59 protein-coding genes (1 of these 59 running past the window's edge) are annotated in these 57,671 nt (G+C 41.9%); 31 read left to right on the forward strand and 28 right to left on the reverse strand.

The genetic code is table 11. From position 1 onward, the window contains the following. Window positions 1-423 precede the first annotated feature (423 nt). The 4 genes from OHT75_RS04705 to ubiD all read right to left on the reverse strand — a co-directional run bounded on the left by OHT75_RS04705 (window position 424) and on the right by ubiD (window position 5,004). Window positions 424-1,002, reverse strand: coding sequence for a nucleoside triphosphate pyrophosphohydrolase family protein (locus OHT75_RS04705; RefSeq protein ID WP_264725308.1), 579 nt, complete (start codon window positions 1,000-1,002; stop codon window positions 424-426). Between the two features lie 15 nt (window positions 1,003-1,017). Next, a complete protein-coding gene (locus OHT75_RS04710; RefSeq protein WP_264725310.1) occupies window positions 1,018-2,556 on the reverse strand; it encodes a methyl-accepting chemotaxis protein in 1,539 nt (512 codons plus the stop codon). A 188-nt stretch (window positions 2,557-2,744) separates the two neighbouring features. Continuing rightward, the gene (gene fre, locus OHT75_RS04715; RefSeq protein WP_264725312.1) at window positions 2,745-3,443 is read right to left on the reverse strand and encodes an NAD(P)H-flavin reductase; all 699 of its coding nucleotides are present in this window, start codon (window positions 3,441-3,443) and stop codon (window positions 2,745-2,747) included. 79 nt (window positions 3,444-3,522) lie between these two features. Beyond that, window positions 3,523-5,004, reverse strand: coding sequence for a 4-hydroxy-3-polyprenylbenzoate decarboxylase (ubiD, locus tag OHT75_RS04720; RefSeq protein WP_264725314.1), 1,482 nt, complete (start codon window positions 5,002-5,004; stop codon window positions 3,523-3,525). A gap of 178 nt (window positions 5,005-5,182) precedes the next feature. On the opposite strand from ubiD, the gene OHT75_RS04725 reads away from it, so the two are divergent. After that, window positions 5,183-5,779, forward strand: a complete 597-nt coding sequence (locus tag OHT75_RS04725; RefSeq protein WP_264725315.1) for a hypothetical protein — start codon at window positions 5,183-5,185, stop codon at window positions 5,777-5,779. A 264-nt stretch (window positions 5,780-6,043) separates the two neighbouring features. Here OHT75_RS04725 and OHT75_RS04730 read toward each other — a convergent pair whose 3' ends face one another. The 15 genes from OHT75_RS04730 to OHT75_RS04800 form a co-directional block, all read right to left on the reverse strand. Continuing rightward, window positions 6,044-7,348: a diguanylate cyclase domain-containing protein gene (locus tag OHT75_RS04730; RefSeq protein WP_264725316.1), complete on the reverse strand. Its 1,305-nt coding sequence runs from the start codon at window positions 7,346-7,348 to the stop codon at window positions 6,044-6,046. After that, window positions 7,345-8,337, reverse strand: a complete 993-nt coding sequence (locus tag OHT75_RS04735) for an ABC transporter substrate-binding protein (RefSeq protein WP_264725317.1) — start codon at window positions 8,335-8,337, stop codon at window positions 7,345-7,347. The genes OHT75_RS04730 and OHT75_RS04735 overlap by 4 nt, the downstream gene beginning before the upstream one ends. A 535-nt stretch (window positions 8,338-8,872) precedes the next feature. After that, a complete protein-coding gene (locus tag OHT75_RS04740; protein WP_264725318.1) occupies window positions 8,873-9,136 on the reverse strand; it encodes a transposase in 264 nt (87 codons plus the stop codon). Between the two features lie 36 nt (window positions 9,137-9,172). Beyond that, window positions 9,173-9,322, reverse strand: a complete 150-nt coding sequence (locus OHT75_RS04745) for a hypothetical protein (RefSeq protein ID WP_264725319.1) — start codon at window positions 9,320-9,322, stop codon at window positions 9,173-9,175. A 402-nt stretch (window positions 9,323-9,724) separates the two neighbouring features. Continuing rightward, window positions 9,725-10,000, reverse strand: a complete 276-nt coding sequence (locus OHT75_RS04750) for an HPr family phosphocarrier protein (protein ID WP_264725320.1) — start codon at window positions 9,998-10,000, stop codon at window positions 9,725-9,727. 32 nt (window positions 10,001-10,032) lie between these two features. Continuing rightward, on the reverse strand, window positions 10,033-10,890 hold the full coding sequence (rapZ, locus tag OHT75_RS04755) for an RNase adapter RapZ (RefSeq protein ID WP_264725321.1): 858 nt from the start codon (window positions 10,888-10,890) through the stop codon (window positions 10,033-10,035). Further along, on the reverse strand, window positions 10,887-11,330 hold the full coding sequence (gene ptsN / locus OHT75_RS04760) for a PTS IIA-like nitrogen regulatory protein PtsN (RefSeq protein ID WP_264725322.1): 444 nt from the start codon (window positions 11,328-11,330) through the stop codon (window positions 10,887-10,889). The genes rapZ and ptsN overlap by 4 nt, the downstream gene beginning before the upstream one ends. 2 nt (window positions 11,331-11,332) lie before the next feature. Beyond that, window positions 11,333-11,620 (reverse strand): ribosome hibernation promoting factor, encoded by a 288-nt coding sequence (gene hpf / locus OHT75_RS04765; protein ID WP_264725323.1) that lies wholly within the window; start codon window positions 11,618-11,620, stop codon window positions 11,333-11,335. A gap of 26 nt (window positions 11,621-11,646) precedes the next feature. After that, a complete protein-coding gene (locus OHT75_RS04770) occupies window positions 11,647-13,134 on the reverse strand; it encodes an RNA polymerase factor sigma-54 (RefSeq protein WP_264725324.1) in 1,488 nt (495 codons plus the stop codon). Window positions 13,135-13,284: 150 nt separating this feature from the next. Continuing rightward, complete coding sequence (gene lptB, locus OHT75_RS04775) at window positions 13,285-14,016, reverse strand: LPS export ABC transporter ATP-binding protein (protein ID WP_264725325.1); 732 nt, start codon at window positions 14,014-14,016, stop codon at window positions 13,285-13,287. Further along, window positions 14,013-14,513: a lipopolysaccharide transport periplasmic protein LptA gene (gene lptA, locus OHT75_RS04780; RefSeq protein ID WP_264725429.1), complete on the reverse strand. Its 501-nt coding sequence runs from the start codon at window positions 14,511-14,513 to the stop codon at window positions 14,013-14,015. The genes lptB and lptA overlap by 4 nt, the downstream gene beginning before the upstream one ends. A gap of 73 nt (window positions 14,514-14,586) precedes the next feature. Then, the gene (gene lptC, locus OHT75_RS04785) at window positions 14,587-15,147 is read right to left on the reverse strand and encodes an LPS export ABC transporter periplasmic protein LptC (protein WP_264725326.1); all 561 of its coding nucleotides are present in this window, start codon (window positions 15,145-15,147) and stop codon (window positions 14,587-14,589) included. Beyond that, window positions 15,144-15,710: a 3-deoxy-manno-octulosonate-8-phosphatase KdsC gene (kdsC, locus tag OHT75_RS04790; RefSeq protein WP_264725327.1), complete on the reverse strand. Its 567-nt coding sequence runs from the start codon at window positions 15,708-15,710 to the stop codon at window positions 15,144-15,146. The genes lptC and kdsC overlap by 4 nt, the downstream gene beginning before the upstream one ends. A gap of 2 nt (window positions 15,711-15,712) precedes the next feature. Next, window positions 15,713-16,690, reverse strand: a complete 978-nt coding sequence (locus OHT75_RS04795) for a KpsF/GutQ family sugar-phosphate isomerase (protein ID WP_264725328.1) — start codon at window positions 16,688-16,690, stop codon at window positions 15,713-15,715. 34 nt (window positions 16,691-16,724) lie between these two features. Beyond that, window positions 16,725-17,687 (reverse strand): calcium/sodium antiporter, encoded by a 963-nt coding sequence (locus OHT75_RS04800; protein ID WP_264725329.1) that lies wholly within the window; start codon window positions 17,685-17,687, stop codon window positions 16,725-16,727. 229 nt (window positions 17,688-17,916) lie between these two features. On the opposite strand from OHT75_RS04800, the gene mlaF reads away from it, so the two are divergent. The 7 genes from mlaF to murA all read left to right on the forward strand — a co-directional run bounded on the left by mlaF (window position 17,917) and on the right by murA (window position 22,591). After that, entirely contained in the window at window positions 17,917-18,741 is an 825-nt protein-coding gene (gene mlaF, locus OHT75_RS04805; RefSeq protein ID WP_264725330.1) for a phospholipid ABC transporter ATP-binding protein MlaF, read from the forward strand. Beyond that, window positions 18,728-19,513 carry a lipid asymmetry maintenance ABC transporter permease subunit MlaE gene (mlaE, locus tag OHT75_RS04810; RefSeq protein ID WP_264725331.1) on the forward strand — a complete coding sequence of 262 codons (786 nt, stop codon included), beginning with the start codon at window positions 18,728-18,730 and terminating at the stop codon, window positions 19,511-19,513. Before mlaF ends, mlaE begins: the two co-directional genes overlap by 14 nt. A 35-nt stretch (window positions 19,514-19,548) precedes the next feature. Continuing rightward, window positions 19,549-20,022 (forward strand): outer membrane lipid asymmetry maintenance protein MlaD, encoded by a 474-nt coding sequence (mlaD, locus tag OHT75_RS04815; protein ID WP_264725332.1) that lies wholly within the window; start codon window positions 19,549-19,551, stop codon window positions 20,020-20,022. Between the two features lie 10 nt (window positions 20,023-20,032). Beyond that, window positions 20,033-20,686, forward strand: a complete 654-nt coding sequence (locus OHT75_RS04820) for an MlaC/ttg2D family ABC transporter substrate-binding protein (protein WP_264725333.1) — start codon at window positions 20,033-20,035, stop codon at window positions 20,684-20,686. Then, the gene (locus OHT75_RS04825) at window positions 20,683-20,994 is read left to right on the forward strand and encodes an STAS domain-containing protein (RefSeq protein ID WP_264725334.1); all 312 of its coding nucleotides are present in this window, start codon (window positions 20,683-20,685) and stop codon (window positions 20,992-20,994) included. Before OHT75_RS04820 ends, OHT75_RS04825 begins: the two co-directional genes overlap by 4 nt. Window positions 20,995-21,067: 73 nt before the next feature. Continuing rightward, entirely contained in the window at window positions 21,068-21,319 is a 252-nt protein-coding gene (locus OHT75_RS04830) for a BolA family protein (protein WP_264725335.1), read from the forward strand. Between the two features lie 12 nt (window positions 21,320-21,331). Continuing rightward, window positions 21,332-22,591 (forward strand): UDP-N-acetylglucosamine 1-carboxyvinyltransferase, encoded by a 1,260-nt coding sequence (gene murA, locus OHT75_RS04835; protein ID WP_264725336.1) that lies wholly within the window; start codon window positions 21,332-21,334, stop codon window positions 22,589-22,591. Between the two features lie 120 nt (window positions 22,592-22,711). Here murA and degS read toward each other — a convergent pair whose 3' ends face one another. Together degS and degQ are read right to left on the reverse strand one after the other, a co-directional pair. After that, entirely contained in the window at window positions 22,712-23,788 is a 1,077-nt protein-coding gene (degS, locus tag OHT75_RS04840) for an outer membrane-stress sensor serine endopeptidase DegS (protein ID WP_264725337.1), read from the reverse strand. Window positions 23,789-23,926: 138 nt separating this feature from the next. Then, window positions 23,927-25,276 carry a Do family serine endopeptidase DegQ gene (gene degQ, locus OHT75_RS04845; protein ID WP_264725338.1) on the reverse strand — a complete coding sequence of 450 codons (1,350 nt, stop codon included), beginning with the start codon at window positions 25,274-25,276 and terminating at the stop codon, window positions 23,927-23,929. Window positions 25,277-25,566: 290 nt separating this feature from the next. On the opposite strand from degQ, the gene zapE reads away from it, so the two are divergent. From zapE to rlmB, 8 genes are all read left to right on the forward strand, one after another. Next, window positions 25,567-26,676: a cell division protein ZapE gene (gene zapE / locus OHT75_RS04850; RefSeq protein WP_264725339.1), complete on the forward strand. Its 1,110-nt coding sequence runs from the start codon at window positions 25,567-25,569 to the stop codon at window positions 26,674-26,676. 278 nt (window positions 26,677-26,954) lie between these two features. Then, window positions 26,955-27,386 (forward strand): 50S ribosomal protein L13, encoded by a 432-nt coding sequence (gene rplM / locus OHT75_RS04855; protein ID WP_188840149.1) that lies wholly within the window; start codon window positions 26,955-26,957, stop codon window positions 27,384-27,386. Window positions 27,387-27,401: 15 nt separating this feature from the next. After that, window positions 27,402-27,794: a 30S ribosomal protein S9 gene (rpsI, locus tag OHT75_RS04860; RefSeq protein WP_188840150.1), complete on the forward strand. Its 393-nt coding sequence runs from the start codon at window positions 27,402-27,404 to the stop codon at window positions 27,792-27,794. 263 nt (window positions 27,795-28,057) lie between these two features. Next, the gene (locus OHT75_RS04865) at window positions 28,058-28,246 is read left to right on the forward strand and encodes a DUF2065 domain-containing protein (RefSeq protein WP_264725340.1); all 189 of its coding nucleotides are present in this window, start codon (window positions 28,058-28,060) and stop codon (window positions 28,244-28,246) included. 67 nt (window positions 28,247-28,313) lie between these two features. Beyond that, on the forward strand, window positions 28,314-29,609 hold the full coding sequence (locus tag OHT75_RS04870; protein ID WP_264725341.1) for an adenylosuccinate synthase: 1,296 nt from the start codon (window positions 28,314-28,316) through the stop codon (window positions 29,607-29,609). A gap of 131 nt (window positions 29,610-29,740) precedes the next feature. Next, complete coding sequence (locus OHT75_RS04875) at window positions 29,741-30,373, forward strand: tetratricopeptide repeat protein (RefSeq protein ID WP_264725342.1); 633 nt, start codon at window positions 29,741-29,743, stop codon at window positions 30,371-30,373. Between the two features lie 31 nt (window positions 30,374-30,404). Then, complete coding sequence (gene rnr / locus OHT75_RS04880; RefSeq protein ID WP_264725343.1) at window positions 30,405-32,894, forward strand: ribonuclease R; 2,490 nt, start codon at window positions 30,405-30,407, stop codon at window positions 32,892-32,894. Next, complete coding sequence (rlmB, locus tag OHT75_RS04885) at window positions 32,895-33,650, forward strand: 23S rRNA (guanosine(2251)-2'-O)-methyltransferase RlmB (protein WP_264725344.1); 756 nt, start codon at window positions 32,895-32,897, stop codon at window positions 33,648-33,650. Between the two features lie 270 nt (window positions 33,651-33,920). Here the strand turns inward: rlmB and OHT75_RS04890 are convergent, their stop codons facing one another. Next, window positions 33,921-35,318, reverse strand: coding sequence for an MFS transporter (locus OHT75_RS04890; protein WP_264725346.1), 1,398 nt, complete (start codon window positions 35,316-35,318; stop codon window positions 33,921-33,923). A gap of 48 nt (window positions 35,319-35,366) precedes the next feature. Continuing rightward, a complete protein-coding gene (locus OHT75_RS04895; RefSeq protein WP_264725347.1) occupies window positions 35,367-36,110 on the reverse strand; it encodes a DUF481 domain-containing protein in 744 nt (247 codons plus the stop codon). A gap of 215 nt (window positions 36,111-36,325) precedes the next feature. Between OHT75_RS04895 and rpsF the strand changes: the two genes are divergently transcribed. From rpsF to OHT75_RS04940, 9 genes are all read left to right on the forward strand, one after another. Further along, a complete protein-coding gene (rpsF, locus tag OHT75_RS04900; protein ID WP_264725348.1) occupies window positions 36,326-36,718 on the forward strand; it encodes a 30S ribosomal protein S6 in 393 nt (130 codons plus the stop codon). Between the two features lie 8 nt (window positions 36,719-36,726). After that, window positions 36,727-37,029 carry a primosomal replication protein N gene (gene priB / locus OHT75_RS04905; protein ID WP_261298474.1) on the forward strand — a complete coding sequence of 101 codons (303 nt, stop codon included), beginning with the start codon at window positions 36,727-36,729 and terminating at the stop codon, window positions 37,027-37,029. Window positions 37,030-37,041: 12 nt separating this feature from the next. After that, window positions 37,042-37,269: a 30S ribosomal protein S18 gene (gene rpsR, locus OHT75_RS04910; protein WP_130598554.1), complete on the forward strand. Its 228-nt coding sequence runs from the start codon at window positions 37,042-37,044 to the stop codon at window positions 37,267-37,269. Between the two features lie 40 nt (window positions 37,270-37,309). Continuing rightward, window positions 37,310-37,762: a 50S ribosomal protein L9 gene (rplI, locus tag OHT75_RS04915; protein WP_264725352.1), complete on the forward strand. Its 453-nt coding sequence runs from the start codon at window positions 37,310-37,312 to the stop codon at window positions 37,760-37,762. 499 nt (window positions 37,763-38,261) lie between these two features. Beyond that, window positions 38,262-41,942: an ATP-binding protein gene (locus OHT75_RS04920; RefSeq protein WP_264725354.1), complete on the forward strand. Its 3,681-nt coding sequence runs from the start codon at window positions 38,262-38,264 to the stop codon at window positions 41,940-41,942. Beyond that, window positions 41,942-42,604, forward strand: coding sequence for a condensin complex protein MksE (locus tag OHT75_RS04925; protein ID WP_264725355.1), 663 nt, complete (start codon window positions 41,942-41,944; stop codon window positions 42,602-42,604). Before OHT75_RS04920 ends, OHT75_RS04925 begins: the two co-directional genes overlap by 1 nt. Continuing rightward, the gene (locus OHT75_RS04930; protein WP_264725356.1) at window positions 42,601-43,821 is read left to right on the forward strand and encodes a phosphoenolpyruvate carboxylase; all 1,221 of its coding nucleotides are present in this window, start codon (window positions 42,601-42,603) and stop codon (window positions 43,819-43,821) included. The genes OHT75_RS04925 and OHT75_RS04930 overlap by 4 nt, the downstream gene beginning before the upstream one ends. Window positions 43,822-43,824: 3 nt before the next feature. After that, window positions 43,825-44,715, forward strand: coding sequence for a DUF7281 domain-containing protein (locus OHT75_RS04935; protein WP_264725357.1), 891 nt, complete (start codon window positions 43,825-43,827; stop codon window positions 44,713-44,715). Between the two features lie 270 nt (window positions 44,716-44,985). After that, window positions 44,986-46,227 carry a dicarboxylate/amino acid:cation symporter gene (locus OHT75_RS04940; protein ID WP_264725358.1) on the forward strand — a complete coding sequence of 414 codons (1,242 nt, stop codon included), beginning with the start codon at window positions 44,986-44,988 and terminating at the stop codon, window positions 46,225-46,227. A gap of 90 nt (window positions 46,228-46,317) precedes the next feature. Here OHT75_RS04940 and OHT75_RS04945 read toward each other — a convergent pair whose 3' ends face one another. Beyond that, window positions 46,318-47,310 carry a class 1 fructose-bisphosphatase gene (locus OHT75_RS04945; RefSeq protein ID WP_264725359.1) on the reverse strand — a complete coding sequence of 331 codons (993 nt, stop codon included), beginning with the start codon at window positions 47,308-47,310 and terminating at the stop codon, window positions 46,318-46,320. Window positions 47,311-47,565: 255 nt separating this feature from the next. On the opposite strand from OHT75_RS04945, the gene OHT75_RS04950 reads away from it, so the two are divergent. From OHT75_RS04950 to OHT75_RS04960, 3 genes are all read left to right on the forward strand, one after another. Continuing rightward, window positions 47,566-49,803, forward strand: a complete 2,238-nt coding sequence (locus OHT75_RS04950) for a S9 family peptidase (RefSeq protein WP_264725360.1) — start codon at window positions 47,566-47,568, stop codon at window positions 49,801-49,803. Window positions 49,804-50,049: 246 nt separating this feature from the next. Further along, window positions 50,050-50,205 carry a hypothetical protein gene (locus OHT75_RS18000; RefSeq protein WP_406681969.1) on the forward strand — a complete coding sequence of 52 codons (156 nt, stop codon included), beginning with the start codon at window positions 50,050-50,052 and terminating at the stop codon, window positions 50,203-50,205. Between the two features lie 246 nt (window positions 50,206-50,451). Then, complete coding sequence (locus OHT75_RS04960; protein ID WP_264725361.1) at window positions 50,452-50,700, forward strand: hypothetical protein; 249 nt, start codon at window positions 50,452-50,454, stop codon at window positions 50,698-50,700. A 220-nt stretch (window positions 50,701-50,920) separates the two neighbouring features. Here the strand turns inward: OHT75_RS04960 and ygfZ are convergent, their stop codons facing one another. Together ygfZ and serA are read right to left on the reverse strand one after the other, a co-directional pair. Further along, window positions 50,921-51,874 (reverse strand): tRNA-modifying protein YgfZ, encoded by a 954-nt coding sequence (gene ygfZ, locus OHT75_RS04965; RefSeq protein ID WP_264725362.1) that lies wholly within the window; start codon window positions 51,872-51,874, stop codon window positions 50,921-50,923. Window positions 51,875-52,005: 131 nt separating this feature from the next. Continuing rightward, complete coding sequence (gene serA / locus OHT75_RS04970; protein WP_264725363.1) at window positions 52,006-53,235, reverse strand: phosphoglycerate dehydrogenase; 1,230 nt, start codon at window positions 53,233-53,235, stop codon at window positions 52,006-52,008. A gap of 268 nt (window positions 53,236-53,503) precedes the next feature. On the opposite strand from serA, the gene OHT75_RS04975 reads away from it, so the two are divergent. Together OHT75_RS04975 and OHT75_RS04980 are read left to right on the forward strand one after the other, a co-directional pair. Further along, window positions 53,504-54,103 carry a DUF2238 domain-containing protein gene (locus tag OHT75_RS04975; protein ID WP_264725364.1) on the forward strand — a complete coding sequence of 200 codons (600 nt, stop codon included), beginning with the start codon at window positions 53,504-53,506 and terminating at the stop codon, window positions 54,101-54,103. Between the two features lie 308 nt (window positions 54,104-54,411). Then, entirely contained in the window at window positions 54,412-55,080 is a 669-nt protein-coding gene (locus OHT75_RS04980) for a helix-turn-helix transcriptional regulator (RefSeq protein ID WP_264725365.1), read from the forward strand. A gap of 58 nt (window positions 55,081-55,138) precedes the next feature. Here OHT75_RS04980 and OHT75_RS04985 read toward each other — a convergent pair whose 3' ends face one another. Together OHT75_RS04985 and OHT75_RS04990 are read right to left on the reverse strand one after the other, a co-directional pair. Beyond that, window positions 55,139-56,626, reverse strand: coding sequence for a curlin (locus OHT75_RS04985; RefSeq protein ID WP_264725366.1), 1,488 nt, complete (start codon window positions 56,624-56,626; stop codon window positions 55,139-55,141). Window positions 56,627-56,640: 14 nt separating this feature from the next. After that, window positions 56,641-57,081, reverse strand: coding sequence for a curlin (locus tag OHT75_RS04990; RefSeq protein ID WP_264725368.1), 441 nt, complete (start codon window positions 57,079-57,081; stop codon window positions 56,641-56,643). Between the two features lie 404 nt (window positions 57,082-57,485). On the opposite strand from OHT75_RS04990, the gene OHT75_RS04995 reads away from it, so the two are divergent. Beyond that, window positions 57,486-57,671: the 5' portion of a S8 family serine peptidase gene (locus OHT75_RS04995; protein WP_264725369.1), read on the forward strand. 2,325 nt of this gene lie beyond the right edge of the window; the window shows 186 of its 2,511 coding nt (coding positions 1-186); the start codon lies at window positions 57,486-57,488; the stop codon falls past the right edge of the window.

The raw sequence follows: 57,671 nt of genomic DNA on the forward strand, positions 1-57,671 counted from the left end.
TCATAGTACCTCCGGTGAAAAAGGTACTATATTAAAGCGTGAGTATTATTGGTATGTGGGGTTTATTGACCGCTTACCTTTATTTGAACCCCACATTAAAAGCGAAAGTGATACTTTGAATTAAATTTTGATGTTTTTCTATTGGTTACAAACATGGTCAAATCGAAGAGGCGAAAATTTTAGGTGTATGCACGGCTGTGACTTCTGACCATCATGGATGCTTAACTTTATGTTTTGCAGGGAGGTTATTGGTTTGGGTTAAGCCTAGATGGATCTAATCGTTGCGTCTCGCTGGATTATCTGCAGATGGTGTCATCTTCTAAGCCCCTGAAAAGTTTACTGAGTTTAAATTTAGTCATTTCAGGGGAAGCACTATTATCTTGGTAAATTAAACACAAAAAACGTGCTTTACGTCTTTACGTCTTAATCCTTAACCAGTGGCGTTAAATCAGCAGGGCGATAATAGACTGATTTTAATACCTTACCTTGACGAACCACTTTACCTGCCATTTCGACATCTTTGGCACATTTGGCAATGATGAATTCGCCTTTGACGCTACCTACAATTTCTACACCTTGCTTGGCGTAGTGGGCGATGGTTTCGTTAAGCTCTTGTTCATTACGACAGACTTTACTCATGTTGCTTGAATGCACTTCATCCCAACAGGTAATAAAATCAATTTGACGATTTTTGGCCACGTTTAATAACAAATCAATTAGGTAGCTAATTTCCAGGCGATCATTGACTTGAGTTGCACCTAGGTGAACTAAACGCCCCATGAGTACATAAACCGAATCGACTATGGCATCCGCTTGTTCAATGCGACTGTCCGCTTCTGCAAGCTCGGTCATTTCTTCAATGATAAGAGAAGTGTGCAAGGCATCGGCTTGTGCGTCTAAACTCGATTCGTCCGCAACCGGTAAATCAAATGTGCTTCTAAACTCTAAAATATCACGGTAAAGATGATCGTAAATCGGTTGTGTTAGTTGGCTGAGTTGCATGTTTAACCTTTAAATTTATCCGAATGTATTTCTAAGGCCTTTGGCCTTTTCAGCTTGTTGCTGAATAGTGTTAGCCGCGGATCGTATCACAGATAAGTTATGAACATTGCCTTGGCTTAATTCACTTATTTGATGAATATTTTCAGTCATCTCATTGGTGACGGCTCTTTGCTGCTCTGCTGCAACCGCGCTTTGTTGGGTAAACATATTCACTTCAATGATTTGTCGATTGACAGCTTCAAATTGCTCAGCAACATGGGCGATATCATCAACACATAATTCAGCCTGTTGTTTACTTTGCTGCATTTGTGCCGACCAGTTATGTAACATGGTGTGCATTGACTGGACGCTTTTTGAAATCAAATCTGTTGATAACTGGGTGCGGCTAGATAAAGCCCTGACTTCATCTGCGACTACAGCAAAGCCTCTTCCCTGTTCACCAGCTCGGGCTGCTTCAATGGCTGCGTTTAAGGCCAGTAAATTAGTTTGTTCCGCTATGCCATTAATTTCTAACATAGCTTGCGAAACATTTTCAGCTTCTTTATTTAAAAAGTGTGTGCTTTGCGCTGCTTCAGTGACTGATTGGGTGAGGGCATCAATATTTTTACGGCTGTTTTTCATGGCTTTAAGGTTATCAACACAAACATTTTGGACTTGTTCAACATTGGAAGATGTTGATAAGGCATGTTGTGCCATCTCTGCAACCGTGGCGTTCATTTCTTCAATCGCGGTAGCAATTTGGGTAATTTGATCTTTTTGTTTCTCGATACTTTGGTTAGCCTGTTTTGCCGTTGCGACCAGATCATTGGCAATATGATCAAGATTATTACCTTGATCTTGGGCTCGTCCGAGCACGCCTTGCATTTTGGCTTGGTTCATTTTGAGCTGAAAGTCGAGTACTGAACTCGGGTCATTACCGCAAAAGACTAAACGGCTGACAGAATCGTATTGGCTCTGATAGCGACTGATATGCGCGGGAATGGTAAATAACTCTTGTTTAAATATTCCTGCTAACAAGGCAGCTAACAACAATAGTCCCATTGCGGCGTACAGATTGGCAGTTAAGCCGATAGCCAGTGCACTTGCGATAATAAGCACCATTCCAATAAGTTGTTTTTGCTTGAAACTTAAAGGGGAGGCTAATTTTTTACCCTGTTTAATTTGGGCGTAAAGCGAGGTGGCATTTTTGATGTACTCAGGTTTGGCTTTGATACGCACAGATTGATAGCCAGTAATGCGGCCTTTTTCATACAAGGGTGATACAAAAGCATCCACCCAATAGTAGCTACCATCTTTACAGCGATTTTTAACAATACCTCGCCATGATTCACCCGCTTTTAATTTGTCCCATAAATCTTTAAATGCCTCTGCGGGCATATCAGGATGACGGACTAAATTATGGTTGTGGGTAATCAATTCAGTTTCGCTATAACCTGAAATACGAATAAAAGTAGGGTTAGCATAAGTGATAATGCCACGGGTATCGGTAATTGAAACTAATTCATCACTCGCTTTAAGCTCTACTTCCCTGTCTATGGTAGGTTTATTTCGCATTGTGGTTCCCTGAAATGTTAACTGAGGCGAGCTGTAGGTTGAATCTTTTTACATATGTCTCATTTTAGACGAAGATTTGATAACTATCACGAAACAACAGTTGAAATACAACACTTTGTTACATTTTGATACCTATTTTAAGATATAAAAAAACCGACTAGTTCAGTCGGTTTTTTAAATAATCTTGATTATTTGATAAAGGCGAAAGCATCACCAAACAGATGAGCTTCTTCAATGCCTAAATTACGGAAAACTTCTCGCGCGGCACCGACCATATCAAAACGGCCTGCGATATAAATGTCATAGCCTTTTAGGCTGATAAAGTCATGCTTAATTTGCTCAAGTAAATTGGCGATTTTACCATCCCAATCGCCATTGGTTTGCTCAATAACAGGAACAAAGTTTAGCCATTTATGATCAGTGTGCCATTGACGAGCAATGCTTTGGTAATACATGGCATCTTCGTTACGACATCCCCAGTAAAATGTGGTGTTAACGGTTTGACCAATAGCGATTTGATGCTCAATAATACTTTTGATATATGAAAAACCGGTACCGCCAGCGATCAGAATGCGTGGGCGAGTGCTATCTTGGCGAAAATAGGCATCACCTGCAGGCGCTTCAATATCAATATGAGTCGAGTTTCTTAGGCGCTCAACCACTTGCATTGGGTAGCTTTCGCTTACGGCTGCACCGATATGCAGTTCAATCTTATCGGCATTAGGCGCGCTAGCGATGGAAAAAGGACGTTTGTCTTTCTCACCCATAACAACACTTAAATACTGACCCGCTTTAAATTCAAAAGCAGTGTCAGGTTTAAGGATGACTTGGAATACGGCATCATTAAACGGGGTGATTTTTTCTATCTGACAACGAATGGTTTTCATCTAACGTCCTTTAAGCCCTATCTTTTTAGTTTTTCAATCTTGGATTATTATAACGTCTTTATGTGACCAAGGTCACTCTTTACAGTGTGGGTTGGCCATCAATACCTAATTGATCCCACATTTGATCCACTTTTTGTTTCACCGCATCATCCATAACAATTGGTGTGCCCCATTCTCTATTGGTTTCACCTTCCCACTTATTGGTGGCATCTAAACCCATTTTTGAACCCAAGCCTGCTATAGGGGAAGCAAAGTCTAGGTAATCAATCGGGGTGTTATCGATCATGACGGTGTCACGGGTTGGATCCATACGTGTGGTAATCGCCCAAATAACATCTTGCCAGTCACGGCAGTTCACATCGTCATCCACGACCACAATAAACTTGGTATACATAAATTGACGTAAAAACGACCATGCCCCCATCATTACGCGCTTGGCATGTCCCGGGTATTGCTTACGAATAGAGATAATCGCCATGCGGTAGGAGCAGCCTTCTGGCGGCAAATAGAAGTCAATAATTTCTGGGTATTGTTTGCGTAAAATAGGCACAAATACTTCATTTAATGCCACACCTAACATGGCTGGTTCATCAGGTGGACGGCCGGTATAGGTGCTGTGGTAAATCGCATCTTTACGGTGGGTGATGTGAGTCACCGTAAATACAGGAAATGAATCGGTTTCATTATAGTAACCGGTGTGATCGCCGTATGGGCCTTCTTCTGCCATTTCATCTGGGGCAATATAGCCTTCTAGGATGATTTCACTGGTAGCGGGTACTTCTAAATCACAGCTGAGTGCTTTACATACTTCAGTGCGCTCTCCGCGCAGTAATCCTGCAAAAGCGTATTCACTCATGGCATCGGGTACAGGGGTCACCGCGCCAAGAATAGTCACTGGATCACTGCCAAGCGCCACCACAACAGGGTAGTTTTCGCCTGGGTGCTTTTCTTTGAAGTCTTTAAAATCTAATGCGCCACCACGGTGATCTAACCAACGCATAATGAGCTTATTTTTACCCAGTAATTGCTGACGATAAATACCCAAATTCTGACGCTTTTGGCGTGGCCCTTTAGTTATTGTTAGTCCCCATGTGACTAACGGCGCGACGTCTCCAGGCCAACAGTGTTGAACAGGAAGCGATGTTAAATCTACATCATCGCCGGTTTTTACCACTTCTTGGCAAGGCGGATTACGCACAGTTTTAGGCGGCATGTTTAATGCTTGTTTAAACATAGGGATTTTTGATATGGCATCTTTAAAGCCGCGAGGTGGCTCTGGCTCTTTTAAAAATGCGAGTAGTTCACCTACTTCCCGAAGAGCTAATGGATCATCCTTGCCTAATGCCATTGCGACGCGTTTTGGCGTGCCAAATAAATTGACCAGAACGGGCATGCTATTATTTTTAGGATTTTCAAACAGCAAGGCGGGCCCACCAGAGCGTAATACTCTGTCGGCAATTTCTGTCATTTCAAGGTGAGGGTCAACCGGATGGCTAATGCGTTTTAGCTCACCATTGGCTTCAAGATGGTCTATGAAGCTACGTAAATCCTTGAAACTCATACCTACCGCCTATTTGTGCAATTTGATGTGCCGCGCACTATAGCATTTTTATAATATGGGGTTAAGCCATTTGATTTATCACTCTGTGCGATTGATGTTTCAAGGTGTAAACTAACTAAGGTTATGGATTAGGATGTAATTTGCATCGCTATTTCGAGAGCAGGGTGAGGTGCGTTTGATGAAGATTAACAAGATAACAGTTATGTCGCTATTATTGGCTGCCTGTAGTTTCGGTCCTGCTGTCGCGCAACAACCTTTGAGCTTTGAGCACCTTAATCAAGCAAGCCACAACAATCATGCTTCTGCTAATAATCTTGGTCATCATAATCGAGACCATGATAACTATGATAGATATAGCAACGATCGTTATAACAAGCATCAATATAACAATCGGCATGGTTACCGCGATCCTTGGCGCTGGGGATCTGGATGGAACAGTTATTGGGGGCCAAGTGTTGGCATAGGTTGGAGCAGTGGTTATCGATGGGGTAATGACTGGCGCTGGCGAGATCCTTGGTACAATAATGGCTATACCCCATACCGATATGAGCGTGATAATTATTATGCTCGCCGTGAGGTTGAGGTTCAGCCAACTGTAGTGGTCGCGCCCCCACAAAGAACCACAACCTCATTGCAATATGATAGCGGTATTCGAACTTTGCCTGAAAACGCCAGAGCCTTTCAAAAGGATGGCAAAATGGTTTATGAATGGCAGGGAGTGATTTATCAATATGATTGGGCGACTGAAACCTATGTAAAATGGGTAAATCAATAAAAATGATTGATAACGGACTGTTGAACTTCGAGGGGGGAGTTTTATTCGAGTTAAAAGTGTTAATTCAGGCGAATGATTACTGCCTAGTGTTTTAAGCAGGTCTTTAAATTCATCAAGATGCTGTTAACAGAGTAAAGGTTTTGAGTTCGGATATTAAGCGGTTACTGAGTGGCTTTTTGGCTTTCAAAGGCGTTGTCGAAATGATTTTACGCTAATGATTTTGCGCTAAGTTTAGCCATACACCATGTGAAAAAACGAGTATTTCTAGCCAATTTTTTGGAATAAACAATATTCATGTGTCAAATCATGTTTAGCAATATACATAGCGGCATCCGCGGCAGTGACTAGGCTGCTACTATTATTGCCATGTAGCGGAAATTGACTTATTCCGATACTTGCGCCCACAGTCAATAAGTTGCCTTTTATTTCAATAGGTTGCTTTATGACAGACAAAATTTTATTCACTTTGGAAATGATGTCTTGCTCACTACCTATGTAGTCTAACCAAATTACAAACTCATCACCGCCAAATCGTCCGACAAAATCAGTGCTTCGTAAATGTGATTTCAATCTTAGCGCAATTTCTTTAAGAACCTCATCTCCTGTTTGATGCCCTAAAGTGTCATTAATCGTTTTAAATTTATCCAAGTCGATAAAAAGTAATGCCGCTTGCTCGTTTCGTCTTGCATCACGGTCGATGGCAATGTCAATTTGCTTGATAAACGCACGACGGTTATAGATAGAGGTGAGTTCATCGTGTTCGGCTAAATAAGTCAGTTTTACCTGTTGCTCCTGCAGTTTTTGGGTTTGCCTTGCCACTTCTAATTTAAGCTCATCTTTTTTAACGGTGATTTTTTGTAAAGATGCCTTCATATTATTAAAGTTGTCGCTCATTTCTGCAAATTCATCATCCATGTCATATTTTACGCGACTGACTAAATCACCGTTGGCAAGTGTTTGCATGCCATCATTGAGTGATTTCATGCCACGTTTAAAGTGGAGCAATGTCATTGATGACCACATAGTCACCAGAATTGATAGCATTAAAACCACCACAGAGATTGCGATCAATAATGATTGCTGGGCTTGCTTGGCTTGGTCAATGGTCACTTTATGGAGCCGAAACATATCCTCAGTCATTTTTTCTATGTTCATACTGTATTTCGCTTTAAGTAAGCGACTAGACGTAAGCTGATCTTTTGGCAGTATATGATTGGAGTGACTTTGCATTTGGGTATTAAATAATGCGCGAATATTAGCATTCAGGCGATTTAGATTGTCGAGTATTTGAAGCTGTTGTGGATACCATTGCATATTTTTAGATAACTCAACGGCAAGATGGGCTTGTCTATTGTTAAGTTCGGCTAAGCTGAGTTGGTCGCTATATTCTTCATAAATCCATAATTGGCTTCTTAAGCTATCAATACTTAATTGTATTTGCATCGAATGGTTAAGTTGCATATAGATTTTTTGTTGGTAAGTATGAGCTTGAAACAAGGCTTGGCAAACCGCTATTGTTAATAGCGCACACAGTATTGCAGTCAGTTTAAGCCGAGTTGCAAGGGTCATTTATGCTCATCCGTATGCTCATTCATCGCAGATTCAAATAGCTCTCTATCAAGTATTTGCCTAATATCAATGCGGTTGTCTTTGGGGACTAAGGATCTGTCAATTGCCCATTGCGACTGTAATTGTAAATTTGAAACTAAAGCATTACTCAGGCTTAATCTAAAAGCATAATCACGCCATAAATAACTCAGCTGTATTTTATCTATATCAAGAATTTCACTAATTAACAGCTGGCTATCTTCAGGGTTTTCATTAATAAAATTAATGGCATCACTTAATGCTTGTAAAATACTTTGTTTATTTTGAGTGTCGATTCGATTGTTTTTTAAACCGACTAGGTTAAATGAAAGGTTATAAAGCCCTTTTGTGCCAATAACTTGGCTGGCTTGTGGTGATTCTTCTGCAAGTTGATAGGGAAAGGGTTCCCATGCTGAAATTAAATCCACCTCACCTTTTTGAAGTGCGTGAACCATCTGAGTTGGTTTTAAATAGACTCTTTGTATTTGCGCATCTTGTTGGTGATAAAGCATCAGTAGACTATCGAAGAAAAACTCACTGGCGCTGCTTTTGACAATACCGACCTTAGCGCCAGCTATAGCAGCTAAATCATTAAACTTTTGAGACGACATGCTCAGCAATTTGACATCATTATCAGACTCCACAAAACTGGCTAATACAATAAAATCACTGCGATAAAAACTATTGAACATCACCACAGATTCAGAGGTCGTGGCAAAATCAACATTGCCAGCCATGAGTTCGTTAAAACATTTCACACCACCATCTTCTCTCACTAATTGGATATTCAGTCCATGCTGTTTAAAAAAACCTTTTTTGTCGGCGATAAAAATAGGGGAAGATAGCGGCGTATTAGATACTGCTATTTTTATAATAGGTGATTTTTTCCAATCCCCCATACCGTTTGAGTTTGGTTGACAGGCTGACATAAGCAGTAAAAATACGGCACAAATCGGCAGAGTTAAATTCATAAGCTTAGGTGAATAGTCATTGTAATGTAAGTGTAGTGGTTGAAATGCTATTTCGCTAAGAAGTTGATAAAAAACTTTTTTATGTACAATTATCCGATGATTATTGTTGGGTATCTGAGTCGTTATTGCTGAAGTATACAGGGTTAAGTCATCTTCATTGTACTAAGGTATTGAGAGAAATCAGCAACGCAGGTGTTTGTGCATCACTGCAAGGCTTTTTAGCGCTCACATTCATTATCTGTCGTTATTTGCATTGTGATAGTCGATTACTCGCGAAAATCTCATCTATTCAAGCACCCTAGCTAGAAGCATTACTTCTTTATAGGTAAGTAAAATGGAAACCGTTATGGCATTTTGCTGCACATTTTATTGATTTACAGAGTCATTGTGCGTCGTGGTAGAAGAAAGTGGCAAGGATGCTTGTACATCACTATTAGGCTGTATAGCGCCCGTATTATTATATGTGGTTGTTTGCATTGTTATAGTCGATTACTGGGGGATAATCTCATATCACCAAACACCCTTGCCGAAACGGTTATGCCATCATTTGCAATAAGTTGTTCAAACTTTTGATTTGTAATTGCAGCGAGGCAATTTGATTGGTTATTTCACTTTTTTTTAATTCAGTTGGTTCGGCAGCGGATTTAACCCACTGATAGACAGTTCTGGATGAAATACCATAGTTTTTAGCGACCTCTGAGAGTAATTGATTATGATTTTTGACTTGGTTAACAACTTCGCAGATCAAATCTGGCGAATACTTGTGGCTTATGTGGTTGCGGGTCATGGTATTGTGCATAGTCGTATTCACTTTTATTGAGTTGTATTTACCGGATTATCTATTTTCAACTTCCCATTGACTGACGCCAATATGGGCAAAAAATTGATAATATTGATGAATTTTTTTCAAAAACAGGCTACCAAGTTGAAGTGTATGCACAAAAACAGTGGGCAATGTATTTAGGGGTAATAGTTTTATTGGCATAATATCTTCTCCTACAATTCAATAAGTATAAAAATTAAACTACCTATTTATGGGTACTCTTATTGTATGAAAAGACTGTGCCAATAATTATGGCTATTTTTTTATTAATACTATCATAAGCTTAAGTTTTTTAAGCTGAAATCATCTTATTTCACTTTGCCATGTATTGGTGCAATTGCACTAATTTGGCTTTTTAAAATGCCATGGTCAGTTTGATGCTGGTGATTGATAGGATTGAGATATTGAGAGATTGATTTACTGGACTGATTGATGTGGGTAATGATAATAATCGACAGTTTGAGGCTTTAAATAGAGCTAAACATCTGCACTGGCTATGTGCCTGAATGCTTAAAAGATATCTATAAATTACAATTAAAACTGGGCTAACATCGACCTTTGGCGTTAACAGCCTTCATCGAACTTAGCATTAATGAGCGCACATATTGCATCGAGCGCCGCTTCAGCATCTGGTCCATCAGCGGTAATGTCGATTGTCTTACCTAAGCCACTTTCTAGCATCAGTAAGCCTAATACACTGGCAGCACTGGCCGTTTTGCTGCCTTGGATTAAGGTTACATTGGCATCAAACTGATTGGCAAGTATCACCAGCTTAGTAGCGGCTCTGGCATGTAAACCTAATTTATTTGAAATGGTGACCTGTCGTGCTAAAAGGCTCATAGCCATGCCTCTAATAAGGGGGTTAGATAATGTTATTTAGCCTTGTTTGCTAGTTCTCGATGCCTTGCATGAACAGTATGTTTTTTATCATTCGAGAAGCGTTTTGCCAGTTGATCTGCAATATACACAGAACGATGTTGCCCGCCAGTACAGCCAATTGCGATTGTTAAGTAGCTGCGATTATTACGCTCTAAATGTGGCATCCAAGTTTCAAATAGATTTTCTATTTGCCAAATAAACTTGTTCACTAGGGGCTGATTGCCAAGAAATTCTTGTACAGGTTTATCGAGCCCCGTAAATGGACGTAGTTCTATTTCCCAATGTGGATTAGGTAAAAAACGTACATCAAACATAAAGTCTGCTTCTGTTGGCATGCCATGCTTGAAGCCGAATGATTCAAAGTTAATCACTAACTCTTTATCAACACTGCCCATTAGTATTTCACGGACTTGATCGCTCAATTCGTAAATATTTAATGCCGAAGTATCAATATAATGGTCTACCACCTTAGCGATAGGATCCAATAGCACCCCTTCTAATTTAATCGCTTCTTGAAGTGATATTTGATTTTTAGACAGAGGATGTAATCGGCGGGTTTCACTGTAACGTTTAAGTAATACTTTGTCGGAAGAGTTTAAGAAAAAGCTACATACTTCAGTATCATTTCCTAACTTAGCTAGTTGTTCTTGAAGTACTTTTCCTTGGTCGGCAATATTACGTACGTCGACACTAATAGCTATTTGATCGCGGCTGCCTGTAAGCTGATCTAATAATGTACCAATCAATGCCACGGGTAAATTATCGACACAGTAATAACCAAGGTCTTCTAACACCCTCAGTGCGACAGATTTACCTGAACCAGAGCGGCCCGATACAATAACTAATTTCATGCAGTGATAACCTGATAGAGTTCTGTTGAGTTACTACTTTTACGTAACTGCTTGAGAATAAGTTTATCTGATAGCTTTTCTGCCATCGAAGATAACGTGCTGAGGTGTTGTTGGCATTGTTCCGCTGGAACCAATAGAGCAAATAACAAATCAACGGGTTGTTTATCTATGGCATCAAATGGAATGGGGTCTTCACATTTAATAAAAACCGCAATGGGCTGTTCGATGGTCGTTAATCGACCATGAGGGATTGCAATGCCAGAGCCTATTCCTGTGCTACCCATTTTTTCTCTGGCCACTAGGCTTTCGAAAATCTCTTGCGAAGAGAGGGATGGGTACTGGGCAGCGACTAAATCACTGATAAGTTCCAGTACCTTTTTCTTACTGCCCGGTGAGGCACAGGAGGTGCATTCCGGCTGCAGGATGGTACTAAGTTCCATCATTAATGCTTAGATAATTTCTCTTTGTGTTTAATAACCTGACGATCGAGTTTGTCGATCAGGGCGTCTATAGCATGGTACATGTCGGCATGCTCAGCAGCAGCAAATACCTCGGTTCCATTTAAGCTGACCTTTGCCTCTGCTTTTTGCTGAAGTTTTTCGACATTTAGCACTACATGCACATTATGAATGTGATCGAAATGCCGTTCAAGCTTTGAAAATTTTGTTGTGACATATTCACGTAAAGATTCGGTAATTTCAACATGGTGACCAGTTACATTTATTTGCATATTTATCCTCCAATTGCCTAGGTAGATTATAAACTCTTACGTTGGTTTGAGGGAGGGATCATCATCGCTTCACGATATTTCGCGATAGTACGACGTGCAACATTAATCCCTTGTTCCGCCAAAAGATCGGCCATTTTACTGTCGCTTAATGGTTTCTTCTGGTTTTCGGCAGCAACCAGTTTTTTAATAAAAGCTCTGATTGCTGTTGATGAGCACTCGCCACCGTCGTCGGTACTGACGTGGCTAGAGAAAAAGTATTTTAGCTCAAATAATCCGCGCGGTGTATGCATGTACTTTTGAGTTGTTACCCGCGAAATGGTGGATTCATGCATTTCTACCGCTTCTGCTATGTCATTGAGCACCATAGGTTTCATGGCTTCTTCGCCATATTCAAAAAAACCTTGTTGGAATTGCACAATGCAATTGGACACTTTCAATAAGGTGTCATTGCGGCTTTCTAAACTTTTAATAAACCATTTTGCTTCTTGCAAGTGACCGCGAATAAATTGGCTGTCAGATTGACTTTTACTGCTTTTGGCCATCGCAGCATATTGCTGGTTAATGCCAATTTTGGGCATATTGTCAGGATTTAATTCAACAACCCAACGGCCATTCTTTTTCATTACTGAAACATCAGGGATAACGTATTCATCATCCTGTGGGGTGATCATTGAACCGGGGCGTGGGTTTAAAGATTGAATTAATTCGATGGCTTCACGAAGCTCATCTTCCTTTAACTTGGTTTTACGCATCAATGTTCGAAAGTCACGACCTGCAATTAAATCTAAATAATCTTTGATGAGTATTTTTGCGTTATCTAAGTGCGGTGTATTGGGATCATATTGCATCAACTGGATAAGCAAACATTCACGTAGATCGCGTGATGCAACGCCAATGGGATCAAAATGTTGGATCCGCTTCAATACCGCTTCAACTTCATCCAGTTCAACTGACTCATCGCCCATCGCTTCTAAAATATCTTCGGTACTTTGGGTTAAATACCCCGTATCGTCAATGGCATCAATGATGGCGGTGGCAATGGCTAAGTCCGTCTCAGAAAATGGAGTGAGATTTTTCTGCCATTCCAGGTGTTCGTACAAACCTTCAGAGGTTTCACCCTGAAAGGGCATGTCATCGCTTGGCATGCTGCCCGAGCCAGAACTTGCCATAGGAGATGCGGTATACACTTCATCCCAGGTAGTATCCATTGGCAAATCGTCAGACATTTGTTCTTTTGTCATCGATTCAGCTGTGTCGACATTTGACGTGTCTTTTTCTGAAGTCGGTGCGACTATTTCACTGAAATCGGTTTCTGATTGATTTTTTTGTCGGTCATTTTTGTTGTTAAATTCTGCAAATTCATCTTCCATTTCAAGCAAAGGGTTTGAGTCTAATGCTTGTTGAATTTCTTGCTGTAACTCCAAAGACGATAACTGCAGCAAGCGTATCGCCTGTTGCAGTTGTGGGGTCATCGTCAGATGCTGACCCATTTTAAGTTGGAGTGAAGCTTTCATTACTGCTGATCCCTAGAAGATTTCCGTCTGCTACACCGTTTCACACGAGTGTTTAGCGCAAATGTTGTTTCAATTCATTTTGAAACACCACAGTAAAAGGTTACTGGAGTGTTGGTATTTTTAAGCATCTATCTGTTGTGCTTACATTAACTATAGCTTGAATTGTTCACCCAAGTATACTGCTCGAACTTGTTGGTTGTTGAGTATTTCATCAGGTGTTCCCTCTGCAATTAGATTGCCTTGGCTCACAATATAAGCGCGCTCACAAACATCAAGGGTTTCACGCACATTGTGGTCTGTAATCAATACACCAAGGCCACGGCTTTTCAGTTGTTGAATAATTTTTTTAATATCAATAACTGAAATAGGGTCAACACCGGCAAATGGTTCATCAAGTAAGATAAACTTAGGATTTGCGGCAAGTGCACGCGCAATTTCAACTCGGCGTCTTTCTCCACCCGAAAGAGACATACCTAAACTGTCTCGAATATGGGTGATATGAAATTCCTCTAAAAGACTTTCAAGCTCTTGAATTCGTTCATCTTGGCTTAATGATTTACGTGTTTGCAAAACGGCCATGATGTTGTCATGAACGGTTAACTTCCTAAAAATGCTCGCTTCTTGAGGTAAATAGCCGATTCCTTTACGAGCACGTAAATGCATTGGATCGGCAGTTAAATCATCATCATCAATTAAAATCCGACCGTTATCGCTTTTGACTAAACCGACCACCATATAAAATGTCGTGGTTTTACCTGCACCATTAGGGCCTAACAAACCGACAATTTGACCGGTTTTTACCGTTAAACTGACACTTCTAACAACTTGACGACTTTTATAGCTTTTAGCTAAGTTTTCAGCGGTTAAGGTAATTTGGTTCATTGGTTACCTTGCTTTTTTAACGGAATTTCAGGAAGTTTTTGTTTAGGCACATCTTCTGTTTGGAAGTTTTCCGGTTGAATGATGGTAATAACACGATCTTCTCCTTTACCGGTACTTTCAGCAATCAGCTCTTGGGCGGTGATATTGTATCGAATAACATTACCAGTCACCTTGCTGCCAGCCTGATCGAGCTTGGCATTGCCTGTTAATAGTAAGCCTGTTGTCGCAAGGTCATAGCGGATCTCATTGGCACTGGCTGTGCCTATACGGCCATCATCAAGTTCTTGCGAAAATGTCGCGGGATTACCAATAGCAATCAAGGTTTTGGTTTGGCCATTTTCAGCTGAAAATGCGCGTAACTCATCGGCATGAATGTTAATGCTACCTTGGGTGATCTTTACTGGGCCATTAAAAATAATCTGGTTATTTTTAATGTCTGCACGTTGGCTTACGGCGGCAATTTTCAACTCTTGTTGCAGATCGCCTTCTTTGGCCATCAGGTTATTGGCTAACAAGCCAATTGCCAACGAGGAAAAAACACTCAATTTACAGAGTAATCTAGATAAAAACTTAATGTGGTTCATATGTTCCTTCTACCTGACTGAGCAAGGTAATTTCTTCTACATTTAGATCGGCAAATAAGCCTAAGCCTTTAATTAAAAAGCCATTACCTTTAATGATAACGGGCTCTTCAGAGTGCCCAATCATGGTTTCCAAATTAAAGGTGACTTGTTGAGTCTCAAGCGATTGTAGCGGCTCTTCAATGTCAATGGCATCGATAATAACATCATTGTGCAAACTGACTTGATTTGTCAGCTGCTCTAGCATGGCGTTTTGGGCGGTAATTTGCCATTTAGCTTTGCCATTTTGAGGGTAAAGCATTAATACCGGTTCAGTAAATAAAGTGGTATGCGTCTTGGCATAATGCTCCATGTGTTTGGCACTCATTTTACTTTCGACTAACCCTAGCTTATTAAATTCAGTGGTACGCAGGTCATCGGCAACAAAATCTGGTCGCTCGATTCTAGTGTCTACCACCAATGCCATGGCATTGCGTTTAACCTGTACCTGCCAATATAAAACTAACGCTAAGCCAAAAAATGCACAAATGGCCAGTGTGGTACGATTCATATACTCATACCATGTGCATGTTCAAATTTGTTTTGGCTTAATAAAAGTAGATCGGTAAGCTCACGCAGTGCGCCATGCCCACCATTAATGTGCGTCGTCATGTGGCAATGCCTTCGCACAAATGGGTGGCCATCAGCGACGCAAACGGCTAAACCAACCACTTTCATTACCGGTAAATCAACCATGTCATCACCGATATAAGCGACTTCATCTGCTGTGACGTTATATTGCTTGATTAATGCTTCGTATGGGACAAACTTATTATCAATACCTTGATAAATATCTTTGATGCCCAGCGCGCTCATACGGTTTTCAACTATTTGAGACTTGCGTCCGGTAATCACCGCGACATGGATCCCACTGGTTAACGCGGAGCGAACACCGTAACCATCGCGGGTATGAAACGCTTTGGTTTCTTCACCACTGTTATTTAAATAAATACGGCCATCGGAAAATACCCCGTCAACATCGCAAATCAGTAGTTTGATTTTTTTGGCGCGCTGCCAAATGTCATCACTAATTGGGCCGTAAAAACCTTGATGGTTTTGCGTTTGAGTTGTCATGCTTATATTACCCCTGCTTTAACCATATCGAGCATATTTAATGCCCCAATTGGTTGGTGTTGTTCGTTTACGACAATCAAACCATTGATGTTTTTTTCATCCATAATTTGCAGTGCCTGTGCAGCCAAGATGTTGGCAGGGCTTGTCACGCAGTGTTTGGTCATCACGTGTGAAATAGGTGTGGTACGTAGGTTTACTTCTGCGTCAATCACGCGGCGTAAATCACCATCGGTAAAAATACCCACAAGTACATTGCTATCGTCGATTACGGCGGTCATGCCCAAGCCTTTATTGGAGATTTCATATAGCGCTTCGGTAATACAGATATTCTGTTTAACCAAGGGTAAGTCACCGCCTTGATGCATGATATCATTCACTTTAAGCAACAGTTTACGTCCTAACGATCCACCAGGATGAGATAAGGCAAAATCATCGCGGGTAAAACCTTTAGCTTGCAATAAGGCAACGGCTAGGGCATCCCCCATAACTAAGGTCGCAGTGGTACTTGATGTGGGGGCCAATCCTAAAGGACAAGCTTCTTCTGGTACTTCAATGCACAAATGTAATTTGGCTAACTTTGCCATGTTAGAATCTGGTTTGCCAGTCACTGCAATAACAGGTACGCCCATGCGTTGTATTACGGGCATAAGCGTGAGAATTTCGCTTGATTCACCTGAATTAGAAATGGCCAAAATAATGTCATTTTTGGCCAAGGCACCTAAATCACCGTGACTGGCTTCACCGGGATGAACAAAAAATGCGGGCGTGCCTGTGCTGGCAAAGGTCGCTGATATTTTATTGCCAATATGACCAGATTTACCCATGCCCATGACAATGACTTTTCCTTTGCATTGCAGGATTAATTCACATGCTTGGCCAAATGCCTCTGAATCAACAAATTGATACAGATGTTCCAATGCTGCTTTTTCAATATCAATGACCTTGCGGCCCCATTGACGAAATTGAGTTTGGTTTGCCATGTTTGTCTCTCTTGGTAAAGTCCTTTACGCACCTTTAATGAGCGGTGAATACAACGTACTGGTACGCAATAAAGGTCAATAATAATAAAATGCCATGCCAACGAGTGAGTTGTTGCTTTGCGCCACTGGATAACACTAAAACAGCTAATGCGATACTGGTGGCCAGTACCATATAAAAATCTCTGTCGATTGCTGACGCATCAACTGCACCTGGTGAGATTAGCCCCGGAATAGCAAGTACTGCAAGAATATTAAATAAATTTGAGCCAACTATGTTACCTATAGCTAAATCATCTTCTTTTTTTAACACTCCAGCGATACAGGCGGCTAGTTCAGGCAAACTGGTGCCAACAGCAATAATAGTTAATCCAATTACTAAATCAGATAATCCATAAATTTTTGCAATGCCTACCGCACCGTCAACCATCCAACCTGCTGATAACGGTAGTAAAACGATACCGACAATGATCCACATGATAGCACGAGTAGTGGGGACATCCTTAGGGATCTCAGCATCCATTTCTTCACCCATGATATCGGCCTCTTTATTAGTCATTGCTTGGTAAATGAACCAGCCCATCACAGATAAAAACGCGGCTAATAAAATAATGCCTTCATAGTGTGCCAACATGCCGTCGTGGATCAGATAGCCAGCAAGCACTGTTGCCGCCAGCATTAATGGAATTTCTCGTTTAAGGGTTTTAGAACTTACGCTAATTGCCCCGAGCAACGCGGTGAGGCCAAGAATAAGGGTAATATTTGCGATGTTAGAACCCAATACATTACCGATGGCGGTATCATTCATACCGTCCATTGATGCCGTTGCCGCGACAAACATCTCAGGTGCAGAGCTGCCCATTGCCACAATGGTTAAGCCAATCAGCATGGGGGGTAAACCTAGGTTTCTAGCAAAGGCTGATGCCCCATACACAAATTTATCGGCACTAAAAACCAGTACAGCCAGTCCAGCGCATAGCAACAGAATATTAACTAACATGTTATCCCTTTAATTATCTAAACCCGTGTATTTTCGCTGTAAATGAGTCAAATTGAAAGCCACAAAAAAAGTGAAGTGGTTTAATCATTAACAAGTTAATCATTTATTGAGATTAAAATTCATTTGAGATTAGGGATTTTTAATCAGAGTAGGTTGTTAGGTAAGCAACATTCACGTAAAATTTAGTTCTCATTTACATGCCAGGATGGCTGCTATCTCTTCAAATATCATGTCAGAGACACCAACTGTGTTGCAAAATCCGCTTGTTGAAATCAAAAACCTTGCTTTTGGTTGGGGTAAAAAAGTCATTTATGATGACATATCATTAACGATCCCAAAGGGGAAAGTGACTGCCATAATGGGCCCAAGCGGCATAGGTAAAACCACACTACTTAAGTTAATTGGTGCCCAGTTAACACCTAACAAAGGTGAAGTGCTATTTGACGGTCAGAATATGCACACTTTATCTCGAACTGAGCTATATCAAGTTCGTAAACGTATGAGCATGTTGTTTCAAAGTGGTGCGTTATTTACTGATATGAATGTGTTCGACAATGTGGCATTTGCTTTGCGTGAACATTCTGGTTTACCCGAAACGATTATTCGCTCAATTGTGTTAATGAAGTTGCAGGCAGTTGGCCTGCGCGGCGCAGCCTTTATGATGCCTAGTGAGTTATCTGGGGGAATGCAGCGCCGTGCTGCGTTAGCAAGAGCTATCGCACTAGAGCCTGAAATGGTGATGTATGATGAGCCATTTGCAGGGCAAGACCCAATATCTATGGGCATGTTAGTTAAATTGATCCGTGAATTATCCGATTCGCTGAATCTCACCTCCGTAGTGGTGTCTCACGATGTGAAAGAAGTGCTGGGCATTGCGGATTATGTTTATGTGATTGCGAATAAAAAAGTGATTGCAGAGGGCACACCAGAACAATTAAGGGCATCTGATAACCCGCAATTAATCCAGTTTATTCATGGTGCACCTGATGGTCCGGTACCTTTTCATTATCCCGCCGCCGATTATCAACAGGAGTTGTTGAGTGAATCCAATTAATGTAATTGCGGCAATTGGCCGTTATGCCATTGAGTTAGTTGGCAGTTATGGTAAAGCTGGACTGATGTTATGGCGCGCCATTGCGCACATTCCCAAACCTAAAAAAGGCGTGCCTCTCGTCATCAAGCAAATGTACGTACTTGGTGTGCGTTCAATGGTGATTATTTTAGTGTCCGGTTTGTTTATTGGTATGGTTTTAGCCCTTCAAGGCTATAATATTTTAGTCGATTTTGGCACTGAAGACAGTCTTGGCCCTATGGTCGCCTTAAGCTTGCTACGTGAATTAGGGCCCGTTGTGACAGCACTGTTATTTGCGGGACGTGCCGGTTCTGCTTTAACGGCTGAAATTGGCTTAATGAAATCAACAGAGCAGCTATCCAGTTTAGAGATGATGGCCATCGACCCGCTACGTCAAATTATTGCGCCCCGTTTTTGGGCGGGGGTGATAAGTATGCCGCTCCTGGCGATGATGTTTAGCTTAGTGGGCATTTTCGGTGGCCACCTAGTGGGTGTTGAATGGAAAGGAATTGATACCGGTGCGTTTTGGTCGATATTACAAGCGTCGATTGAATGGCGTGAAGATATCGTTAACAGCCTGATTAAAAGTATCGTGTTTGGTGTGGTGGTCACTTGGATTGCGTTATATCGTGGCTATGAGGTACAACCGAACCCAGAAGGTATTAGCCGTGCAACGACATCGACGGTGGTGCAAGCCAGTTTAGCTGTTCTCGCTTTGGACTTTTTGCTAACGGCATTAATGTTCGGAAATTAAGATAAATTCATTAACTATTTAAGTGGTTTAAGCGTATGTTGACACGGAAGATTGAGTTATTAGTAGGTCTGTTTTTGTTGTCAGGGGTATTGGCATTTTGTGTGTTGGTATTCAATGTTGCCAATGTCAAAGTGAAGACTAAAGATAACAACTACACCTTAGTGGCCGAGTTCAATAATATCGGTGGATTGAAGGTGCGCGCCCCTGTCAAAGTGGGCGGCGTAGTCGTAGGACGAGTAGCCGATATCACTTTAGATGATCGCAAACTTGTGCCTATCGTAACCTTAACAATGGATAAACGGTATGACCATTTTCCTGAAACCAGCAGTCTGTCAATTTTAACTTCAGGTTTATTGGGTGAGCAGTTTATCGGTTTAACCCCAGGCTTTGTTGATGATGACATTGAAATGTTGGGTAACGGTGATCGCGTTGAAGATACCCGTGGAGCGTTGATTTTAGAGGACCTTATTGGTCAATTGTTATATAGCATGTCTTCAAAAGATAAATAGGAGCGGTTCTATGCAAGCATTTCTAGTTCGTATTGTTAGCGCTGTTATATTGCTGATCAGCGCACAAGTTTGGGCTGAAGAAGTTAACAACAAAGATCCATATGAGTTAATTAAGCAGGTTTCTAACCAAACTTTTGATCGCTTTAAACGCGATAAAGCCTTAATTGATCAAGATTTAAGCCATTTAAAAGTGATCGTAGCTGAAGAACTTATACCTTATGTTGATTATAAATATGCCGCCTATAAGGTGATGGGGCAGTATTTACGCGAAAGCACTGATGATCAACGAACACGTTTTGTTGAAGCATTTAAAGGCTATTTAATTGCCACCTATGCCCAAGCATTAACAGAATATACTGACCAAGCTGTTGAGTTTGATCCTGGACAAGATTTTAGCCAAGAAAAAATGGTCGATGTGAGTGTGCAAATTATTGAGCAAGGGCGCCCACCGATTAAAATTCAATTTAAAGCCCGTCGTCTTAAAGATGATTCTTGGAAGGCCTTTGATTTAGTGGCCGAAGGCGTGAGTTTGTTAGCCTCGAAGCAATCGGAAATATCAAACCTTATTCGTCAACAAGGTATTGAATCGGTGATCACTATGCTCAATGACAAAACCAAGCAAAAAATTGATCGAAAGGTTGAGCAAGAGGCAAAAGCAGCGTGATTGAATTCGAACAACAGGGCGACACTTGTTTGATTAAAGGTCGGCTAACCCAAGAGGAGGTTATCCAATTGTGGCCAAATCGACATCAACTGTTTACTGAATCCACCCAAGTGGTAGACTTGTCCGCTTTGACTTATGTTGATAGTGCCGGAGTAGCCATGTTACTTGCACTGAAAGGGTTGAATCAATCTAAAAAGGATACTGATTCAGAGACGAATTCACGTACTTTAATTCACCCTGCGGCTCAATTACAAAAAATGATTGAGCTATACGATTTAGACACTTTTTTTGCTGAGAGTTCTTGTTAATTTTTTCGGCATTTTGTTTTCTATTCACAATATTCTATATGGCTATAGGATATTGAAATAAAGGTATATATTCATGGATTGCAAGGTTATTGAGCAAATTCTATCTGATGCGTTAGAGCTGACTGAAGTTCACGCTACGTCGGATGGTAGCCACTATAAAGTTGTGGCAGTAGGTGAATGTTTTGAAAGCATGAGCCGAGTTAAACAACAACAAGCTATTTATGGTCCGCTAGCAGAAAATATTGCCAGTGGCGAGTTACACGCATTAACCATCAAGACATTCACGCCAACTCAGTGGAAGCGTGAAAAACTTTTCAATATGTAATTAGAGAGCCAAGTGGATAAATTAACCATAAAAGCGAGCCAGCCATTATCTGGTAGCGTAGTTATTTCAGGGGCTAAAAATGCCGCCTTGCCTATTTTGATGGCGGGTGTATTGGCTGAAACCGATTTTGTGCTATCTAATGTGCCTAATTTACGTGACGTTAGCACTAGCTGTAAGTTATTACGTTGTTTGGGTGCCGATGTTGATGAGCTGGGGCAGGGTAAAGTGCGAATATCTACCACTAACCTGAATGAGTTTTGTGCGCCATATGATTTGGTGAAAACCATGCGCGCATCCATATTGATTTTAGGGCCATTGCTTGCTCGTTACGGAACAGCCGATGTGTCACTGCCTGGTGGTTGTGCCATTGGTGCTCGTCCTGTGAATCTTCATCTTCATGGCCTTGAGCTAATGGGCGCAAAGATTGAAGTGAAAGAAGGTTACATCAAGGCGCGTGTTGATGGTCGCTTAAAAGGGGCGCATATCTTTATGGATATGGTCAGTGTCGGTGCGACCGAAAACTTGCTTATGGCAGCAGCGCTTGCTGACGGCACGACAGTTATCGAAAATGCGGCCCGCGAGCCTGAAGTCTCTGATCTTGCCCATTGTTTAGTGGCAATGGGGGCAAAAATTAGCGGTATTGGTTCAGCAACATTAACCATAGAAGGGGTTGAACGCTTACAAGGTTGTGAATATCGCGTTATGCCTGACCGTATTGAAACTGGCTCATTTTTAGTGGCAGCAGCGGTTACCCGTGGACATATTCGTTGTGAATCAGCCGATCCTGCTTCTCTTGAGGCTGTATTGTTAAAGTTAGAGGATGCTGGTGCAACAGTGACAACGGGTAAAGATTGGATTGAGCTCGATATGCAAGGCAAACGTCCAAAAGCTGTGAATATTAAAACAGCGCCATTTCCGGCATTTCCAACTGATATGCAAGCACAATTCTGTGTGCTCAACGCACTTGCAGAAGGAACGGGACGTGTCACTGAAACGATTTTTGAAAACCGTTTTATGCATGTACCTGAGCTTATTCGTATGGGAGCTAACATGGCGCTTGAAGGCAATACCTGCATTATTGAAGGTATTGAATCGTTAAACGGTGCGCAAGTGATGGCGACTGATTTACGTGCTTCTGCTAGCTTAGTTATTGCTGGACTCATGGCTGATGGAACAACAACGGTAGACCGTATCTATCATCTTGATCGTGGTTATGAGCATATTGAAGCGAAGTTTAAAGGATTGGGTGGCGAAGTCATCCGGGTGTCTTAATCTTTAGCCTAAGTCGCTATGATTCTAGCATTGCGATTAAAAAAATGAGTTACGACTAACACTAAAAAGCCATCAAGATTAAAATTGATGGCTTTTTTGTATGAGTTGATGACTAAACGTCTATTGTTCGAAAGAGTTTTTCTCAACCACGAATACAGGTATTTGTTGTTTTTGCCCCTGGCGAATCACGGTTAATATGACTTTAGTACCTGGTGGGGTTTCAGCAATTTTATCCATCAGCATTTCAACCCCAGGGATATCATCATCCCCAAAGGCGATTATCACATCTCGAGTTTTGATTTCAGCATTTGCAGCTGGTCCATCGGGATCAATACCGGTTACAAATACCCCCTTTAAATCAGGCAAATTCAAAATTTGCGCAACAACCGGGGTTAATGGTTCACCTGAAATCCCAATCGCGCCACGAATAACGCGACCATCACTGATCAGTTTATCCATAATACTGTGAGCCAGCTTAATGGGGATGGCAAAGCTGATACCATTGCCACCATTATCTCCGCCCACTTTGAATGCAGCAGTATTGATACCAATCAATTCCCCCGTGGTATCAATTAACGCGCCGCCTGAGTTACCTGCATTGATGGCGGCATCGGTTTGTAAAAAGTCGAGATAACCGGAACTTAAGCCACTGCGGCCTGTTGCACTGATAATCCCTTGGGTGATTGTCTGGCCTAAGTTATAAGGATTACCAATCGCCAATACCACATCCCCAACCAAAGCTGGGTTAGTTAAATTAATCGGTACAACAGGTAAGTTATCACCTTCGATTTTCAACACAGCTAAATCGGTTTCAGGATCACTGCCAACCACTTCAGAGGTAAAGCGGCGGCCATCCTGTAATGCGATGACAATTTCATCCGCGCGCTTGATCACATGGTAGTTGGTCAGAATATATCCTTGGGGGCTCATGATCACACCCGATCCTAGCCCTTGTAGCGAGCTAGCGTTAAGCGGAGCGCGTTGATCTATGCTTAAACTGTAAATATTCACCACAGCTGGAGCCGCGCGGCGCACGGCTTTGGCAAAGGATAACTCATTATTTGAACGAGTATTTTGCGAGAAACCACTCTTAAACGGACTGCCTTCAAATGACGTTGCAATTAAAAAAACGGCAGCCATGATCAAACCAAACACTGTGGCCTTGCCTAGGTAAATGCAAATGTCTTTAAAATTCATAGTCTGGTTGGTGTAAGGAAAGTAGGCTTGATAGTAGCATAGGATAAATAATTAAGCATCGAGGATGATGGCTCGATGCTTAATTTACTGAATGCTAACATTGGGTTAAGTTGCCTTATTCCACATAAGGCAATATTTTTAACGCAGTATCAGATAACTTAAATTATTATCACGTAATATTTTAAGGGCTACAGAACCTTGTTGTTTTTCCAGTAAACCTTTGAATGTCTTCAAATCTTTGATTGGTGTGCGGTTAATACCTACGATAAAGTCACCTTTTTGTAAGCCGGACATTGCAGCAGGAGAACCTTGTGCAACTTCCGTTATTTCAACGCCTTTACTGCCTGTTTGTAGCGTTGCACCTTGAAGCATTGGGTGTAATGCTCCTGCAGCGGCTTCAACAGAATCTGCTTTACCTAAGGTGGCTTTGACGGTTTTGTTATCGCCATCGCGGATGATGCCAAATTCTACTTTTACACCTGCACCCATGGTGGCCACTTTAGCGCGCAACTCTTGGAAGGATTTTATGTTGCGGCCATTAACACTGATAATAATGTCACCGGCTTTAATGCCTGCTTTTGCTGCTGCGCTATCTGGCACGACTTCATTTACAAATGCACCGTGTTGAGTTTCTAATCCGAAGGCTTTAGCCAGCTCTTTATCCAAATCGCGACCCGCAACGCCAAGCACGCCTCGTCTGACTTCACCATGCTCGATAATCTGGCTAACAAGGCTATTGACCATGTTGGCTGGAATAGCAAAACCTATCCCAACATTGCCGCCATTTGGCGCGACAATAGCAGTGTTGATGCCCATTAGTTCACCATTAAGGTTAACCAGCGCACCGCCTGAGTTGCCACTATTAATAGAAGCGTCGGTTTGAATAAAGTTTTCGAGCATTTCAATGCCTAAACCGCTGCGGCCTAGTGCACTGACAATACCGGACGTTACCGTTTGACCTAATCCAAATGGATTACCAATCGCCACCGCAAAATCACCGACACGGACTTCATCAGAATCTGTTTGCTTGATTGCCGTTAGGTTTTTTGCCTCAATTTGTAATAGGGCAATGTCTGACTCTTTATCTGCACCAATTAACTTAGCTTCAACTTCACGGCCATCGCTCAAGCCAATTTGAATATCATCTGCACCGTTAATGACATGATGATTGGTCACAATATAACCCTTTTCGGCATCAATAATTACCCCTGAACCTAAGCCCCTAAAGGGTCTTTCTTTTACTTGTTCTTGTGGCGCGTTTGGACCAAAAAAGTAGCGAAATACATCGGGGACTTGCTGCTTAGAAACCTGAGTACCTGACACTGCAACAGATACCACAGCTGGTGTTGTGCGTTCTAACATAGGCGCTAAGCTAGGTAAGGCTTGACCGTCAACCGACATCGGGATTGCTGCATGTGATACAACAGGCATCATGGTTAAAGAGGCGGTTAACAAGGCTGCTGAAAGTAAACTAAGTTTGGTTTTCATTAATTATGACTCCTGATGATTCAAGCTAGTGATAAAAATATGGTGCTTGAATTCACTAAATAAAAGTTAAATATCGTTAATCAAAATGTTTAGAAATACAGGCTTTATCAAGCCGCATTCCTACAGAATCTAGAGAAATAAAGTTATCGATTAGTTACTCAGATAAGTGCGTGTGTCTTTAGTTCATTTACTATTAACAAAGGTTAATTTAATCGGTTTTGACGGTTACTTGCTGGTTAACTTTAATGCTATTATGCGGCCTATCTATTGTTGTAGTGAGTTTTATCGTAGTGACACAGTTAACCCCTTGGCAGCATTATCAACAAGATCTCAGTCGTGAAGATTTTTCTCATGATCTCGCACAAGAACAAGCCGTTAAATCATTACAGCGTGTATATGATGAATTAATCGCAGCAGAACAGCCGATATCTGGATTATCTAAAATATTATCGTTTTTTGCTAAAAAGCCTGCAACATCAGTCACTGGCTTGTATTTGTGGGGGGGAGTAGGGCGAGGTAAAACCTACCTTATGGACACCTTTTATGATGCTCTGCCTGGAGATAAAAAACTCAGAGCGCATTTTCATCGCTTTATGCATCAGCTGCACCATGATTTAGGTGAGTTAAAAGGGGTACAAGATCCGTTACTCACTATTGCCAACAGCATGGCAAAACAATACAAAGTAATCTGCTTTGATGAGTTTTTCGTTTCCGATATTACCGACGCAATGCTGTTAGGTACTTTGTTCCAGGCATTATTTAAAGAAGGCGTCGCACTGGTCGCAACCTCAAATATCATTCCTGATGAGCTGTACAAAAATGGCTTGCAGCGGGCGCGTTTTTTACCCGCTATCGCCTTGATCAATCAGCATTGTGAAATTTTGAATGTCGATTCAGGTATCGATTATCGTTTAAGAACATTAGAGCAAGCAGAAATTTATCACTTCCCACTTGATGAACAAGCCGATCTCAATTTACAAACTTACTTCAAGCAACTTGCACCAGAATCGGAGGTGTTTAGCGATGCGATTGAAGTTGATGGGCGGGCAATTACGATCCGTAAACAATCTCAGGGAGTATTGTTGGCGAACTTTAGAGACCTGTGTGATGGTCCTCGTTCGCAGCGAGATTATATGGAAATTGCAAGGCTTTACCATACGGTTCTTCTTAGTGGTTTAGAACAAATGGGCGATCAACTCACGGGGGATGACATCGCGAGGCGTTTTCTAGCGATGGTAGATGAGTTTTACGAGCGCAATGTAAAATTAATTATTTCCGCGCAAGTGCCATTGGAAGAAATATACACTCAAGGGCTGCTAAGTTTTGAATTTAGACGTTGCCGTTCAAGACTAATCGAAATGCAATCACACGATTATTTGGCGCTTGAACATTTGCCTTAGAGTCAGCATGTAATAATGCTGAGACCTCAGTGTATAAAAAACGAACACAAAATTGCCGATAAAACGATCAAAATATTTGTCGTTTTTAATAAAAACCAGGTGATTTTTGAGTATTCTTTGCGTATAATCCGCCACCTGCCCTCGTTACTCCGCCAGTTTGGGCGGAAGTTTTAAGCCAATATTCATGCTCGAAGGGGCAAGAATCGGTTCATTTTGTGTTAATTGCGACCGCAATTGGCATGTGAGACAGAATTTTAAACATTGGGTTTTTGTAAAAAATGAAGACTACATTTACTGCTACACCAGAAACAGTCACACGTGACTGGTTCGTCGTTGATGCCGAAGGTAAGACTTTAGGTCGTATCGCTACTGAAATTGCTACTCGTTTACGCGGTAAGCATAAGCCAGAGTATACTCCTCATGTTGACACTGGTGATTACATCATCGTTATTAACGCTGAGAAAGTTACTGTTACTGGTAACAAGGCTGCGGGCAAGATTTATTACTCGCACACTGGTTTCATCGGTGGCATTAAGCAGATTTCTTTTGAGAAGCTGCAAGCTCATAAGCCTGAGATGATTATCGAGAAAGCTGTTAAGGGTATGTTGCCAAAAGGTCCTTTGGGCCGTGCTATGTTCCGTAAACTTAAAGTTTACGCTGGCACTGAGCATAACCATGCCGCACAACAACCACAAGTTCTTGATATCTAAAACGGGAGTAAGCTAATGTCTGCAACTCAGTACTACGGCACTGGCCGTCGTAAAACATCTACTGCTCGCGTATTCGCTAAAGCAGGTAGTGGTGCAATCGTTGTTAACCAACGTCCACTAGATGTATATTTTGGTCGTGAAACTGCTCGTATGGTTGTTCGTCAACCTTTAGAGTTAGTTGAAATGACTGATAAACTTGACATCTATGTAACTGTTAAAGGCGGTGGTATCACTGGCCAAGCAGGTGCAATTCGTCACGGTATTACTCGTGCGTTAATGCAACTTGATGAAACATTACGTCCTGCTCTACGTACCGCTGGTTTTGTTACCCGTGATGCTCGTAAAGTTGAGCGTAAGAAAGTTGGTCTACGTAAAGCACGTCGTAAGCCACAGTTCTCAAAACGTTAATTCGTTTTTGGAATGCAAAAAACCCAGCTTATGCTGGGTTTTTTATTGCCTAACGATTTATCATTGTCATCGATGCCCATCATCATAAATAATGGTCTAAAAGGGCTTGAGAAAAGAGGCGATAACGGCGTAAATTTTTAGATTTTAGCATAACGACCTATCATAAAAATCTGCCTTGTTATCATGCACTTTTGCTTAGCTATTTTTGATCACTTATTAACTGTAATTCAGTATCAACACAATAGAATTAGAGATAAAAATACATGACACTGCAGCTCTTTGTAACCGCAATAGCCTTAGTATTGATCCTTGAAGGCCTTGGACCGTTACTTTTTCCACAAAAATGGAAAAAATATTTATTTAAGCTTTCCGGGGAAAACCAAAATGTTCTCAGACGCTTAGGTGGATCTTTAGTCACAGCGGGTATCGTTTTGTTGATTATTTTTCAATAAAAAACTTGCCTACAACCCCCTAAAATCTGTTAAAATTCCACTTTATACCACAACCTTGCAGCAAATAATGGGCAAAAACGTAGTCGTACTCGGCACTCAATGGGGTGACGAAGGCAAAGGTAAGATTGTCGACCTTTTAACAGAACAGGCAAAATTCGTAGTTCGTTACCAAGGCGGCCATAATGCCGGTCATACCTTGGTGATCGATGGTGCAAAAACAGTTCTTCATCTTATTCCGTCAGGGATTTTACGTGAAAACGTAAAATGCTTGATCGGTAACGGTGTTGTATTAGCTCCAGATGCGTTGATGAAAGAAATCAACATGCTGAAAGAGCGAGGCGTACCTGTCGAAGAGCGTTTACTTATTTCAGAAGCATGTCCGCTTATCTTACCTTTCCATTGTGCACTTGATATTGCTCGCGAAAAAGCGCGCGGTAATAAAGCTATTGGCACAACGGGTCGTGGTATTGGTCCTGCATACGAAGACAAGATTTCACGTCGCGGTCTTCGTGTTGGTGATTTATTCAACGCAGAGCTTTTTGCTACTAAACTGCAAGAAGTGATGAAGTACCATAACTTCATGTTGACTGAATACTATCAAGCAGAAGCGGTTGATTACCAAAAGACACTAGACGATGCATTAGCGATTGCTGATTATCTGAAGAGCATGTGTGTTGATGTTACTGAGCTATTAGATACTGCCCGTAAAGCAGGTGAGCCAATTCTATTTGAAGGCGCTCAAGGTACATTATTGGATATCGACCACGGTACATATCCATTTGTAACCTCTTCTAATACAACAGCCGGTGGTGTTGCTACAGGTTCAGGTTTTGGTCCTCGTCATATTGATTATGTACTCGGTATCATGAAAGCTTACACTACCCGTGTAGGTGCAGGTCCTTTCCCAACGGAATTAGCCAATGAAATTGGTGATTACATTGGTGAAAAAGGTCAAGAGTTTGGTGCTACAACAGGTCGTAAGCGTCGTCCAGGTTGGTTAGATGCAGTGGCAATGCGCCGTGCTGTTCAAATCAACAGCGTAAGCGGTTTCTGTTTAACTAAGCTTGATGTATTAGATGGTTTAGAAGAAGTGAAAATCTGTGTGGGTTACCAATATCCAGATGGCACTGTTTCTAAAGTAACGCCATTAGCCGCTGAAGGTTATGAGCAAGTTACACCTATCTATGAAAGTATGCCAGGTTGGAAAGAAACAACCTACGGTGCGACGTCAATTGAGCAACTACCTGTTGCAGCAATTAACTACATCAAGCGTATTGAAGAGCTCTTAGAAACACCGATTGATATTATCTCAACCGGTCCAGACCGTAATGAGACCATGATTTTAGTTAATCCATTTAACTAATTTCGATATCAAAAAAGGCCGCATTAAGCGGCCTTTTTAATGAGACACGGTTACAAAGTACGGCAAAACGACTTAAGAAACCCATGGTTCGGCCGATGAATTAACTAATAAAACTGTCATCGAGAATTGTTATGTTACGGCTTTCATTACTGCTTATATTAATGTTATTACTCGGTTCATCTGTCGAGGTTGCCAAGGCTGAATCTGGCGCTTTTGACATATACAGTGATGAACAACTGATCAAGCTTATCCGCAGCAATCAATATCTTCAACGCGTTAAAGTTGATGAATGTCAGTTAGTACAAGATATTGAAGCGAGAGCTGAAGTATTACAGCAGCCGCTATATCAGTTTTTATGGGGTGAAATGCTGAATCACGGCGTATGTGTCAAGGCACATACTGCTCGGGGTATGGCCATGTTACAAACCGCTGCAGAACAAGGCAGCGCAGAAGCGATGCTTAAATTAGCCGACTATTATTACCAAGGTAAATTAGTGGTTAAAGATCGTAATCGCTCAGTGCAATATACATTACCCGCAGCAGCACATGGTGATGTCAATGCGCGCATGATGTTAGTCAAACTGTTTGCTGAAGGTTATGGTAGCCCACAAGATTATGAAATGGGTTATCATTGGTTGTATAACAGTATTTTTGATGATGAAAGTCAGCAAAAAAAAGCGACATCATTATTACAACAACTTGCTGTGAAAATGCCCACAAGTATTGTTGAAAGGGCTCAGCAGCAACAACTTTATATGCAATAAGGCATTTATATGCCGATGATTTGGAAATTGAATGATCAACGATCCTCATTTTGAGAGAGAGCAAGACAAGTACGACAATCCCATTCCTAGCCGCGAGTATATTTTAGAATACTTGCGCGCTCAAAAGTCACCGGTTACCCGTGACAAAATCGCTGAAGCATTAAACATTACCGCAGAAGAGCCATTAGAAGCCCTGCGTCGTCGTTTGCGTGCAATGGAACGTGATGGTCAATTAGTATTTACCCGTGGTCAAAGCTATGGCTTACCCGAAAAAATGGATTTATTATCCGGTACCATTATCGGTCATCGAGATGGTTTTGGCTTTTTAAAGCTTGAAGAAGGCGGTGACGATTTATTTATTAATAACCGTGACATGCTGATGTATTTTCACGGGGATAAAGTATTGGCTCAAAAAGCCGGTACCGATCGCCGAGGACGTCGTGAAGCGCGAATTGTGCGTTTAGTACAAGAGCGCAGTGCAGCACTAGTGGGTCGTTACCATGTTGATGGTGGAATGGCTTTCGTGATAGCTGATGACCGACGCATTACCCAAGAAATTTTAATTGCCAATGAAGATAAAAACGGTGCTCGCGCCGGCGATGTCGTGGTCGTTGAATTAACCAGAAGACCTGGGCGTTTTGTCAAAGCTGCCGGTAAAGTGACTGAAGTGTTAGGTAAAACCATGGCTCCGGGCATGGAAATCGAAATCGCATTACGTAATTACGATCTTCCACATACTTGGTCTGCGGTTATCGAGAAAAAACTGAAGCGCATTCCTGATGAAGTGCCTGATTCAGATAAGCAAGGTCGTGTTGATTTACGTCATTTGCCGTTAGTGACGATTGATGGTGAAGATGCACGTGATTTTGATGATGCTGTTTATGCCGAGAAAAAACCTAGCGGTGGCTGGCGCTTATGGGTGGCGATTGCCGATGTAAGCCATTATGTGCGTACCGATTCAGCATTGGATACAGAAGCACGTGAGCGCGGTAACTCTGTGTATTTTCCATCACAAGTGATCCCAATGTTGCCGGAGAAAATCTCTAATGGCCTGTGCTCATTAAATCCCCATGTTGACAGATTGTGCATGGTGGCTGAAATGACCATTGCCGCCAGTGGCAAGCTATCTGGATATAAATTTTATCCAGCGGTCATGCACTCGCATGCGCGTTTTACTTATACCCAAGTTGCCGACATGCTTGAGGGAGGCACGATTGCCCCAGAGCACGAAGTATTGTTCCCACACTTACAGTGCTTACAATCTTTGTATTTAACCTTAGATGAGCGCAGAGCTGAACGTGGTGCGATCGCTTTTGAAACCTTAGAAACCCAGTTTATTTTCAATGAGCAGCGCAAGATTGATAAAATTGTGCCAAGAGGCCGTAATCAGGCACATAAAATTATTGAAGAATGTATGATTTTAGCAAACGTAGCCTCTGCTAAGTTTGTTAAAAAGCACAAAGGTGAAGTGTTATACCGTGTGCATGAAGCGCCTTCAGAGCAAAAACTGGCTAATTTTAAAGAGTTCTTGTCTGAGCGTGGATTATCGATGGAGGGTGGTTTAGAACCCACGCCATCGGATTATCAAAATATCATGCTTAAAATTGCTGGCAGACCGGATTCTGAACTCATTCAGGTAATGCTGTTGCGCTCAATGCGTCAGGCTATTTACAGCCCTGATAATGATGGTCATTTTGGGCTTGCATTAGAAGAGTACTCGCATTTTACCTCGCCGATCCGTCGTTATCCCGATCTGATATTGCATCGTGTGATTAAGTATTTATTAGCTAATCAACAAGGGGAAGTGAAAGATAAATGGACCCAAGATGGTGGCTTTAAATACAGTCTTGAGGAACTTGATGCCTTAGGTGAAGAGTGCTCAATGACTGAGCGCCGTGCCGATGAAGCGACTAGAGATGTGAGCGATTGGCTTAAATGTGAATATATGCAAGATCATGTTGGTGATGATTTTGATGCCGTAATTGCCTCTGTCACTAACTTTGGTTTGTTCGTTCGCTTAAACGATCTCTTTATTGATGGCTTGGTGCATATTTCTAGTTTAGCCAGTGATTACTATCAGTTTGATCAGATGCGTCAGCGTTTGGTGGGTGAAAACACTCGCCAGGTCTACCAAGTTGGTGATGAAGTGAGTGTCAAAGTGGCTGCGGTGAATTTAGATGATCGCCAAATTGATTTGATCATGATTGGCGATAACAGTAAAGGCAAAAGTAAACGTCGCAGCAGTGCGAAACCGTTAACCGCGCGTGAACGTGTCAATTTAGAAGGTGCCAAATTAGCGCGTGGTGCTAAAGATGTTCAGACGCCGCCAAAAGGGCGAGCGAAAAAGGCCACTTCAGATGAGAAACGTACTCCGGCGGCTAAAGGAACGGCTAAAAAAACTGCGGCTAAAAAGCCAAGAGTAAAGAAAACGGGTCCCAAAAAAGCGACGGCTAAGTCATCAAATAATAGCGCCTCCGCCGCCAAAGCGGGCAGTGCGAAACGCAGTAAGAGAAAAAGCTAAATGAAAAAACAAGATATTATGTTTGGTATTCACGCCGTTGAAGCCTTATTAAAAAATAGCCCAGAACGTGTCATTGAATTGTGGTTATTACAAGGGCGTGATGATGAACGTTTAGCCCCTATTGTGGAGGCCGCTCAGGCAGCAGGCCTTAAGTCTCAGCGTGCAGCACGAAAAGTGTTAGATGAAAAAGCAGAAAGCACACAACATCAAGGTGTAGTGGCTCGTGTGACTGCGGCCAAAGTGCTTGCTGAAAATGAGCTCGACAGCTTACTAAATAAGCTCACCTCCGATGATAAAATTCCGTTCTTGTTAATCTTAGATGGTGTAACCGATCCACACAATTTAGGTGCCTGTTTACGTAATGCTGATGCGGCTGGTGTACATGGGGTGATAGTGCCTAAGGATAATTCGGTAGGCCTGACATCTGTGGTTAGCAAAGTGGCCTGTGGTGCTGCTGAAATTGTGCCATTATTTCAAGTGACCAATTTGGCCCGTACTATGCGTCATATTCAAGAAAAAGGCGTATGGATTGTCGGTACAGCCGGTGAAGCCGATAACAATGTTTATCAGGCTGACTTGAAAGGCGCATTAGCCATTGCAATGGGGGCTGAAGGCAAAGGTTTACGTCGCCTAACGCGTGAAAGTTGTGATTCGTTAATCTCAATTCCAATGGCTGGCAGTGTTTCAAGCTTAAATGTCTCGGTGGCAACAGGGGTATGTTTGTTTGAAGCTGTGCGCCAGCGTTTAGCTAACTAATACCAATCGTAATAAATAACTGATCAACCTAGCTTGTTAAAATACTCGATAACAGCGTGAGATTTTTTAATTGTAGAATAACTACTTATCGAAAAACCTACCTTGTTCTCAAGCTTTTTTTTCTACGCTATTTTTGATTACTGACTTATCGTTATGGGTATAACAATCATCATTGCTATAAAAAAGCGAGCATCAAGCTCGCTTTTTTATTTTCAGCCCATAAACCACCTACTTCAGAAGGTGGATTTTTTATTTCTATCAAAGTGAGATTTATTTATCGGTTGATTTAGTTGAAGACCCTAATGGTTGCTCCACAATATCATCATCGTTTTCAATATCAGTCACTTGCGAATAGTCAGGCTCGTCTTCTAAGGTGTCTTCTTGGCCTAGCATATCAAATGCGTCATCTTCTGGATTTATCATTTGGTTCTGTACTGATTGCACATTTACTCTAGGGTCAAAAGCTGCCGCTAAAGGGGATGACACTAAATCGCCTCCAGCCATCACATAATCATTGCTAGACCCTTGTTCAGCTTTTTGCTTGTTATTAATGAACAATAAACGGATCACTAAAGTAAAAGCACATATGCTCATAAAGCCGTAGAGCATATCATTACCAATTTGTTGCATCAGTGCCGAAGCGATAAGAGGACCAATACTGGCACCGATCCCGAAGGTCACTAAAATGGTCGCGGATAAGCCAACACGTTCATGTTGCTCCACGCGTGAGTTAGCCAATGCGGTAGCCAAAGGGTAAAGCGTAAAAGCCAGCACTCCGAATATCGCGGTTAATACTAACGAGATTTGGGCATCAAAGGGGACTAAGGCAATAATCAACACTAAGGTACCCAGTAGGCCACAGTTAATGCGAATGAGTCGACTGCGAGGCATTAAATCAGACAGTTTACCCATCGGCCATTGCGCAAGTAAACCGGCAAAAATGGTACAGCTCATATAAAGGGCCACAGATTGAGGCTCAATTCCTTGGGCTGCAGCATAAGCAGGTGCAAGCCCATAGAAACACCCTACTATCATGCTGCCTAAGGCTATGGTTGTTAGCGCTTGCGGGGCACGTTTCCAGTAATGCTTCATGTTAAGCGGAGCAGGTGTAAGAGGTTCAGGGTGAATACGTCGAGTTATCGCGATGGGTACGATACATAGAGCAAAACAAATGGCGATAAGCAACAGTGGTTCTAGGCCAAGTTCTGGATATAAACTAATTGCTCCTTGTCCCGCCATTAACGCTAAGTAAGACACTATCATATAACTGGCAAAAACAGTGCCGCGCTGGCTAGGCTCAGATTGTTCGTTAAGCCAGCTTTCAAGTACCATATACTGGCACATCATACCCATGCCAACTAATACACGTAACACTAGCCAAATGGTGAGATCTTCAATTAACGCGTGCCCTAATGCTGAGGCTGTCACTACACCCGCACACGCCACAAAAGCCCTAATATGTCCCACCTGTGCAATCAGTTTGTGTCCTACTTTTGAACCACAAACCAAGCCAATATAGTAAGCGGACATCATGCCCCCCACCCATATTTGTGGGACTTCCATTGTTGTGAGTTTTAACCCTAAGTAGGTTGTAAGCAGACCGGCGGCAAGCACCATCATGAAAGTGGTACTGTATAACGAGGTGAAACTACGTAGTGGACTGGTCATCACACTGCCTCTATTGGGTTGGTTATCACTCAGTTGAATGGTGGTGCTTTACTGGAACGTATAAAGCAAGTTAAACGTGGTCACAGTATCGGTTTTCTGGCTGTCTTCAGGCACATCTGCGGTATATTTGATGTTAACCCCAATTTTAAATGCCCAGTCTTGAATAAAGGTATTTCGGTAATTCATGTCTAAGGTCAAGGTATTATTTTCACGACCTGTTTCAGCGGTAACATCGGCATTTAGACTGGTGTATTCTTGCAGTTTTATTGAGTATTTAGCAGCAGAACGAACAATGATATCTTCGTTGGAAACTGGGTTCGGTTCGGAAACGGAATCCGTAGGTAAATCATATCGATAACCAGGACCGAATTCTAAACTCAGTTTTGTTTTATTATTTTTAATTAAATCAAAACCATAACCGCTAGAGATTGTATAGATTTTGGTATATGAACCGTATTCATCCCAAGTGAATTCACCCCGTCCAAATACATAACCGCGATCTAACTTATAGTTGGTCTGTAAATACATTTCATATTTTTCTGCTGTTGCTTCAGTGCCGTCAGCAGCATAGTAAGCTTTAAAAGTACCCTCTTGCTTAGTCTTTAGCGTGTCGTAGGTAAGATAAGTGCGACCATTAAAGTTTTTGGTTTCATTGTTACCACTGTTAAGTTGTAAACCCGCTTCGATTTCAGCATTAAAATCATTATCAGGCTCTTGATAATCTGGTGGCACCAATGCCCATGCAGAAGGGGACAAGGCGAGTAAACAGCAGATGGATAGCGCTTTTTTCATGAGGATCACTAATTCTTTTTATTTGGCACAAGCTAAATTCAACTGGGCCTTATGATACCTGTATTCAATAACGCAGGAAAGAATACTTTATTACTTGAGTTTGGATAAGAGTTTCTGTATTATCGCGCGCTCAAATCAGTCACTTTAATTCGTTCCTTGCCTCAAACTTGGTCTGACTGAGCCAAACGAGGCTACTTAACCGTAAGGAGCAATAAATGCGTCATTATGAAATCGTATTTATGGTTCACCCAGATCAAAGTGAACAAGTCCCAGGTATGATTGAGCGTTACACCGGTGTTATCACCGCTGCAAACGGTTCAGTTACACGTTTAGAAGATTGGGGCCGCCGTCAATTGGCTTACCCGATTCAAGACCTACATAAAGCTCACTATGTTCTTATGAACGTAGAAGCCACTGCAGAGTCTATCGAAGAGTTAGAAACAGCTTTCCGTTTCAACGACGCTGTTCTGCGTAACATGGTAATGCGCACTAAAGTTGCCGTTACTGAAGCTTCTCCAATGGCAAAAGCAAGAGATGAGCGTGATTCACGTCGTTCAACTTCTGATGACCGTGTAGAAGAAGAAAGCGCTGAAGAAAACGCTGAATAATTTTTTCTGTGAATAATCACTTAACCTTGTTTGGAACCATTACGCGTTCAAAACAAATGAGTAGCCCCAGCGGGATCAATCATACGATTATTACGCTAGAGCATAAGTCACAGAAGTATGATGCAGACTTATTACGAAACGTATACTGCCTTATACAAGTGGTGTTGAGTGGTCCACGCTTTAATAGCGTAGCAGATAAATTAAAAGCAGGTGTGCACGTTGAAGTTGAAGGGTTTCTTTCACTCCAACAAGGACGAAATGGTCAAAACCGTTTGGTACTGCATGCTGAAAATGTCGAATTGAAAACTTAGGAGACTGTCAACATGGCACGTTATTTCCGTCGTCGCAAGTTCTGTCGCTTCACATCTGAAGGCGTAACAGAAATTGATTACAAAGATATTGTAACATTAAAGAACTACATCACTGAAAGCGGCAAGATTGTTCCTAGCCGTATCACTGGTACTAGTGCTAAATATCAACGCCAACTAGCTCGCGCTATCAAGCGTGCTCGTTATCTTTCTCTACTGCCATACACTGATTTACATCAGTAATTGCAGTATTAATTCTTAATCGAATATAGAGGATTAGATAATGAACGTTATTCTGCTAGATAAAATCGCAAACTTAGGTAGCTTAGGCGACCAAGTTTCAGTTAAAGCGGGTTATGCACGTAACTTCCTTTTACCATTTGGTAAGGCTGTTGTTGCTAACGCTGCAAACATTGAAGTATTTGAAGCTCGTCGTGCTGAATTAGAAGCTAAATTAGCTGCTGACTTAGCTACAGCGACTGCACGTGCTGAAAAATTAGCTGCATTAGAAGGCGTTGTTATCGCTTCTAAAGCAGGTGATGAAGGTAAATTGTTCGGTTCAGTTGGCAACCGTGACATCGCTGATGCAGTTACTGCAGCAGGCGTTGAACTTGCTAAATCTGAAGTTCGTTTACCTTTAGGTGCTTTACGCACTACTGGTGACTTCGAAGTTGAAGTACAAGTACACACTGAAGTTAAAGCTATCGTTAAGATTTCTGTTGTTGCAGAAGCTTAATTATTGCTAACGCTTTAAATGAACACCGCCTATAGGCGGTGTTTTTTTATGGGTGAAATGAAAGTGAGGCTAAGCTATGGTTGAAGTCGTACTTTAACTTCATACCAATGGTAATAAATCACCGCGCATTTTCGTTTGTAAAAACGCGAAAACGACGTTCATTTGTGATTGCCTCACAGAAAAATAGCCTGCTGCATAATTTATCAACAAAGATAAACACGCCCTAGTATCAATGCTGCATTATAGATTTTTGTTAAAATCTTTTCGTTGATTCATCTCTTCCATTGGCTGGTAATTTTTGCCAATTTTGCATTGACTGCTACTTTGTTAACCTCCATCTAGAATGAATTTGCAGTATGATCCAATGCTGTAATGCCATTGCCATACATTGCGGTTTAATTTACCTTAAAGCCCATCTTTTGTTTTATGTTTTGCGTTAACCCAAGCGGCTTTAGCTGAAGTGAATTGAATCGCTGGTTTTGTTTTATAAAGGACTCCCATGCCAAGTTTGATTAGAATCGTGCTTATTAATACTCACCTGCCTGGTGTTGTTGAATTAGCGTTAAACGGCCATACCAATATTTGTGGTACCAATGCCTCCGGTAAAACCACTTTGCAACGTCTAGTTCCGGTTTTTTATGGTGAATACCCTAGCCGGGTGGTGCCATCAACCCGCGATAGTTTTGAGCGTTGGTATTTGCCACACGATTCCAGTTACATTATTTATGAATACCAAAAAGATGATGGGTTACTTTATCAGGCCGTATTAGCGTCGGCAGGCGATGGTAAAGGGGTCAACTATCGCTTTATTGCCCGTGGGTTTGAGCTTGAGGATTACGTTAAAAGTCGTAATGGCGATACGATAATTTGTCATTCAATGGCTGAGCTTGGCCGTGAGGTTAAACGCCAAGGGGTTGCCCATACAAACTTATTAAACACCCGTGAGTTTAGAGCGATTATCCAGAATGATCGCAGTCTGCTAAATACGGGAGGCAATCGAAATGAGCTGCGAACTTACGCGCGGCAATTCTCTTTGTGTGACAGTGAACACTCGCTTCGTCATATTGAAAAATTGGCTAAAGCGGTGCATTCCAAAGAAGGCAAGATGGAGACGGTTAAGTCAATGATCGCCGCTATTTTGGAAGAAGATGGGGTTAATCCACCTAGCTCTCGACTTAACCCTCAAAGAGTAGAGTCTTGGATCCGTGAAAGCCAACTTGTGCAAGGTTTTGAGCAAATTCGCCCAGAATTTGAAAAGCTTGAACAAGAGTTTAACCAATTACTCAGTGCGGAATTACGGTTATCGAGTTTAGCCCGAGGTTATCGTCATGATGAAACCTTAGAAGCCGATCGCCAAGATGCTAATCAAACCTTAGCTAAAGAATTAAACCTTAAACTCAAAATGTTAGATGAAGAGTGGAAGGACATTCGTGATGAGTTACATGAAGAGATCTCATCGGCAAAAGGTGACTCGCAAAAATTTGAACATGAATTAGATGTAATAGAAGAGCAGCATGGTGCATTTTTAGATGCCGATATCGATCAAGCAAAAGCGGATTTAGATAGCTTGCCAAGCTGGCGTCAGGACGTTGAAAATCTTAATGAACGTCATAAATTACAAACTGAAAAACACCAAGACATCGAAGCTGCTTTTAATGCCCGGCGTTCAAAAATTGCCGAACAATTACATCGCGAATTAGAAAGTTTACATAAAGATCAAGACACTCAGCGAGAAAGCCGCGATGCGCAGCGTGAGCTTGCCAATGATGATTTAGCTAAGTTAGACACATTTTGGCGTGATCAAAGCGATGCAGGCAAAGCTAAATTTAGCGAGCAAGAATATCAGTTAAAATTAACCGCCGCCCAATTAAAGCATCAGGTTGAGAGTGTTTCGTACACTGAAGATGAAAAGCTGCGTTTAGCCATTTTTGATGAGCGGATTGCGCTTGCCGATGAAGAGCAAGAAAGCTGTAATCAAAAAGTAGAGCGTCTTACCATAGATGAACGCAAGCAAAGGGCTAAGCGCGATCAAGCTAATGAATCATTGCGCATTGCTAGCATACGTGTGAACGAACGTGAGCAAGCTAAAGATGAAATTCATCATATGTTGTTCCCGCAATCACATACTTTACTGGAGTTTTTGCGCAAAGAAGCCCAGGGCTGGGAACAATCATTTGGTAAAGTGATCGCCCCCGAGTTATTGCATCGCACCGACTTACACCCCAGTTTAGCGAACCAGGAAGGTGATGCGCTGTTTGGGGTTCATATTGATTTAAAAGCAATTGACGTGCCTGAGTACGCGCAGTCTGAACAAGACTTACGCATTCGTTTAGCTAAAGCTGAAGAGGCCCTTAAAAGTGCCCAAGAGCTGCAAGCAGAGCATGAAGATCAACTAGTGGCCATGAATGATGCGCTAGATAAACTTAATCGTGAGCTCACCTTTGCACGTACGGCATATAAAAATAGTCGTGAAGATTTACGCCGTTTATTTGATGAAAAACGCAGTGAACAGCAACGTATCGATCAGGCTGTAACCGCGCGTAAGGCCGAGTCAAGTCAGCGTTTGGTGCAGTTGGATAATGAGCTTAAACAGCTTAAAAACCAACATCTAGAATGGCTTAGCGAGCAAAAGTCGCAAGCACTTGAAGCGCGCATGGAAAAAAATGCCTACTGGCAAGAAGTGGTCGGTGCGATTGATAATCAGCTCGGCCAAATTAAAGCCAATATTGAACAGCGTCGCAGTAATGCTAAAACTGAACAAAAAGCCTGTGAAACCTGGTACAAAAACGAACTTAAATCCCGTGGTGTTGATGAAGATGCCATTTTGGCGCTTAAGCGAGAAATTCGTGATTTAGAAAGCAAAATCAGCACTGCCGAGCAACGTCGCAGTGATGTCTTACGCTATGACGATTGGTATCAACATACCTGGTTAGCAAGAAAGCCTAAGCTGCAAACTCAACTTGCCGATGTCAAGCGTGCGGCATTAGCACTTGAACAGCAATTAAAAAATAAAACCCAAGAGATTAAAAATCGTCGAACTGAGTTAGAAACTCAGCGTAAGGCGTCCGATGCCGCGCAGGTAGAAGCCTCTGAAAACCTCACAAAACTGCGGGCCGTGATGCGTAAACTGGCAGATTTAAAACTACCAGCCAATAATGAAGAGGCCAGTGGCGGGATTGGTGAGCGTCTACGTCAGGGTGAAGATTTATTATTAAAAAGAGATTATTTACTTGGCTCAGTGAAACAATACATTGAGCATTTCGATAGCGTGATTGCGAGTAAGTCTGGTTCAAGTCTTGCTGAGTTTTGGGAGCGCGCGCGCGAAGAATCTAGTTTTGTAAACGATAAGGGTATTCGCTTACTTGACTATCGCAAACTAGTGCCACAGTTAGAGCAGTTATTGAATGTGATGGTACCGCAATCGTTAATGGCCATTCGTGAGCAGGGACGTATTTTTGGTGTTGATTTAACAGCATTTTATGATGTGCTTGCCGACATCGATCGCCGTATTGCCTCACAAAGTGCCCGTATCACCCGTGAAGTGGGCGAAGAGCTATTCCTTGATGGGGTTTCTGAATCTGCGGTACGAATTCGTTCGCGCATCAGTGAATTAGAGTTCTGGCCTGAGCTTGAAGTGTTTGTTAAAGCTTTTAAAGCCTGGAAAGCGGACAACTTCAGCACATTGCCTGATGAGCATTACACTAATAGTATGCGCCGAGCGCTAGATATTATTGGGCGTGCGGCATTAACCGGAGGGATCGCTAAGCTATTGGAGATTGAGTTGCGCCTGAAAGAGGGCAACAGCGATCTGATTATCCGTACCGACCGCCAGTTAAATGAATCATCCAGTCACGGTATGGCTTACTTAATTTTATGTAAATTCTTACTGGCATTTACCCGATTATTACGTGGTAAAGCCGATGTGACTATTCATTGGCCGATTGACGAGCTAGGCACTTTACATCACACCAATGTGAAGAAGATATTTGATGCCTGCGAAAACAACAATATCAGTGTGTTAGGGGCATTCCCAAACCCAGAATCTGAAGTGCTTAATTTGTTTGCTAATCGCTATATCATCAATAAACAGACTAAAAAATTACAAGTGGTTAAACCTAAAGCTAACCCTTTGGCTGAACGTTTAAACCAGCACAACGCTAAAACAGAGGAGTTAGCATAATGACCAGCGACGTTTATGATAACGATACTGTATTAGTGGGCGCAGGGGCCATTATTGAGCAACTACTGCGTGGCGAGTTTATCTGCCGAGTCACCAATGAAGAAGGGTGGCGTGCATTAAAAAATAACAGTACCCGTGAACGGGTTGAAACCTACTTAAACCAAATTAACCGCACCATTGCCAGTGCAGGTGAAGGCGAAGTATTTTTTTGTGGCTATCTGCAGTTAGGAGAAGCCGAGCGCAAAGTGGTTTCGAGCCAATTTAAAGAAATTTGCTCAGCGCTTATTCCCCTCGTTGAGTGGCTGGTGTTAGTGCAAGAAGCCAGCGGCCAAGATGCACCATTAAGTGAAGGCGCGCCGATTCGTTTAACCGAGTTACAGGCACGCATTGAAGATACCCCGGCTTTTAGTGAGCAATTAACCAAGTTAAGTCATTATCGTTTGTTCGGCTCAAGCAGCAATAATGTTGATGGTCAGATTAAGTTGGTGTTCAAGCGTTTGGTTGAACTGGGTTATTTAACTAAACCGAATGCTGAAAAGCAGATTTACATTGCCACAGGTAAGCTAGATTACTTGTATGAAGTGATCCGTTTTATTGATGAAACAGAAGGGCTTAGCCTTGAGGCGCAAGCAGAAACAGCCACTCAGCGGGAGTTGATATGAGTAGCAACTTGCATCAAGCTGGAGTAAAGCTACTTAAGCAACTGGGGCGACATGCCGATGTGATCATGGACGCGTACCTTGCAGGCTCGGTCAGTGACTCAAGCCACGATCCGGCGGTGATTGAAAAGCTTAAAAAAAGTGGTTTACTCTGGCGCCCTGAGCCTGACCAAGAACTGCGTTTAAAACGATCTGTGCGGGCATTGCTAGAAGAAGGCTTAAGTGATGAGCGTAATCGCCAAATTGACTCCAATGTGGGCTCGGCGCTTGCCACTATTAAAACCTTAGCCGATCACTACAAAGAAGCCCGCTATAATGTTGATTATGGCGCGGCAGAAGCGTATTTAGCTGATTTAAGTGAACATGTTTACAGCTTTACCGACAGTTTACGTTATTCCATTCGGGTCTTGTGGGGCCGAATTAATAATGAGTTTGGTTATGTGGGCACGGTAAATGCCAAAATTCGTGAAAACGAATTAGCCCAAAGCCAAGTGACAGAGCTATTGAACGGTTTGGAAATGTTCCAGTTTAGTGAGCTGGGTGAAATTGCTGGAGACATACGTGAACTACGTCGTTTATTGATGACCAGTTTGCAAGATACCTTAAGCTACTGCACCCAAGAACTGAGTGTTGTTCAGGGCAGATTGTTAGAGTTACTGGGGCGCTTTAGGCAAATTCAAGGCCGTACTCGCTTATTAAAAGGCTGGTTACTGCACACTGATTTACACCCTGATTATCAGCCAGAAAACCATGTCGCGCATAACAAAATACCCGCATTATTTAACTATGCCGAGGCCATATTAAAGCCTGCTCACGTAGATATCAGCAACCCTCACCATGAGTTTGACTTGCTGCAAATGGTGGCGCAAATTAAAGCCATCAGCCGTGATGAACGTATTGTTGTTCCGCGTGATACCAATGTGACTTTTGAAATGAGTGAAGTCGAGGATTTTGATATTCCAGACAATCCACTTAAAGTGGCTGTGGATGAATATTTCTGCGCCATTATTGATTCAGGCTTGCGTCAGTCAGCGCTTGAGTATTTACAGCAACAACAACTCGATTGGGACAGCGAAAGCTGGCTTTATCAGGTTATTGGGGGTTACGAAGCATTACCTATGGAACACAAACAATATTTTGAATTGGAACCGATAGGTAAACCGCACCCGATTTACACTGGCAACTTTATCGTCACTGATGTTGAACTCTGGTTGGCTTAGCTGATGGCTAAGTTAACCAAAACACAGTTTAATGCGATACAAACCGTGGTGATCAATCGATCACCACGAACGAAATTCAGCAGCAATTGGCAAAAAGTATTCAATCAATTTGCTATCGGTGAGCCCGATGGGGCAGGGAAATACCTCTATTTTAGTGGTAAAGACCACGATTTATTGCGTGAAATGGCATTGCTTGATACCGGTTTTGATGTGCAGAATGTCAATTTTAATCAACCAAGAAAAACATTAGCAGCCCAAGGAATAAAAGAAAAGTACGCCAATATTCGCCCCGATGCCAATTATGTTTTAGTGCAAATTCCCCTGCAATGTTCCCCGCCTTTTACGACACAATATAGCCTAAGAATGACGGTTGAGCAGGCGGTGACGATTTGCGCTGATGCTCAATTACAGTATCTGATAGTGGTGGAAAACCTAGATAGCTTTGATGACATTGGTCATTTTTCATTTGATACAAAACTTGCTGCAGTATTTCAGCAGGCTATGGTGGTATATCGTGGCAGTGGGCCGCATTCTCCCGCAGGGTGTAAACGCTTATTGCATACAATAGCCCAAAATGATGCATTGCATTCAAGGTTGAAAGTGGTGGCATTTACTGATTTAGACCCCGCTGGAGTTCAAATTGCCCATTTACTTCAAGGCTGTGGTTATCTTATTGCCCCTGACTTAGTTCATCTTTCTATTCAAGCGTTGCTCAAATTGAATGACACAGACGATTTTGATAAACAATGGCGTCAGCAACAGTATCTTCAGCATGCAGAATTACATCAATGGCGTAACTTAGTAAATTGCTTGCAACAATATCGTATCAGTCTTAAACAGCAACATATGTTAGCCCATCAACTTCCACTAACATTAATGCCTCTTCACTGCTGATCTTCGCTGTCTTTGTGACGTTTAATTGAACTTAAGTAAATAATTATGCTGCTGGCTGCTTATTAACAAAGTCACATCATTCTTTTTTTATTTTTAAAATGTTTTAAAGATTAAAAATCAATCAGTTAGTTATTTATTACTTATTTTAACGCGTTAAATTGGATGTTTTATACGATAACGCATTGAAATCTGACTTTTGATGGCTCAGTATCTTTGCACTAAAACAACAAGCCTGAGTGTATAAAAGGCAATAATAGGACAAACAAGCAAATGATGAAGTCGTTATCAGCTCGTATTTTTACGGGACTTTTTTTGGGGGTTATTTTAGGCAGTATTGTACAATTTGCCTTAGCCGATGTGGCATTTTTCTCAGACACATTGGTCAATATCGCTAGCGGGATCGGGACCATGTTCGTCAATATGATCATGATGCTAGTCGTACCGTTAGTGTTCGTGAGCATTGTCTGTGGTGTGTGCGAACTGCAGGACCTAAAAAGCTTTGGCCGCTTAGGGGGCAAAACCTTTGGTTTTTACATTATCAATACTGTTGTGGCTATCTTAGCGGCATTTGCCGTGGCGATGCTTATCGAACCCGGTAAAGGGGTTGACATGACCAGCAGCGACACTGCTGTGATTACGGCCACCGAATTACCTAATCTGGTTAGCCTTATTGTCAGTATTGTGCCCAATAATCCATTTTCAGCCTTTACCTCTGGCAACATGCTGCAGGTGATTTTTATGGCCTTGCTGTTAGGCGGCGTGATGAAGTCTATGGGAGCCGTGGTTGATGGTGCCGTGAAGGGGTTTCAAACTGCAAATAAAATCATGATGCGGTTAATTTCAGTGGTAATGAACCTTGCCCCGATAGGTGTATTTGCGCTGATGTTTAAATTAGGGGCGACGTTAGCGCCAGAAACCTTTGTCAGTGTGGTTGAATATTTAGTCTTAATATTAAGCTTGTTACTGCTGTGGATTTTTGTTGTTTATCCTTACTCGGTAAGTTTATTTACCCAAGTGTCGGCTAAAACTTTCCGTGAAAAAACCCAAGAGCAAATTCTATTCTCACTGTCTACAGCATCATCAAATGCCACCATTCCTGTCACCATGCGTACTTTGACTGATAAGCTTGGTGTGAGCAAAGCCGTTGCGGGTTTTGGTGTGCCATTAGGAGCAACGATGAACATGGGCGGGGTGTCGATTTATATCACCATTGCTATTTTCTTTGTGGCTAACGCATTTGGTGTTCCCATTAGTGGCGATCAAATTCCTGCATTATTGTTCAGTGTGTTTTTATTGTCTGTTGGGGCGGGTGGCGTACCCGGTGGTGGGATGGTGATGATTGGTGTGTTAATTCATCAGATGGGATTACCTGTTGAAGCGTTTGCCATTGTGGCGGCATTAGACCGTATTATCGACATGGTACTGACTTCATGTAATGTGGTGGGTGATACTGCAGTATTGACCATAGTTGATCAAACCGAAGCGCCACACAGAATAGAGCACAGCGCCTAATGCTTTAGATGAGTTCAAGGCTTATAAAGAAAAAACCGCTATCTAGTAGCGGTTTTTTCATATTAGTTAAAGATAGCTAAATTATTACGATTAATCGATTGTTGGCTCTTCGCTGTAATCCAGTCCATGGTAGCTTAGGCACATATCGACTTCATTGCGGCTACCTAGAATAACCGCAACTCGTTGATGGATCTCTGTTGGCTGAATATCCAGAATGGTTTCATAACCGGTAGAGGCTTTACCGCCAGCTTGCTCTACTAACAATGCCATTGGATTTGCTTCATACATTAAGCGTAACTTGAATGGTTTAGCTGGATTTTTATTGTCGGTAGGGTAAGTAAAAATACCACCACGACATAACACGCGATGTACATCGCCAACCATAGCCGCTATCCAACGCATGTTGAATGATTGCTCGCGAGGGCCAATTTTACCCAGTAATAAATCGGCAATGTAGGTTTGCATTGGCGCTTCCCAAAAACGCTGATTTGACATGTTAATGGCAAATTCTGCGGTATCAGGCGTAATGGCTACTCTGTCATTGGTTAATAAAAATTCACCGCTGACAGGATCTAAAGTGTAAAATTGCGTTCCTTTACCTGTGGTTAATGCCATCATGGTTGATGGACCATATAACACATACCCCGCCGCCACTTGCTGACGCCCTGCTTGTAAAAAGCTGAGTTCATTTAACTCGCCATTGGGTGCTGGTAATACTGAGAAAATCGTACCCACAAGTGAATTGATATCAATGTTTGATGAGCCATCTAGCGGGTCAAAACACACAAGGTACTCACCTTGCTTACTGACTTCTACAACATAGTCTTCTTCTTCAGATGCTAAACCACGAACATTACCGTCAGCTTTTAAAGCGTCTTTGAGCATATCGTTGGTGATGACATCCAGTTTTTTTTGAGTTTCACCTTGTACGTTTTCTTGCTCTGTTGCACCTAATACGCCAGCGAGTGCACCATGACGGACTGCGCCGCTGATAGCCTTTGAAGTGTCAGCTAAAGTTAACAGTAATGCCGTAAGCGAGCTATTTACTGCTTGTGATGCAAGGGTTTGTGCCAAAGTCTGCATGGTTATTCCTATGACAAGTTTTGAGGTTAAGGTCGTTGATTTTTAGAATAATATAATTGCGGCTGATCATACCCTACAATGACGCTAATTTCAGCGCCTGATGCGGCATTTTCGTTTTAAGATTAATTCAGGCAAAATGGCCGCATAAATAAATTCAGGAAAATAATAATAACCTCTACATGGAAACAACACGCTTATGCCGCTTTTTATGCGCTGCCTTTGTTGTTCACTCCCCCTGCACTTATGGCCACACAAATGACCTCAACAAATCCAACATCAACCACCAATAATACTTCTAGCTTTAACACCACTTTACCTCTTAAGGGGTTAGCTGGTGGAAATCAGCCACTAACCATTGAACGTATTCATGCTTCACCGGCATTGGCTGGTGCCAGCCCGAGAGGATTAAGTTTATCGCCAGATGGTAAAAGGGTAACGTATCTTGCCGGCAGAGACAGCGATCAGAATTTTTATGATTTATGGCAAATGGATATCGTTAGCGGTAAACGAAGTCGCTTAATCGATGCAGATAAATTAGTGGCCGGTGAGTTGTCGGATGAAGAAAAAGCCCGCCGCGAGCGTCAGCGTATTTATGGCCAAGGGATAATGGAGTATTTTTGGGCTGATGATAGTCAATCCATTTTAATTCCGGCATCTGGTCAGTTATATCTATTTGATGTTAACACAGCAGCGGTTAATTTACTGGATACGGGTGACGGGTTTGTCACGGATGCCCGCTTATCGCCAAAAGCGAATTATGTGTCGTTTGTACGCGATCAAAATCTATTTATCCTTCAGTTAGCCACCAAGCAACTCACTGCACTAACACTAGATGGCAAAGGGCCAATTAAAAATGCCATGGCAGAGTTTGTGGCGCAGGAAGAAATGGATCGTATGACGGGCTATTGGTGGTCGCCAGATGAATCACATATTGCCTTTACCCGTATTGATGAGTCGGGGGTTGAGCTTGTCACCCGTAATGAAATCTATGCCGATGGCATTAAACTGACTGAGCAGCGTTACCCTTACGCAGGTAAGCCTAACGTAATAATTGAACTTGGCGTAGTAAACGTCTCTGATAAACAGACGCGCTGGATTGATCTAGGGAAGGATAAAGATATCTATTTGCCACGCGTTAAATGGTTACCCGACAGCCAACATTTATCGTTTCAATGGCAAAGCCGCGACCAGCAAGCGTTAGATTTACGCGTTGTGGATATTCATCATCCCACTAAAATTGACACAATAGTAACAGAGCGCAGCCAAGCCTGGGTCAATCTACATAATGATTTGCACTTTTTAAAGCAGCAGCCTGCTTTGGTTTGGGCATCAGAGCGCGATGGCTTTAATCACCTTTATTTGTTTGATTTAACGGGTAAATTAGTGCGTCAATTGACGCAAGGCAACTGGGTCGTCGACAAGGTTGAATACATTGATGAGCAACAAGGTTGGTTATATTTTTCTGGCCGAAAAGACAGCGTAGTTGAGCGTCATTTATACCGAGTCAACTTAGCAACGGGTAGCGACAGCATTGAACGCATTAGCCAACGTTCAGGTATGCATGACAGTGTGTTTGCAGAAAACAAGCCCGTTTACTTAGATTACTTCAGTAGTTTGCAACAACCACCGCAAATTAGTTTGCATGATCAAAATGGTAAAAATCTTGCCTGGGTGGATAAAAATGAAGTTAACGCCGCACACCCGCTATATGATTTTGCCCGGATGTGGCAAATGCCTGAATTTGGTCATATTAAAGCGGATGATGGCCAAGCACTACAATACCGTTTATTTAAACCCGTACCCTTTGATAGCAACAAAAAATATCCTGTGGTGGTGCGAGTGTATGGTGGCCCACATGCTCAACTGGTGGTAAATGCATGGAGCGAGGCAGACTATTTTACTCAGTATTTATTGCAGCAGGGTTATGCAGTATTCCAATTGGATAATCGCGGCAGTGCTCATCGAGGCACGCAGTTTGAACATGTGATTTATAAAAACATGGGTGATGCGGAAGTACGCGATCAAAAGGCGGGAGTAGATTATCTACGAAGTTTGCCCTTCATTGATGGTGATAATGTGGCGATTTATGGTCACAGTTACGGCGGTTACATGGCATTGATGAGCCAATTTAAAGCCCCGGACTACTTTAAAGCCGCAATATCGGGCGCACCGGTTACGGATTGGCGTTTATATGATAGCCATTATACCGAGCGTTACATGGGCAATCCTGAAACCAATAAGCAAGGCTATGATACTGGCAGCGTTTTACCTTATGTCAAAAACTACCAATCGGGTTTGTTGATGTATCACGGCATGGCGGATGACAATGTGTTGTTTGAAAACAGCACTCGTGTGTATAAAGCGCTGCAGGATGAAGGTAAATTGTTTCAAATGATCGATTACCCAGGGTCGAAGCATTCTATGCGCGGTGAGAAAGTGCGTAATCATTTGTACAAATCGCTAGCGGCTTTTTTGGATAGTCAGTTGAAGTAAGGTTTTTTATTTGATGCTGTAGAAAAGCGAATGTGGTTTAGCCCCGTTCGCTTTTTTGTTTTTACGCCATTGGCTAAATTGATATTAATTTAACTTTTTGCCTGCAGCAGGAATGTTCAGGATGAACGGAATGTCGCGATCACATTCAGGCGATTGATTAAAGCACATTATTGAGATCAATTTACTTACCCGATATGATGATAGCTACTATTTTCAGGGACGAATAAGTTTTTAATTTTGGGTGCTGTGTCTAGCGCAATAGCGGCTTTGGCTCATTTAGGTTGTATTATTTTTGGTGGTGACTGGTATCGTTTTTTGGGTGCGGGTGAGCAAATGGCTAGTTTGGCTGATAATGGTGATTGGTATCCCTCGATGGTGTCATCCGTAATTGTTTTGTGTTAACGTTATGGGCGCTGTATGGTTTGTCTGGCGCGAAAGTGATACCTAAACTGCCTTTTTTAAAGCTTGGCTTGCTCGTTATTTCTTTCATTTACGTAATTCGTGGCCTCGCGTTTGTTGTGATAATGCCGATGTTTCCCGAAAATAGTCTGACATTTTGGATTGTTAGCTCAAGTATTTGTTTAGGTATCGGTTTCCTCTATGCTGTCGGGACGTTTAAAAATTGGTCAACGTTAAGTGGCAAAGCAAATGTCTGAATCAAAATCGAACGCACAGCCCGCTCATTTTGCTAGTGATGTGTCGACTTTGTTTGCTAGTGGGTTATCTGCTTATTTAATGAGTGGTATAGCACTACCGTATGTGTACTTGATTGATTCATTTGATATTGTAAAAGTTCTAGCAAGTGCAGGAGTGTTTTGTTTATTGTTCTATCCGTTTAGTCAGTTTTTTCGTTGGCTATATTCAGACTCAAAAACAGATATAAAGTCTGATTCATAAAATCCGCACTTAGAATCGATCAAAAGGTACCGCTAAGTTAACTTAACGTCTATGGAGGGGTTGTGTTAATGTCGCTTGGTAACGTTACTCTCAATCTAAAATAGAGTTGGCTTTTTTCTGATTTTAAAACGACTTAATTAGCAAAAGTGGATATTACACTTTTCTAATCAAGTCGCTAATTCAAGTTCATCGTTCTGCGAGTTGTATTAAATCATTTAGCCTAATCTTCTAACGAATAAGGTAACGGGATAACCTTTAAAACAGAATTTTCATCATCAGCAATACGTAAAGTCGCATCCGCTTCAGTATCATTGGCTAACACAGCGGTTAGCAGCACTTGATCACCTTGTTGGACAAACTCAATAATATTACCCACTTTGCGAAACCCATCTTCAAGAGCAATTTCAATAGCTGAGTCAATCGTCAACGTTTGTTCGGTATTGCCAGACAAAATATACAAGGCGCGCTTATTACCACCGCGATACTTCATACGGGCGATAGTTTCTTGCCCCATGTAACAACCTTTGGTAAAGCTGATGCCATTAATGGCTTGAACATTACACATTTGCGGCACATATTGGCTGGAGTGTGCTGCTGGGATATTAGGGTAGCCCGCTTTAATTTCTTGAGCTTGCCAGGCAGTAGCATCAAACACCTGTTGATTTTGGCAAAGCGCCTGTGCTTTATCTGCCGTTAGCATCACGATATAGCGGTCATTATCTTTGAGTATGACCCCGCCATCGACATGGCTGAGTTCAGCTTCAATTTTACCAAAATACTGTTCAACAAAGGCGCTTGCCTGGCTGCCAGTAATACCGATCAGTTGCCAGTTAGCTGATACATCGACTAATTCCGCTTTGCTAAAAACGGCATATTTTTTTAACTGAGGCAATCCAACGGCTAAGGTGTCAATTGGCATCATCATGTAAAGGGCATCGTTGATGCTAAAGGTGCGAAAACTGGCAATCATTTTACCTTTAGGATCACAATGAGCACCCCAGCGCCATTGATCAGCGTTTAGTGAGACAATTTCAGTGGTCACTTGACCATTAATGAAACTTCGAGCTTGCTCTCCTGTTACTTCAATTAATCCTAAGTGGGTTAGGTTAGCTAACATCAGTGAGGGCGGGGATAAGGTGAGGGCCCAATCGGGTTTATTTATTGAAAGGCTCATTTGATTTCCTGTGAAACAGCAACATAATGCCAGCAGTGTAGCCCAAACTCTGATCACTCAAAAGGGGATAGGCATAAAAAACGGCTACCAAAGTAACCGTTTTATTCATACAGTAAGCTAAATTTTGGTTGTTAAAACAATACGCGGGTACGAATAGTGCCTTCAATTTGCTTCAGTTCGACTAACGCTTCTTCTGCTTGGTCAGAGTCGACCTCCATCACCACATAACCAATCTCTGCTGTAGTTTGCAGGTATTGAGCGGCAATGTTGATGCCTTTCGCCGAGAAAGCTTGGTTAATCTTGATTAATACACCCGGACGGTTGTGGTGAATATGCAATAAGCGTGATGCTCCAGCGTGTTGTGCAAGCGATACTTCAGGGAAGTTAACAGCAGATACCGTTGAACCATTGTCTGAGTATTTAGCCAGTTTACCAGCAACTTCAACGCCAATGTTTTCCTGAGCTTCAGCTGTACTGCCACCAATATGAGGTGTGAGTAACACATTGTCTAAGCCGCGTAACGGACTGATAAACTCATCATCATTTGATTTTGGCTCAACGGGAAATACATCAATAGCTGCGCCAGCAATGTGCTCAGATTTAACCGCTTCAGCAAGCGCTTCGATGTCGACAACTGTGCCGCGTGATGCATTGATGAAGAAACTGCCTTGACGCATTTGACTGAACTCTTTAGCACCAAACATATCTTTAGTTTGTGGCGTTTCAGGCACGTGCAAACTAACCACATCAGCTGTGGCTAACAAGTTTTCTAAATCATGTACCTGAGAGGCGTTACCCAGGGGTAATTTATCTTCAATATCGAAGAAGACCACGCGCATACCAAGGGTTTCGGCTAAAATACCTAACTGAGTACCGATATGACCATAACCGATTACGCCGAGTGTTTTACCGCGCACTTCAACACTGCCGTTGGCACTTTTTAGCCAGCCACCACGGTGACACTGCGCATTACGCTGCGGAATGCCACGCATTAGCATGATGATTTCACCAATCACTAATTCAGCAACACTGCGGGTGTTAGAAAACGGCGCGTTAAAAACAGGGACACCGAGTTTTTCAGCCGCGGCTAGGTCAACCTGGTTTGTGCCAATACAAAAACAGCCAATTGCAACCAGTTTTTCTGCATGCTTAAGTACTTCAGCAGTTAATTGAGTGCGTGAGCGTAACCCTACAAAATGTGCATCTTTGATAGATTCGAGTAACTGGCTCTCATCTAATGAAGCTTTGTGATACTCAATGTTGGTATAGCCTGCTCTTTCTAGTACATCTACCGCACTTTGGTGGACGCCCTCCAACAGCAGGATTTTTATCTTATCCTTGTCAAGCGAATGTTTCGCCATGATATGGGTACCCTCTAATGTGTAATTGCTGATTTAGTACCTAAAGTACTTATGCTTATGATATCAGTTAGTTTACTATTAATATCTGCTCCCAAGCGACGTCAAATCAACTACTTTATTTACAGTAGGTGAGGCCTGTTCTACTTTGGGAAAATATGCGACTTCCAACGCATAGCCAAAGTAGCACTTTTTTTGCCCATTGTGGAGGGCTAGATGGCTAAAGTTAATATTCTAATTTTAGAACAATATCGAATAAGAGGAATTTTCATTGCATAATAAAATGATATGGATAGTTATTTATGCCGCGGTATTGCTTTGGTCGGTTAGCGATCCCAAAGATATGTTCACCTGGTGGCTTGAAGCTATCCCAGCACTTATTGCTGCGGTACTTTTGCTGGCAACACGTCATCGCTTCCAATTCACCTCATTGGCTTACTGGCTGATCCTTGTTCATTGTATTGTGTTGTTTATTGGGGCGAGATATACCTACGCAGAGGTGCCTTTATTTGATTGGCTTGCCCAGATGATGGGAAGTGAGCGAAATAACTATGACAAAGTTGGTCATTTCGCTCAGGGTTTTGTCCCCGTAATCCTTGCTCGAGAAATTATGTTACGTAATGGAGTCTTAAAGGTGGGGGCTTGGTGTCAGTTTTTATCTGTCTGTTTTGTATTGGCGTTTTCTGCTTTTTATGAGCTCATTGAGTGGTGGGTGGCAGCAGCGACTGGCGAAGATGCCGAGGCCTTTTTAGGCACTCAAGGTTACGTTTGGGATACTCAGTCTGATATGTTTTTGGCATTAATCGGGGGGATTTGTGGATTACTGTTATTAACCCGTCTGCATAATCGCCAAATTAGCCGTATCAAATAAACCTAATTAGATGTTTACAGTCATTTTTTGTCAGGCAATATGCGGATTAATACTTTTGAATGACTAGGTTTACTGTCTATCTAATTAATTTCTACTATGCTTGTTACTCTATTTACAAGGTTTACACCTTTTGTCGTAATCTCGGTTAATTACGTGTAGCATCGTTACAATAATTGGGTATAAAATAAAATTCAGGACGATGTTTGAGTACTCATGCTTTAGCCTATTTCATATTCATGAAGTTGAAACCAACGTATGATAATAAATAGAGTGCTTGAACGTAATAACACTTTTCAGGGAGAAGAGTCATGAGCTCAACTACGTATGAGTTGGTGTTTTTACATCAATTATCTGCCCCTTGCCACCTTGCTATTCTTGCTGAGTCTATAGGATTAAAGACCCGCATTGTTAAGCAAGCTGGTGAGTTAGAGTTAGAAAAAAAATCCAATAGCTTTTATCTGGTTTCCCAAAAAGGAGCCGCTCTCGATAATAAAGGCATCCCCTTGCTTGTCTCTCGTATTGTGAACCATGTACCTGTTGCTTTATACCAAGTAGAACGCGGTTCTTTAGACCAAGAGTCAGCTTTGCTATTGGGGGTACGCGGATTATTGTATGCCGATCAACGCATGGATTTAATGTTAACGGGTTTACGTAAAATGGTATCAGATGAACTTTGGTACGACCGCCCCTTGATTAGCAAAATGTTTAGACGATTGGTACAGAAGCTGGACAATAACAACGAAATTCCCGAAGACACGGTTGCAATGCTGCAAATGTTAACCAGTAGAGAAAGAACTATTATTCAATTGGTTTCCAGTGGTGCGCGGAATAAAGAAATTGCCCATCGTTTATGTATCAGCGAACACACAGTCAAAGCGCATATTTCTTCTATTTTTCGTAAAACCCAATCCCGAAATAGAGTCGAGTTATTACGTTGGGCTCAAACCTATCAAACTCATTTTGAACTAGTGAGTTAATAACAAATGTCAAATGAAAAAGGGAGCCATCGCTCCCTTTTTGTGTAAATAGTGACAGTTAGTTCTGAATCACAGTGGCACTATTAAAATCACCTACTTGTGTCACACTTACAGAGTTGTCAGCACCCGCCTGTGAGCCAGTAACGATGTTATCATTACCTGTTTGAGAAACAATAAAGCTATTGTTATCACCTACAATGGCAAATGCCCCACCAGTTTCACCACCAACCCAGTTACCGTCGCCAGATTGTATGATATCAACAAGGTTTTCATTGCCAAGCACCAGTAAGTCAACAAGGTTTACATCCCCGACTTGAGTCACATCGACTTCAGTATTTAAGTCACCAGACACTGAGGCTAGAACTTCATTGTCATTACCATCTTGTTCAACATCCACTTCATTATCATTGCCAACGATTTCAACTAAGGCAAAGTTTACATCACCTTCTTGGTCGATTTCGATGTCATTATCATCACCGACTGAGAATGCGAAAATGGTGTTATTGTCACCGTCTGATAATAAGTTGAAATCGTTGTCATTGCCGTAAGTACCAAATGCGGCATAGTTAGCGTCGCCTTCTTGATCAAGATCAACATCATTGTCATCACCCAAGACTTCAAATTCAGCTTGGTTAGCATCACCTTCTTGCTCTATATCGATATTATTATTATTACCATCAATGACGGCAATCAGTGTGTCACCGACAGTATTTGATTGACCTTCTTGGTCAATTTCAACATGGTTATCATCGCCTGTAGTGAACTCAAATACCGCAATGTTTCCATCACCTTCTTGTTCAATACTGATATCGTTATCTGAACCATCAAGTGCGTATATAAATCCGGTGTTCAAGTTACCAATTTGTTCCATATCGACAGTATTATTGTCACCGGATATCCCTCGAACCCCAGCAACATTACTGTTGCCGTCTTGGTTGGTCGTCACATCGTTGTTATTGCCTATGTTAGGAGTTAAATCCAGCGCGATTAAGCCGGCCTGATTTCCATTACCTATTTGAGTTATATCGCCATCGTTGTCATTGCCTTGAACCCGAAATACAGCAAAGTTATTATCGCCATCTTGTGAAACTGTCGCGCTATTTGCATCTCCTATCAGTTCAATATTGCTTTCGTTAATGTCACCGACTTGCTCAATATCAACAATATTAGTGCTGCCAGTAACCTGTACATCACTCTGATTAAAGAAACCATCTTGGGTCACGCTGGTTAAGTTCTCATTGCCTTCTAATGCGATGTTAGAAATATGCCAGTCAGCGGTTTGAATCACTTCGACGTCATTTTCATCGCCATTTGATGTTACGTAAGATTCTAGCCATACCCCATTTTGAGAAATCGTAGCGGCTTGATCGTTGCCTGTTTGATTTACGATGGATTGATTTAAAATCCCCGTTTGTTCCGATTTTACATCTTGGCCTACACCATCTTGCATAATGGAGATATTACTGACATCACTTGCAAAAGCTTGTGAAGATAAGCTTGCTGCAATGGCTAATGCTAATAACGTTTTAGTTGCTTGAGATTTCATATGACGCTCCCTGTTTAATATTGCGTTATTGTGATTGCAGCACCATCTGCAATCTGTTCAATTGAGAAATTTGCACTTCCTAGTTGATTTAATTGTGCTCGATTATCATTTCCAGTTTGGATAATTGAAGCAGTATTTTTCTCGCCTGCTTGTAACAGCTCTATTTCATTATTCACGCCAAATTGAGCAATGTGCGCCTGATTGTTGTCTCCAAGCTGTAATACAGATGCATGATTGAACTCGCCATCTTGCAAAAAACTTGCTTGGTTTAACATGCCTAGTTGGATCAAATTAACCATGTCACCACGATTATTATTCTCTAACAAGGTTTGCAATGTGACAGGTAAATCAATATCAACAAACGGATCCTTTTTACCTTCCTGTGCAAAGGCGGACAATGCAAGGCTGGACAGCAGGAGGGTGATACATAACGTTTTTGTCACTGAAATTAGCATGAACACTCCTTTGCATTACATGAAACGTAGCGGCGATGACTCACTCGAACGAGTCAAATGACTCGACCAACTTACGGGCTCTGCATGGTCATATCAATTGAACAAATGGGTATTTATTTTTAAGCATTGATTAAGGTTTTTAAGAGGGTTTTTTTAGTTTTTTGTTTATTAACAGTGATTTATGCTTTTTATTTTGGGTGTTAATTCTTATGGGCTAGGTTAATTAGGTTAGTAGTTAAGTTGTATTTATCTAACTCATACTTTCCAAATAACTTTGCTTATGGCAACAATCTTGGTGCAAAAATATTGCCGGATAAATTGCGTACCCTGAGTCAATGGACACATTTGTAACGTATTTAGCTGTGCCGGTTCTGGAATCAATAAGGACGATAGGAAACCAGTATATGTCGATTAAAATAACACCCGTTGCTTTAGCTATCGCGTCAGCAATGGCAATGACTTCTGCAGTGCCAGTGATGGCTAAGCAAGCTGTAACTTACCAGAAAGATACGATCTTAGTGGTCTATAAAGACAACGCGACAAAATTTGAGCGCACAACAGCACAAAAGCTTGTTGGCGCAACGCTCAAA

The sequence above is a fragment of the Shewanella subflava genome (genome assembly GCF_025971955.1).
Lineage (GTDB): Bacteria > Pseudomonadota > Gammaproteobacteria > Enterobacterales > Shewanellaceae > Shewanella > Shewanella subflava.

Excerpts from the sequence above, each read along its gene's own strand:
- mlaD (WP_264725332.1), top strand. The coding sequence starts at position 19,549 with ATGTTGACACGGAAGATTGAGTTATTAGTAGGTCTGTTTTTGTTGTCA.
- OHT75_RS04745 (WP_264725319.1), bottom strand. The coding sequence starts at position 9,322 with ATGCCAATAAAACTATTACCCCTAAATACATTGCCCACTGTTTTTGTG.
- OHT75_RS04800 (WP_264725329.1), bottom strand. The coding sequence starts at position 17,687 with ATGTTAGTTAATATTCTGTTGCTATGCGCTGGACTGGCTGTACTGGTT.
- lptC (WP_264725326.1), bottom strand. The coding sequence starts at position 15,147 with ATGAATCGTACCACACTGGCCATTTGTGCATTTTTTGGCTTAGCGTTA.
- OHT75_RS04870 (WP_264725341.1), top strand. The coding sequence starts at position 28,314 with ATGGGCAAAAACGTAGTCGTACTCGGCACTCAATGGGGTGACGAAGGC.
- OHT75_RS04980 (WP_264725365.1), top strand. The coding sequence starts at position 54,412 with ATGAGCTCAACTACGTATGAGTTGGTGTTTTTACATCAATTATCTGCC.
- rplM (WP_188840149.1), top strand. The coding sequence starts at position 26,955 with ATGAAGACTACATTTACTGCTACACCAGAAACAGTCACACGTGACTGG.
- fre (WP_264725312.1), bottom strand. The coding sequence starts at position 3,443 with ATGAAAACCATTCGTTGTCAGATAGAAAAAATCACCCCGTTTAATGAT.
- OHT75_RS04875 (WP_264725342.1), top strand. The coding sequence starts at position 29,741 with ATGTTACGGCTTTCATTACTGCTTATATTAATGTTATTACTCGGTTCA.
- OHT75_RS04985 (WP_264725366.1), bottom strand. The coding sequence starts at position 56,626 with ATGAAATCTCAAGCAACTAAAACGTTATTAGCATTAGCCATTGCAGCA.
- OHT75_RS04950 (WP_264725360.1), top strand. The coding sequence starts at position 47,566 with ATGACCTCAACAAATCCAACATCAACCACCAATAATACTTCTAGCTTT.
- OHT75_RS04935 (WP_264725357.1), top strand. The coding sequence starts at position 43,825 with ATGGCTAAGTTAACCAAAACACAGTTTAATGCGATACAAACCGTGGTG.
- OHT75_RS04890 (WP_264725346.1), bottom strand. The coding sequence starts at position 35,318 with ATGACCAGTCCACTACGTAGTTTCACCTCGTTATACAGTACCACTTTC.
- mlaF (WP_264725330.1), top strand. The coding sequence starts at position 17,917 with ATGTCAGAGACACCAACTGTGTTGCAAAATCCGCTTGTTGAAATCAAA.
- kdsC (WP_264725327.1), bottom strand. The coding sequence starts at position 15,710 with ATGACAACTCAAACGCAAAACCATCAAGGTTTTTACGGCCCAATTAGT.
- OHT75_RS04830 (WP_264725335.1), top strand. The coding sequence starts at position 21,068 with ATGGATTGCAAGGTTATTGAGCAAATTCTATCTGATGCGTTAGAGCTG.
- ygfZ (WP_264725362.1), bottom strand. The coding sequence starts at position 51,874 with ATGAGCCTTTCAATAAATAAACCCGATTGGGCCCTCACCTTATCCCCG.
- OHT75_RS04750 (WP_264725320.1), bottom strand. The coding sequence starts at position 10,000 with ATGAGCCTTTTAGCACGACAGGTCACCATTTCAAATAAATTAGGTTTA.
- rpsF (WP_264725348.1), top strand. The coding sequence starts at position 36,326 with ATGCGTCATTATGAAATCGTATTTATGGTTCACCCAGATCAAAGTGAA.
- OHT75_RS04895 (WP_264725347.1), bottom strand. The coding sequence starts at position 36,110 with ATGAAAAAAGCGCTATCCATCTGCTGTTTACTCGCCTTGTCCCCTTCT.
- OHT75_RS04865 (WP_264725340.1), top strand. The coding sequence starts at position 28,058 with ATGACACTGCAGCTCTTTGTAACCGCAATAGCCTTAGTATTGATCCTT.
- rpsR (WP_130598554.1), top strand. The coding sequence starts at position 37,042 with ATGGCACGTTATTTCCGTCGTCGCAAGTTCTGTCGCTTCACATCTGAA.
- OHT75_RS04920 (WP_264725354.1), top strand. The coding sequence starts at position 38,262 with ATGCCAAGTTTGATTAGAATCGTGCTTATTAATACTCACCTGCCTGGT.
- rpsI (WP_188840150.1), top strand. The coding sequence starts at position 27,402 with ATGTCTGCAACTCAGTACTACGGCACTGGCCGTCGTAAAACATCTACT.
- lptB (WP_264725325.1), bottom strand. The coding sequence starts at position 14,016 with ATGAACCAAATTACCTTAACCGCTGAAAACTTAGCTAAAAGCTATAAA.
- serA (WP_264725363.1), bottom strand. The coding sequence starts at position 53,235 with ATGGCGAAACATTCGCTTGACAAGGATAAGATAAAAATCCTGCTGTTG.
- OHT75_RS04960 (WP_264725361.1), top strand. The coding sequence starts at position 50,452 with ATGTCTGAATCAAAATCGAACGCACAGCCCGCTCATTTTGCTAGTGAT.
- OHT75_RS04930 (WP_264725356.1), top strand. The coding sequence starts at position 42,601 with ATGAGTAGCAACTTGCATCAAGCTGGAGTAAAGCTACTTAAGCAACTG.
- rapZ (WP_264725321.1), bottom strand. The coding sequence starts at position 10,890 with ATGAAATTAGTTATTGTATCGGGCCGCTCTGGTTCAGGTAAATCTGTC.
- OHT75_RS04705 (WP_264725308.1), bottom strand. The coding sequence starts at position 1,002 with ATGCAACTCAGCCAACTAACACAACCGATTTACGATCATCTTTACCGT.
- OHT75_RS04740 (WP_264725318.1), bottom strand. The coding sequence starts at position 9,136 with ATGCACAATACCATGACCCGCAACCACATAAGCCACAAGTATTCGCCA.
- OHT75_RS04945 (WP_264725359.1), bottom strand. The coding sequence starts at position 47,310 with ATGCAGACTTTGGCACAAACCCTTGCATCACAAGCAGTAAATAGCTCG.
- hpf (WP_264725323.1), bottom strand. The coding sequence starts at position 11,620 with ATGCAAATAAATGTAACTGGTCACCATGTTGAAATTACCGAATCTTTA.
- OHT75_RS04925 (WP_264725355.1), top strand. The coding sequence starts at position 41,942 with ATGACCAGCGACGTTTATGATAACGATACTGTATTAGTGGGCGCAGGG.
- OHT75_RS04735 (WP_264725317.1), bottom strand. The coding sequence starts at position 8,337 with ATGAATTTAACTCTGCCGATTTGTGCCGTATTTTTACTGCTTATGTCA.
- rplI (WP_264725352.1), top strand. The coding sequence starts at position 37,310 with ATGAACGTTATTCTGCTAGATAAAATCGCAAACTTAGGTAGCTTAGGC.
- OHT75_RS04710 (WP_264725310.1), bottom strand. The coding sequence starts at position 2,556 with ATGCGAAATAAACCTACCATAGACAGGGAAGTAGAGCTTAAAGCGAGT.
- ptsN (WP_264725322.1), bottom strand. The coding sequence starts at position 11,330 with ATGGAACTTAGTACCATCCTGCAGCCGGAATGCACCTCCTGTGCCTCA.
- OHT75_RS04730 (WP_264725316.1), bottom strand. The coding sequence starts at position 7,348 with ATGACCCTTGCAACTCGGCTTAAACTGACTGCAATACTGTGTGCGCTA.
- rnr (WP_264725343.1), top strand. The coding sequence starts at position 30,405 with ATGATCAACGATCCTCATTTTGAGAGAGAGCAAGACAAGTACGACAAT.
- ubiD (WP_264725314.1), bottom strand. The coding sequence starts at position 5,004 with ATGAGTTTCAAGGATTTACGTAGCTTCATAGACCATCTTGAAGCCAAT.
- OHT75_RS04725 (WP_264725315.1), top strand. The coding sequence starts at position 5,183 with ATGAAGATTAACAAGATAACAGTTATGTCGCTATTATTGGCTGCCTGT.
- degQ (WP_264725338.1), bottom strand. The coding sequence starts at position 25,276 with ATGAAAACCAAACTTAGTTTACTTTCAGCAGCCTTGTTAACCGCCTCT.
- OHT75_RS04795 (WP_264725328.1), bottom strand. The coding sequence starts at position 16,690 with ATGGCAAACCAAACTCAATTTCGTCAATGGGGCCGCAAGGTCATTGAT.
- OHT75_RS04990 (WP_264725368.1), bottom strand. The coding sequence starts at position 57,081 with ATGCTAATTTCAGTGACAAAAACGTTATGTATCACCCTCCTGCTGTCC.
- lptA (WP_264725429.1), bottom strand. The coding sequence starts at position 14,513 with ATGGCCAAAGAAGGCGATCTGCAACAAGAGTTGAAAATTGCCGCCGTA.
- OHT75_RS04770 (WP_264725324.1), bottom strand. The coding sequence starts at position 13,134 with ATGAAAGCTTCACTCCAACTTAAAATGGGTCAGCATCTGACGATGACC.
- rlmB (WP_264725344.1), top strand. The coding sequence starts at position 32,895 with ATGAAAAAACAAGATATTATGTTTGGTATTCACGCCGTTGAAGCCTTA.
- OHT75_RS04820 (WP_264725333.1), top strand. The coding sequence starts at position 20,033 with ATGCAAGCATTTCTAGTTCGTATTGTTAGCGCTGTTATATTGCTGATC.
- OHT75_RS04940 (WP_264725358.1), top strand. The coding sequence starts at position 44,986 with ATGATGAAGTCGTTATCAGCTCGTATTTTTACGGGACTTTTTTTGGGG.
- degS (WP_264725337.1), bottom strand. The coding sequence starts at position 23,788 with ATGAATTTTAAAGACATTTGCATTTACCTAGGCAAGGCCACAGTGTTT.